The 57,671-nt window shown below is 57.0% G+C and carries 48 protein-coding genes and 2 other RNA genes (2 of these 50 cut by a window edge); 16 read left to right on the top strand and 34 right to left on the bottom strand.

Features of this window, described 5'->3' with window-relative positions:
• Positions 1-183: the 3' portion of a helix-turn-helix domain-containing protein gene (locus tag AD662_RS09620; protein WP_018608638.1), read on the top strand. The gene continues 132 nt to the left of window position 1, outside the view; 183 of the gene's 315 nt are visible here — the last part of the coding sequence; the start codon falls outside the window, past its left edge; the stop codon is at positions 181-183.
• A 183-nt stretch (positions 184-366) separates the two neighbouring features.
• Here AD662_RS09620 and ffs (AD662_RS28375) read toward each other — a convergent pair.
• An RNA gene (gene ffs, locus AD662_RS28375) (signal recognition particle sRNA small type) lies at positions 367-463 on the bottom strand.
• 121 nt (positions 464-584) lie between these two features.
• Here ffs (AD662_RS28375) and AD662_RS09615 point away from each other — a divergent pair.
• The 5 genes from AD662_RS09615 to AD662_RS28370 all read left to right on the top strand — a co-directional run bounded on the left by AD662_RS09615 (position 585) and on the right by AD662_RS28370 (position 5,092).
• Positions 585-1,889 (top strand): site-specific integrase, encoded by a 1,305-nt coding sequence (locus tag AD662_RS09615; RefSeq protein ID WP_053186849.1) that lies wholly within the window; start codon positions 585-587, stop codon positions 1,887-1,889.
• Positions 1,890-3,061: 1,172 nt separating this feature from the next.
• Complete coding sequence (locus tag AD662_RS09610; protein WP_053186847.1) at positions 3,062-3,259, top strand: hypothetical protein; 198 nt, start codon at positions 3,062-3,064, stop codon at positions 3,257-3,259.
• On the top strand, positions 3,252-3,524 hold the full coding sequence (locus AD662_RS29235) for a hypothetical protein (RefSeq protein WP_139213091.1): 273 nt from the start codon (positions 3,252-3,254) through the stop codon (positions 3,522-3,524). The genes AD662_RS09610 and AD662_RS29235 overlap by 8 nt, the downstream gene beginning before the upstream one ends.
• A 46-nt stretch (positions 3,525-3,570) precedes the next feature.
• Positions 3,571-4,059 carry a hypothetical protein gene (locus tag AD662_RS09605; protein ID WP_053186843.1) on the top strand — a complete coding sequence of 163 codons (489 nt, stop codon included), beginning with the start codon at positions 3,571-3,573 and terminating at the stop codon, positions 4,057-4,059.
• Positions 4,060-4,279: 220 nt separating this feature from the next.
• A complete protein-coding gene (locus AD662_RS28370) occupies positions 4,280-5,092 on the top strand; it encodes a helix-turn-helix domain-containing protein (RefSeq protein ID WP_235862390.1) in 813 nt (270 codons plus the stop codon).
• A 656-nt stretch (positions 5,093-5,748) separates the two neighbouring features.
• Here AD662_RS28370 and AD662_RS29230 read toward each other — a convergent pair.
• Complete coding sequence (locus tag AD662_RS29230) at positions 5,749-5,979, bottom strand: hypothetical protein (RefSeq protein WP_139213090.1); 231 nt, start codon at positions 5,977-5,979, stop codon at positions 5,749-5,751.
• A 318-nt stretch (positions 5,980-6,297) separates the two neighbouring features.
• On the opposite strand from AD662_RS29230, the gene AD662_RS28365 reads away from it, so the two are divergent.
• From AD662_RS28365 to AD662_RS09585, 3 genes are all read left to right on the top strand, one after another.
• Complete coding sequence (locus AD662_RS28365) at positions 6,298-6,546, top strand: helix-turn-helix domain-containing protein (RefSeq protein WP_074849615.1); 249 nt, start codon at positions 6,298-6,300, stop codon at positions 6,544-6,546.
• 716 nt (positions 6,547-7,262) lie between these two features.
• A complete protein-coding gene (locus AD662_RS09590) occupies positions 7,263-7,898 on the top strand; it encodes a recombinase family protein (RefSeq protein WP_053186835.1) in 636 nt (211 codons plus the stop codon).
• 282 nt (positions 7,899-8,180) lie between these two features.
• Positions 8,181-8,933 (top strand): hypothetical protein, encoded by a 753-nt coding sequence (locus AD662_RS09585; RefSeq protein WP_053186830.1) that lies wholly within the window; start codon positions 8,181-8,183, stop codon positions 8,931-8,933.
• Between the two features lie 81 nt (positions 8,934-9,014).
• Here AD662_RS09585 and AD662_RS09580 read toward each other — a convergent pair whose 3' ends face one another.
• The 9 genes from AD662_RS09580 to AD662_RS09545 all read right to left on the bottom strand — a co-directional run bounded on the left by AD662_RS09580 (position 9,015) and on the right by AD662_RS09545 (position 23,279).
• Entirely contained in the window at positions 9,015-10,178 is a 1,164-nt protein-coding gene (locus tag AD662_RS09580) for a hypothetical protein (RefSeq protein ID WP_053186827.1), read from the bottom strand.
• 408 nt (positions 10,179-10,586) lie between these two features.
• Positions 10,587-11,864 carry a hypothetical protein gene (locus AD662_RS09575; protein ID WP_139213089.1) on the bottom strand — a complete coding sequence of 426 codons (1,278 nt, stop codon included), beginning with the start codon at positions 11,862-11,864 and terminating at the stop codon, positions 10,587-10,589.
• Positions 11,865-11,890: 26 nt separating this feature from the next.
• Positions 11,891-13,294 carry a hypothetical protein gene (locus AD662_RS09570; protein ID WP_074849613.1) on the bottom strand — a complete coding sequence of 468 codons (1,404 nt, stop codon included), beginning with the start codon at positions 13,292-13,294 and terminating at the stop codon, positions 11,891-11,893.
• Between the two features lie 420 nt (positions 13,295-13,714).
• Positions 13,715-13,811, bottom strand: an RNA gene (gene ffs, locus AD662_RS28360) — signal recognition particle sRNA small type.
• A gap of 317 nt (positions 13,812-14,128) precedes the next feature.
• Positions 14,129-15,289, bottom strand: a complete 1,161-nt coding sequence (locus tag AD662_RS09565) for a zinc-binding metallopeptidase family protein (protein WP_018608640.1) — start codon at positions 15,287-15,289, stop codon at positions 14,129-14,131.
• A gap of 119 nt (positions 15,290-15,408) precedes the next feature.
• Positions 15,409-17,766 (bottom strand): NAD-dependent DNA ligase LigA, encoded by a 2,358-nt coding sequence (ligA, locus tag AD662_RS09560; RefSeq protein WP_018608642.1) that lies wholly within the window; start codon positions 17,764-17,766, stop codon positions 15,409-15,411.
• Between the two features lie 258 nt (positions 17,767-18,024).
• Positions 18,025-18,870: a cell division protein ZipA gene (zipA, locus tag AD662_RS09555; RefSeq protein WP_053186820.1), complete on the bottom strand. Its 846-nt coding sequence runs from the start codon at positions 18,868-18,870 to the stop codon at positions 18,025-18,027.
• Positions 18,871-19,128: 258 nt separating this feature from the next.
• On the bottom strand, positions 19,129-22,617 hold the full coding sequence (smc, locus tag AD662_RS09550; RefSeq protein ID WP_053186817.1) for a chromosome segregation protein SMC: 3,489 nt from the start codon (positions 22,615-22,617) through the stop codon (positions 19,129-19,131).
• Between the two features lie 2 nt (positions 22,618-22,619).
• Entirely contained in the window at positions 22,620-23,279 is a 660-nt protein-coding gene (locus AD662_RS09545) for a GntR family transcriptional regulator (RefSeq protein ID WP_053186814.1), read from the bottom strand.
• Positions 23,280-23,661: 382 nt separating this feature from the next.
• On the opposite strand from AD662_RS09545, the gene xdhA reads away from it, so the two are divergent.
• The 4 genes from xdhA (at position 23,662) to guaD (ending at position 29,797) form a co-directional block, all read left to right on the top strand.
• Positions 23,662-25,116, top strand: a complete 1,455-nt coding sequence (gene xdhA, locus AD662_RS09540; RefSeq protein ID WP_053186812.1) for a xanthine dehydrogenase small subunit — start codon at positions 23,662-23,664, stop codon at positions 25,114-25,116.
• Entirely contained in the window at positions 25,109-27,502 is a 2,394-nt protein-coding gene (gene xdhB, locus AD662_RS09535; protein WP_053186810.1) for a xanthine dehydrogenase molybdopterin binding subunit, read from the top strand. Before xdhA ends, xdhB begins: the two co-directional genes overlap by 8 nt.
• Positions 27,503-27,630: 128 nt before the next feature.
• Complete coding sequence (gene xdhC / locus AD662_RS09530; RefSeq protein WP_018608650.1) at positions 27,631-28,473, top strand: xanthine dehydrogenase accessory protein XdhC; 843 nt, start codon at positions 27,631-27,633, stop codon at positions 28,471-28,473.
• Positions 28,474-28,492: 19 nt separating this feature from the next.
• Positions 28,493-29,797, top strand: a complete 1,305-nt coding sequence (guaD, locus tag AD662_RS09525) for a guanine deaminase (protein ID WP_053186808.1) — start codon at positions 28,493-28,495, stop codon at positions 29,795-29,797.
• 138 nt (positions 29,798-29,935) lie between these two features.
• Here the strand turns inward: guaD and AD662_RS09520 are convergent, their stop codons facing one another.
• Positions 29,936-30,700, bottom strand: a complete 765-nt coding sequence (locus AD662_RS09520) for a GntR family transcriptional regulator (RefSeq protein ID WP_003183531.1) — start codon at positions 30,698-30,700, stop codon at positions 29,936-29,938.
• Between the two features lie 244 nt (positions 30,701-30,944).
• On the opposite strand from AD662_RS09520, the gene AD662_RS09515 reads away from it, so the two are divergent.
• The gene (locus AD662_RS09515) at positions 30,945-32,135 is read left to right on the top strand and encodes a benzoate/H(+) symporter BenE family transporter (RefSeq protein ID WP_053186806.1); all 1,191 of its coding nucleotides are present in this window, start codon (positions 30,945-30,947) and stop codon (positions 32,133-32,135) included.
• A gap of 158 nt (positions 32,136-32,293) precedes the next feature.
• On the opposite strand, the gene AD662_RS09510 is transcribed toward AD662_RS09515, so the two are convergent.
• Positions 32,294-32,638: a YggL family protein gene (locus AD662_RS09510; RefSeq protein WP_003199553.1), complete on the bottom strand. Its 345-nt coding sequence runs from the start codon at positions 32,636-32,638 to the stop codon at positions 32,294-32,296.
• Positions 32,639-32,869: 231 nt separating this feature from the next.
• Here AD662_RS09510 and dacB point away from each other — a divergent pair, with 231 nt between their 5' ends.
• The gene (dacB, locus tag AD662_RS09505) at positions 32,870-34,336 is read left to right on the top strand and encodes a D-alanyl-D-alanine carboxypeptidase/D-alanyl-D-alanine endopeptidase (RefSeq protein WP_018608653.1); all 1,467 of its coding nucleotides are present in this window, start codon (positions 32,870-32,872) and stop codon (positions 34,334-34,336) included.
• 261 nt (positions 34,337-34,597) lie between these two features.
• Here the strand turns inward: dacB and AD662_RS09500 are convergent, their stop codons facing one another.
• Entirely contained in the window at positions 34,598-36,982 is a 2,385-nt protein-coding gene (locus AD662_RS09500) for a sensor domain-containing diguanylate cyclase (RefSeq protein ID WP_053186804.1), read from the bottom strand.
• Between the two features lie 143 nt (positions 36,983-37,125).
• Positions 37,126-39,396, bottom strand: coding sequence for a bifunctional 23S rRNA (guanine(2069)-N(7))-methyltransferase RlmK/23S rRNA (guanine(2445)-N(2))-methyltransferase RlmL (rlmKL, locus tag AD662_RS09495; protein WP_018608655.1), 2,271 nt, complete (start codon positions 39,394-39,396; stop codon positions 37,126-37,128).
• A 531-nt stretch (positions 39,397-39,927) separates the two neighbouring features.
• Between rlmKL and rmf the strand changes: the two genes are divergently transcribed.
• A complete protein-coding gene (rmf, locus tag AD662_RS28355; RefSeq protein ID WP_003223300.1) occupies positions 39,928-40,143 on the top strand; it encodes a ribosome modulation factor in 216 nt (71 codons plus the stop codon).
• A 289-nt stretch (positions 40,144-40,432) separates the two neighbouring features.
• Here the strand turns inward: rmf and AD662_RS09485 are convergent, their stop codons facing one another.
• The 19 genes from AD662_RS09485 to sctT all read right to left on the bottom strand — a co-directional run.
• Positions 40,433-41,452, bottom strand: a complete 1,020-nt coding sequence (locus AD662_RS09485; protein WP_053186795.1) for a quinone-dependent dihydroorotate dehydrogenase — start codon at positions 41,450-41,452, stop codon at positions 40,433-40,435.
• A 97-nt stretch (positions 41,453-41,549) separates the two neighbouring features.
• Positions 41,550-42,905, bottom strand: a complete 1,356-nt coding sequence (locus tag AD662_RS09480; RefSeq protein ID WP_018608674.1) for a hypothetical protein — start codon at positions 42,903-42,905, stop codon at positions 41,550-41,552.
• A gap of 47 nt (positions 42,906-42,952) precedes the next feature.
• The gene (locus AD662_RS09475; RefSeq protein WP_235862389.1) at positions 42,953-43,390 is read right to left on the bottom strand and encodes a hypothetical protein; all 438 of its coding nucleotides are present in this window, start codon (positions 43,388-43,390) and stop codon (positions 42,953-42,955) included.
• Positions 43,380-44,087, bottom strand: a complete 708-nt coding sequence (locus AD662_RS09470; RefSeq protein ID WP_053186792.1) for an oxygen-regulated invasion protein OrgB — start codon at positions 44,085-44,087, stop codon at positions 43,380-43,382. The genes AD662_RS09475 and AD662_RS09470 overlap by 11 nt, the downstream gene beginning before the upstream one ends.
• Entirely contained in the window at positions 44,059-44,625 is a 567-nt protein-coding gene (locus AD662_RS09465) for a secretion system protein (protein ID WP_053186789.1), read from the bottom strand. The genes AD662_RS09470 and AD662_RS09465 overlap by 29 nt, the downstream gene beginning before the upstream one ends.
• Positions 44,612-45,334 (bottom strand): EscJ/YscJ/HrcJ family type III secretion inner membrane ring protein, encoded by a 723-nt coding sequence (locus AD662_RS09460; protein ID WP_018608680.1) that lies wholly within the window; start codon positions 45,332-45,334, stop codon positions 44,612-44,614. Before AD662_RS09460 ends, AD662_RS09465 begins: the two co-directional genes overlap by 14 nt.
• Entirely contained in the window at positions 45,331-45,639 is a 309-nt protein-coding gene (gene sctI / locus AD662_RS09455) for a type III secretion system inner rod subunit SctI (protein ID WP_053181429.1), read from the bottom strand. Before sctI ends, AD662_RS09460 begins: the two co-directional genes overlap by 4 nt.
• A 58-nt stretch (positions 45,640-45,697) precedes the next feature.
• On the bottom strand, positions 45,698-45,958 hold the full coding sequence (gene sctF / locus AD662_RS09450) for a type III secretion system needle filament subunit SctF (RefSeq protein WP_053181432.1): 261 nt from the start codon (positions 45,956-45,958) through the stop codon (positions 45,698-45,700).
• Between the two features lie 7 nt (positions 45,959-45,965).
• Positions 45,966-47,138, bottom strand: a complete 1,173-nt coding sequence (locus tag AD662_RS09445) for a PrgH/EprH family type III secretion apparatus protein (protein WP_053186786.1) — start codon at positions 47,136-47,138, stop codon at positions 45,966-45,968.
• 129 nt (positions 47,139-47,267) lie between these two features.
• Positions 47,268-47,732 (bottom strand): transglycosylase SLT domain-containing protein, encoded by a 465-nt coding sequence (locus tag AD662_RS09440; protein WP_033062700.1) that lies wholly within the window; start codon positions 47,730-47,732, stop codon positions 47,268-47,270.
• Entirely contained in the window at positions 47,729-48,910 is a 1,182-nt protein-coding gene (locus tag AD662_RS09435; protein WP_053186784.1) for a winged helix-turn-helix domain-containing protein, read from the bottom strand. Before AD662_RS09435 ends, AD662_RS09440 begins: the two co-directional genes overlap by 4 nt.
• Positions 48,911-49,335: 425 nt before the next feature.
• On the bottom strand, positions 49,336-50,649 hold the full coding sequence (locus tag AD662_RS29225) for a hypothetical protein (RefSeq protein ID WP_139213087.1): 1,314 nt from the start codon (positions 50,647-50,649) through the stop codon (positions 49,336-49,338).
• Positions 50,650-50,747: 98 nt separating this feature from the next.
• The gene (locus tag AD662_RS28350) at positions 50,748-51,038 is read right to left on the bottom strand and encodes an acyl carrier protein (protein WP_074849611.1); all 291 of its coding nucleotides are present in this window, start codon (positions 51,036-51,038) and stop codon (positions 50,748-50,750) included.
• Between the two features lie 19 nt (positions 51,039-51,057).
• Positions 51,058-52,164 (bottom strand): IpaD/SipD/SspD family type III secretion system needle tip protein, encoded by a 1,107-nt coding sequence (locus AD662_RS09425; protein ID WP_053186781.1) that lies wholly within the window; start codon positions 52,162-52,164, stop codon positions 51,058-51,060.
• 13 nt (positions 52,165-52,177) lie between these two features.
• Positions 52,178-53,284 carry an IpaC/SipC family type III secretion system effector gene (locus AD662_RS09420; protein ID WP_053186778.1) on the bottom strand — a complete coding sequence of 369 codons (1,107 nt, stop codon included), beginning with the start codon at positions 53,282-53,284 and terminating at the stop codon, positions 52,178-52,180.
• Positions 53,285-53,308: 24 nt separating this feature from the next.
• Positions 53,309-55,078: a type III secretion system translocon subunit SseC family protein gene (sctE, locus tag AD662_RS09415; RefSeq protein ID WP_018608700.1), complete on the bottom strand. Its 1,770-nt coding sequence runs from the start codon at positions 55,076-55,078 to the stop codon at positions 53,309-53,311.
• Between the two features lie 2 nt (positions 55,079-55,080).
• Entirely contained in the window at positions 55,081-55,563 is a 483-nt protein-coding gene (sicA, locus tag AD662_RS09410) for a type III secretion system translocator chaperone SicA (RefSeq protein WP_018608702.1), read from the bottom strand.
• A gap of 491 nt (positions 55,564-56,054) precedes the next feature.
• A complete protein-coding gene (locus AD662_RS09405; RefSeq protein WP_018608704.1) occupies positions 56,055-57,089 on the bottom strand; it encodes an EscU/YscU/HrcU family type III secretion system export apparatus switch protein in 1,035 nt (344 codons plus the stop codon).
• On the bottom strand, positions 57,064-57,671 hold the 3' portion of the coding sequence (gene sctT / locus AD662_RS09400; RefSeq protein WP_018608706.1) for a type III secretion system export apparatus subunit SctT. It continues 187 nt past the right edge of the window; the window shows 608 of its 795 coding nt (coding positions 188-795); its start codon lies off the right edge, out of view; it ends in the stop codon at positions 57,064-57,066. Before sctT ends, AD662_RS09405 begins: the two co-directional genes overlap by 26 nt.

The raw sequence follows: 57,671 nt of genomic DNA, 5'->3' as shown, positions 1-57,671 counted from the left end.
CCCAGCGTCGAAGCCTTGTTCCTGCTTGCCAATGTGCTGGACGTACAACTCAAAGCCTTTTTTGCCGACATGGGCGATGAGGAAGAACAGCGGGCGTATCTATTCGGTGTCATACACAAAGCCACCTCCAAGGACCTGGGAAAGCTGATCGCAGCGGTCGACCAGGCCTTGTCCAAGCCTTGATGCAGCAAAAGAAAAATCTGGTCTATCGATGCGAGACGGCCGGGATTCTCTTTGGCATTCGCCTGCCCTGTCCAACCAAAGCCTGAACAGCAGAAAACACCGATCGATATCGATCAGCAAAACGAAAAGTAATTTTGAATGAGACAAACCTTGCGAACGAAGGCCTGGGCGTTATGGAGGCAACCCCACCAGCCACACCCCGGCACACAATGTTCCCGCTGTGGCTGCTGCCTTCCGGCTCTGACCAGGTTCACGGGTAATCGTTGTGAAGCTTCTATACCAAGGGTTGTAGCATTATAGGGTTGCTCCTAACTCCTGTGTTCAAGGTGATCACAGTCAGCAAAAAAACTCGGGTGCAGTCAGCATTGTTCCACTTTGCTGTTCCACTCTGGTGTTCCACTATGACCTATATTGTTCGCCGCCAATCAGGCTATTACCTAAACCTTCGATTGCCCAAGCACCTGTTTCCTGACCGTCATACCTTGCGCGTGTGCTTGAACATCCGTGAGCGTCAGAGCGCATTGTTCCTCGCTGCGTCCCTTGCCCAGCGAGTGCATGGACACCTTGCAGAGCATCCTCTAGCAGACATCCTGACGTTGCGTAGACTCTGTACTGAATGGCGAGATAAATGCCCTGCTCCACCATCAACGCATCGCTCACACCAACCCATAGCTAATCCTGCAAAATCAGTCGCTAATGGTCCGACTCTGTCTACCCTGTCGAAGCTCTATATAGATGAGGGCAAACGTGGTGGCACGTGGCGAGAAGTCAGCACGCACGAAGTCGAACGCTCGTTACGAGATTTGTTCGAACTGATGGGCGACATGCCCGCCGAAGCTTTCGACGTGCACCAAGCTCGACTGTTGAAGGATCGTCTAAGCCGCTGTCCTCAATACTTTGCACTGTTGCCTCAGTTCAAGGGCAAGACGTTGATACAGGTGATCGACTCCGGCGGGACGTACAAAACCATCACCGCCGTGACTGTGAACAACCGTCTACGCAAGCTCTCGGCATTCATGAATTGGTGCAAGTCGAATGGTTACGTTGCCGAGAATCCATTGATGGGTCTCAAGGTCATGGTGGGATCAGCGAAGGAAGCACGACTGTCGTTTGAATCAGCAGACCTGACAACCCTGCTCAATCTGGATGCGCTGAAGGCAGAAGCCCGCAAACATCCATGGCGGTACTGGTTACCCTTGCTGGGAAGGCTCACCGGCGCCCGGTTGGAAGAGCTTTGCCAGTTGCACGTTGCTGACTTCATCACGCTGCAAGGAATCAATTGTATAAAAATCGACGATGGTCACGAATCTCAGAAACTCAAGAACAGCAGCAGTCGCCGGACGTTACCAATCCATCCTGCGTTGATTCAGTTGGGACTGCTCGATTATGTGAACAATCAGCGAGATCAAAACTCAGATCGACTTTTTCCAGAGCTGGAACCTGTACGTGGAAAGCTGGGGCATGCACCGTCGAAGTGGTTCAGTCGTTACCGGACCAAAATGGGTGTCATAGATCCAAAGAAAACCTTCCATAGTTTCCGTCACACAATGATCGATGACCTACGTGAGGCTGGTGTGCAAGATTCGTTGATAAAACGTATCGCTGGTCATGAAGACTCTGCCGTCACCTTCGGTGTTTACGGTAGTCGTATCCCGATCAAAGCTATGGTAGAGGCACTGGGAAATCTTTCGATGCCGAGGACATAATCAACATCTCAACGTTAACCTTGAAAAATAATTGACGGAAATGTCGAATATAGGCTAGACGGTATTGACAATCATTCTCATTTATGAGAGAATACGTGTATTGGAGTTGAACGGCCTCACACCGTCTTTTCGGTTGTACTACATATAACTGCGGTTCCTCACAACGAGCTTTTTTCCTCCTTTCAAGTTCGTTGGTGAAGTTGGTCCTCCACTAAACTCCCAAAGCCATTTCCTTAGCCGGTATGGCTTTTATTTTGTCCTTGCTGGACGTTTTGTAAACCCTTTAAATTAACGAGGTAGCATCTATATGCGTATCACCCATTGTCGTGCCTGTAATTCACCATTGGTTAACCGTAGGGCGCATGCAACAACATGCTCAAGCAAATGTCGGAACGTGGTATGGAGACAATCTAAGGTTACAATGATTCCAGAGAAAATTATATTCAGCATCGCTAACCATGCACTTGTTACCAAGGCTGCTGAAGCTGCTGGCAAGTCCATCAATCAGTATGTGCATGATCGTCTAACTCAAAGTATTGAGTGCTGACAATGAAAGTATTCCTCAATGAGCAAGCTGTGTTCCAACTGGAAGAACTCATGCATCGGGCTGGTCATAAAAGCCATCAACACTGCCTACAAGTATTAATTAGTACTGTCACGAACAGTATTCGTCGCTTAGATGAAAAGAAGAAAGCATACATCTGAACCCATCAATCCAAAATACTTTCACCAGAAGTCAGAGGATCAACACACCGAACAAGGAAAACAGAAATTGAATTACATCGTCGTACACAAACCATCCCAGTTGATTAAAACTGTAGTTACCAGTTCAAAAGTACCAACACCAGATATCGTACATTCCTTCCACGCAGCATCAAGTATTGTACTGGATCGCTACTACAAGCTAGCTAACAAAGCCCGACGTACTGGTGTGTTGGTAAATGTGGGTGACCTCGCTGCTATCAGTCCATCGTTCTTGGAATCATTAGCAGATTCAAACAGGCGTCAGCGCTAAGCCATTCTTTGGCTCAAAACAGAAAAATATGGGTACTCCTAACTACCCTATGCCCCCCTGATTCCTCACCGCTACAGGCCACGGAAACCGCGCACATAAAGTGCCTGAACTGGCACATGTCAGGTGTCTTTCAATAAAAGCAAATCAAAGGATTAACATGAATACTTTCACCACGCCAATGTTAGAGCGTCACCTAGCTATCAAGCAGATTCAGCATTACCTTTATATCAAACTATCGTCAGCAGCAATGGGTGACAAAGGCACCTACCGTTACGCTACCGATATCATTGACAGTTTAATAACCGAATATGGTGTTGGTGCTTTGCATGAAGCTCGGGAGAATTATCATGCATAGTGCCGACTCATTCTACCGCGGATTAGAACGAGCCCTTGCACGCCGTGCCAAGCAACCGCAATCAAATATACAACATATACAACATGCAAAGAAGATTAACAGCCACGCCACGGAATCAAATGTAGGCGCCGCTCCTGTTACACCAACATCCTCAACGTCCTCCGTAGAAGAATTTAATGAAGATAAATACAAAGCAACGATCATAACAAAGATGAAAGCTTTAATTACCAAGCATAAAGGCATCACTGCAAATCACGGTCAGTGATGATCATCGCAAATACCACCATCACACAACTAAAGGAAATAATACAATGACCACTAAAATCACCATCCATGGAACTGCACCGGAATTTGACCAAGCTGAATTGGAACGGCGTCAAGCGGGGTATCACGCCATGTACAAGCAAACATCGCAGTGCATGGAGCTTGTGCGAGCAGCTATTCCTTACGAATTTCTAGTCGCCATTACTGAGAAATCCAAACTCGGTTATATGATCAGTTCCAAGCAACCAATCACAACTCAACCGCTTGACTACTCGGCTTATCTGATCAAGCCACTTGAAATTCAACAAGTAGACCTTGAAGCGATTGATGCTCGCGTAAGGCTGGAATACATTACTGATCTGGAACGTGAACGTGAGGAGTATCGTCAATTGCTTACTACTCAGTTACTTCAAGCTGCTGCGCTGAAAGAACAGAAGAAACTTGAGGATAAGCAGGCGAAGCTACTCGCGGAAATTCAACGCGAAGTGAACGACGTCTTTGGTGAATTCGTTGTGCCCGACGGACTGACTCTGTAACACCCAACGTAAGGCTATGCAAGCCATTCTCAAAGCTTTTCTGACGCGGGTGGAGCATCATTTAGAAACTATTTTTCCTTAGAGAAATTAATGACATTGACGCTGAATTTTCTAAATGTTTCCATTCGATCCCCCCGGCGTCTTCGATTACCCGAAACCATCTGGCAGCTACCGAGAGGAATGCCTATGACATAACACACATAGAAGAGAGAGAATGAATATGAGTAACAACCGTATGCTTACACCAATTGAACTGGAAGCATTGAATGCACGTATTGCAGCAAATGCTGATGCATTGATTACAAGCAAGATGAAAGAGAACAACTACAATCGAGAACCAAAAGGGGCAAGTGGTCCTAAGCCAAAGGTTATAGTGAATCCATTCGTTGGTCATATATGGTCTGTAGAGGACAATAAGAAACAAGCATACCCTGAATTTGCTATGGACATTATCGAAGGTGTTTGTCGTCTTGATTGGCATGACCGTCCTATTGGTGCTGGTGGTATTTCCAAACCACTGAGTGTAAAGAAGCTCATCAACATTCTTGAGTGGCTGCCTGAGATTACTAATGAGAAGATTGAAGACTTTCTCAGTCTTGAAGAACGACATGCACGACGTTATGTGAAAGCTGCTGAGCTTGTAATTCCTCGTATGATGAAATGTCGTCCTGCTCACCTTAGTATGGTGATGGATGATGTACCTGCACCCCCTGAGCCATGTGTAGTGAATGTGATGGATGATGTGCGCATGCCAACTGCTGAGGAACTGACTAAGCTGCATCACGACATGCGTACATTCACTGAATACGCCACTGCTGAAGAATACGAGCGAGAGAGTTCCGGTGAGTTGACCGGCAAACGTACTGACAACGTGGTTATGTTTCCTGCTCGCAAGCAACATCCGAAGAAAGCCGAAGCATTGATTCTGATTGAACAAGGGTTGAGCCTCCGAGCAATCTCAAAGGAACTCGGAATTGCTGTGAACACTGTCCGTTCGTGGCAGAAGCCATCCACCGAGAGGCAAGCGGCATGAACAAGATGTATCAGTAATACGGCCGCATGTATAATAGAGTGAAGCGAAGCGAACCGATGCTTCTTTCTTCTTTGGAGATTGTCCAAAGGACAAGGTGTTAGAGATATTCTCTTTAAGGGGAATACCCCTTAAGTATTTTCTTAGAGAGAGAGTAAAGAGAAGAGAGGGACAAGTTCCCTCAAAACAAAGAGCATGAGTCTTAGGGAGTACTATTCTCTGTGTTACACAGAGAGAATAGCATTCTGTGTATACGACAGTTAGTACATAGTCTGTTTCACAGAAGACAAATCAAAAGCGAGAGGGGTTTATTACCCTTTCCTCTCTAAGAGCACTTCACTTCGTTCAGCTTGCGAACATATCTTTGTATTGAGAGTTGCTAAACCCCAGATAGAGACATTCCTGATTGTCAATCAGATGTCAGCAAGCTCCTGTGTGGACACACAGAACAATTAGATGTAGCTGTGCATCGCACAGAAGACGACACGACGGTTCCTAGCTTTAAAAAAGCCTGAATAGCTAGGCATCGAGCTCCAATTTACTACCACAATGTTTGCACTTAATAGCCTCCGCTCTTACAGGCTCAGCACAAAACTGGCACTTTTTCATATCACCATAACTTCCAATATCAGCAGCCATTTGCTTTTTGTTTTTTGCCATTATTGCCCAAAAAAACCAGCAACTGGACAGAGGAAAGCAACAACCCACATTGCAAGAGGCTTAGCAGCCATGTTATTTCCTAGAGCAAAGGAAGCTACCATCATCAGTGGTACCGCAGGGCCAACCATAGAGAAGAAGAGAAGTAAACCAGAGCGTCCTTTCTTGCTTGCGATTAGTGATATGAGAACGCAGAGAATGACAAATACAATAAGCCAGTGTATAGGTTCCATTTAAGTTTTCCTGAATAATAAAGAAGAACACAGCACGTGTGTCGGGCCACGCTTTTACTGAGCTAATAATCTCTAGTCATGCTGCATTCATATTGCAGTTTTCGTGCCCTATAGAGTATTGCCTGCATTTTGTCTGCCTGCGTAAGTCGTGGGAGTTTTCCCGCACGCCATGAATCACATCCAAGCGCTGGAAAGTGGCGCACAGCCACTATCTTGCTTCGATGATGCCATGCCTGTTCAGAAATTCATAGTATATTGTGAAGACCTGATCCCCCGCTACGCCGGACAGTCCGCCTCCATATCAGAGGGGGTTACGGTTTGGACACAGGGCTGGCATTCGGAAAAACTCTCCGCAAGAGAAGAAAGGAGGCGGGCTTTACGCAGGAGCAGCTAGCACTTGAAGCTGACATCCAACGAAATTACGTCAGTCTCATTGAGCGCGGCGTGAATCAACCCACCATCACAATCATTTTCAAGCTAGCAGGGGCTTTAGGGTGTAGCCCATCCTCGCTGGTCGAAGATGTGGAAAAGCTGGTGAGTTCTGGCTCCCACAGCGACTGCGATTGACCCTGCTCGCTATCAAGCGTGGATGCAGATCAACGCTGAACAATGTGATCGTCAGCAGCTTTATCAGGTGAACTATCAGGTGTGAAAACGGATACCTACGCGCAGGGATGATTATGTCAATGGCCTGTAGGGCTGATTTCTATTGGCTTCCTCCCTTCACCGGCTTAACACAGTTCTTGCTCTCCCCTATTCACTCACATACGGCAGAAATACGAGTGCAAGCAGGGAAGAAATCCCTGCCGCATTCGATGGTTAGCGTAGAGCAGCCAACCAAACAAATAATTATCGAGCCAGAGCCCACGCCAACCATCCGCTTGATGGGCTAGGATCCTTGCATCTCATTCAAGGACAGAAAGCAATGCAAGACAACACAGAAGCTCAAATAGCAACAGCGGACGTACTAACCCTTTTATGGGAGGGCCAGCTAGATTGTGCTGCTGCCGTCGAAGAGCTTGCCTCGTGGGTGAGAATAAATGGCTCACCTGATACACATGCGAATGTGATAGATACGCTTAGCGTGCTCGACAGAAATGCCGCAGCTATTACCAAAGGCATCCTCCAACTGAGGCACTAGCCTCTATCAAAGATCTCTAGCTCTCCGATAGTCCACATACCGTCCGTCACATCCGGCATTTTGCTATCAATAAACTATTCAAAATAGGATAATGATAATTTATCATTGACCTATCACATCAATAGATCAAAGGATAGTAGCCATGAATGCCCACCTGTACCTCAGAGCCTCGACCAAAGACCAAGATGCCAATCGTGCAAAAGTCGCCCTTGAGTTGTTCGCTGCCGAGAAAGGGTTGAGCATCGTTGGCATGTATGCGGAGAACATCAGCGGAACCAAGCTTAATCGTCCAGAACTGCTTGCTCTGCTCGATACTGCCGAGAGTGGAGACGTGCTATTGGTTGAGTCTGTAGACCGCCTGAGTCGCCTCTCACAAGCTGACTGGGACACGCTCAAGGGCACGATCAAGGCCAAGGGGTTGCGCCTTGTTGTAGCTGACTTACCTACCAGTCACATGCTGGTTGAAGCGAAGGGAATCACTGGGCAAATCATGGATGTGATCAACAACATGCTGATTGATCTTATGGCGACCATGGCACGACTGGATCAAGACAAGCGCGTGGAACGCATTAAGCAAGGGCTAGCAAACAAACGCGTTGCTGATCCCAATTGGAAACCATCAGGTAAAGGCAGGAACGTGGCGTTATGGAAAAAGGTAACGACGCTGATAACGAAGCACCCAACCATACATGCCGACGATATTGCCAAGCTGGCCGAGTGTGGTGTCGCCACTGTGTACAGAATTAAGCGCGAGCTCACCCCGCCCCCCTGCAAGTAACACTACGTAATAAGACCGCGCATTAAACAGCCCGTGCTCGCTATCAGGAGTGAGCAGTGTAACACTGCACTGTATCGGATTTGGCCAAACCTTGAGCAACCGCCCCTGTGGGAAAGGTCATACGGTTAAACTGACGTGACCGATATTTGTTGGAAGAGACTACACTCAACCTTCACGGATTCCCACCAACCGCATCACCCTGTTGAACACCGATTGTCAACTTTATTTCTGGGGAGTGTGGGTGCCTTGCTATCATGCAAGCTCAGACTGATGAGGTGCGACATGGGTGACACAGACACACCAGACTTCAACAAGGCTAGAGGCTTTCTAATCGGTTATTCCGTCGTGGTGATGCTGCTTTGGTTTTTCGGTGCAGACCTCAGCCAGTTTAAGTTGATGGGCAATGAAATAACCCTACGACAAAACATCCAGCACGTCTGGATCGTTATCGCCGTGATTAACATCTACCTCTGGTTTAGGTTTTTTCAGCGATTGCCCAAAAGTGGATTGAGGTTTGATGAACACATGCATGATACATTGGATAAAACTCTGATTAGAGTATGCCGAGCCACCCATAAAGGTCGGGCATTCAAGCGCGTTGCTGCTGAAGCCACTGAAGAAGGCGACGGTAAGCTGATCAGTCTGCGAATGAGCGGCACGCTTTCCTATCGAGATGACTTGAAAAACGAGGGTGGAAGAGAGTTTGGCCCTACCGGACCATGGGATTATTCATATCCTCACCGTGCCAAGGTGTGGTTCAGCTTGACCAAAGTTTATGAGAGAGGTCGTGAGCGTGTCACCTCTCACGGTGGCCGTGGTTATGAAGCGATCCCAAGCAAGACGCTGTATAAGGCGGTTGTTACATATGTATTTGTGAAAGGTGCTATTGGACTATCTTGGTTTACCGATAATATTTGGCCGCTAATACTTGGCTGTCTCAGCATCAGTGCAGCTATATACAAATGGTGGCAGATAAATCATGTTACTCACACAATATTTAAAAACTCGTTTAATCAGCTGCTGCTTTCTTTATAACCTACTAGCGACTCTATATACCACGCAAGACTAGCGAAAGAGAGAGCAGCGACCATATTGCATCTTCAGGACACTCAGCCCTCACCTCGTGACACAGAGAAGTTCCATCGCTGCCCAGAGGTGCCTGTCCGCTCTTACCAGGAGCTCGGTCAATCCCGGATCATCTTTATATTTCACTAATTTACCTTGAATCTCATGAAGAATTATATCCGTAAGGTTATCGGCGTATTCGTAATTCTTGAGTTTCTCGACTTCTTTGTAATCCGCAAAAATTGTTTCTAGTCGCCGATAGGTTTCCTCAAGCATTCTTTCAGACACTATAAAATGCTGGCTATCGTCATAAAGGTCATGAAGACAGGGAAGAGCTTCTATTTCGTATCTAATCTCAAAAGCTCCCTGCGCTCTATGATAGCTAGTCAATGTTCTGTAAAGGGCATCCCGCATTAGCCCACCTTGGGCTTTGTGATGTATCGGCGTAACATTTTGATTGCCCGAATAAAAAAGAATCGAGTTAAGCACACTTTCAACTCTTATCAATGTATCTTCAATATTGTAAATATTTAGACCTGCATTTCGCCCCAAGAAGAACACATCGCCTTCGCGATGAGGGCCGATGTATTCAATGCCAAGACAACCTTGTAAGTGAACCAATTTCTGCACCAGCCGCAGATGTTCTTCTTTGTCTTTGTAGTTTTCTAGCAATTCACCGACAGACCTATAAATAGCCAAGCAGTCGGTTAGGTCGTAGGCTTTAGCATTTTCAGGCTCTACTATTTCCACATTATAGTCACACCGACTTGGGCTATTGTTAGGAAACATAGCAGTGTAAACTCGGTCAGGGTCTGCGAAGCGAATAACACTCTTAAAAAAAATAGCTTGCCCATTCAATCTTTCAATAAATACCTTTCGGTGATTAAGGTATTGCTCAAAAGTAAGAGCCGCTAATTGTTTCTCTACAACATCATCGTGCCTTTGTTGCTTAACTAAATTTTCGGCATCCAATGCGACTTGTCTTTCTTCATTTTTTACTTGTTGAAGATAGAGAAAAAGTAACGTGCCGATTGTTGCAAACGAACTCAACAATGTAAAAGCACCGCTCATGACTGAGCCGAAGCTACCCCAGTCTGTCGCAAGTCGAGACACCGGCCCGAGATAGTATCCATAAGCCCATAGAACCCCGACGGCAACCACGACCCCAACACCAACAGCTATACCTACCCCGGCCAAAATCCAGTTTACTTTCATTGCTGCTCCTAGTCTTTGCCCACTTCGTTGGGCATTACGTGTCGCGCAAAGTCATTGTTGAGGTGTTCATGCACTACCTTGACCAAAGAAATTGAACGTATCAAGCAAAGTATCGTAAACAAAATGGTGAAAAAGCCTGAGTGAACTCCGCCCGGTAAGACTAAAAACGCTGCATTGTGGACGACGAAGGACTACTCACAAGGCACCCAACGCTAATAAATATGCAGAACTTTTCAAATGCGGTGCGGCTACCATCTACCACATCAAGAAGGCCATAAAAGCCAAATAAGCACCTGACTCGACCTGAGAATATTGATAGTACTTACCTAATAGGTCGCCCGCTTAGGCTTAGCATAACGTCGCATAGTCATAATAAAGTAATCCCCACAACAGATAACAACCAGACTTTCAATCACATCTCATTTGCTCTATATGGTCACCAAACCTATCAGAAAGCTTTTTATTTAGTTCATATGAAATCGCAAATCTATTACTTATCTCATTCAAGCCAGAAAACCATTGATTCATCAAGTCCGTAAAATCTTCTTGGCAAGCAAATCCAAAGCCATACGAGTCTTTCTTAAGACGACACAAACAAAATAGTAAAACTTGCGTCCAACCTGGTTTAGCCCCCTGAAACACGAGCCAATATGGCCTCTGACTATTCAACACCGCTAGAAATTTTCTGACCTCATCAATCTCCCATAACTCTCTGGAATCACTCTCATACCCATACACGCTAAATTCTACTTTTTCCAAGGATGACATTAGAGCCTCTCTAGTAGCAAGCTGTTGATCAATAAAGCTTAACACGCCACTAAAATCCTCTCTCTCAATATCCTCCCTCATAATAGGGTAATGCAATACATCCATCTTACCTTTACTGGAGAGGACAACCCAAGGATCTTCTATCACCCCATAAGTAGCTGGGAAATTAGCCCAATGATTCATGACAATGTTCGCAGCATGATATTTAGGAGGCTTAGTATCTATAACTTCATTCAAAACCCGAACACCAAACTCTGAACCCTTGGTCATAATTTTTATCACATGCTTCTTTTCCTCGTGGAGCTCCACGTCACGTTGTGGAATTGCAAGATAAAAAGCGTATGAATCTATATACACATAGCGAAAACTCCATCGATAAAAATCTAACTCGGGTAACCTGAACACCCCGACTCGGAATGCACTGGGTTTAATTGAGCCCCTAGCGTCTTGCCTATACGCTGCCTTCCACCCCGCCCCATCTCCAATCGACGGGGCTACAGTCGAACAAAATAAAATTATGTCGTCGCACGAACCATCATTGATGATGTCTTTGGCATAGTCCTTAAGAACGTGCAAATCCGCTTTATTCGCTCTAGCCGAGTTGAACGCTACTTTCAACAACCAGCGGGTGAGCCTTCTCCTATCCACCTGTATCTTTTGCCGCTCTTTACAGTAAACCGGATGACTAAAATATTTCTCGTATAAATTTTTACCGTAATCATCCAACTTACCCAATACAACATTATTACATGCAGCACACACATCTTTAATTTTCGGATCAGAATTAACTATTTTATCAGGTGCTCGCTCTACAAAAATTTGCCCATCGCTAGCGGAGTTTGCAGTATCGTACCAATCAGGGATAATATGCTCTCGCGTCAACTTCCCTTCGAAACCACAATAGGCGCAGTTACCCATAAAATCCTCACCTCACAAATATAGAGCTACAATTTGCTGGCGCTCGGTTTGAGCTGACCATCAATATATATTATTGATATATTTGACCCCACAATTGCCTGATGCACTGCATTCATATTATCAACCTGAGCTTGATTCATCCCCAAATCCAGTATTAGATAAATAGCTTTACTAGACCTTTCTGACTTCATGTACTCAGGAAGCTGTCGTACAATACCATTTTTAAGATGTGAGTTATCTGATTTCTTTATTTCCACAAGCACACTATTTTCGCCATTAGAACCAAACTTAAAATCAACCGGACCGCGTCCAGAGTTTGACTCCCTAGCAATCATTATTTTATTCGCTTCACAGTAAGCCTCAGCCACTCCATAAAATGCCAACTGGATTGCCGTCTCATTTTTTATTTTTGACTTCCCATCGTAGAACAATGTATTTAAACCATTATTCTCGACGAGCTGCTTGAATTTATTGCAGATAGTAACAACAAGATCATGTACCTCATCCAAGCTGGGATGAGCACTTAGAGTCAATTCTATTGGGTTCTCAGACACTGCCTCCACAGTTCTTTGATACCAAGCGTACTCACCTTTTTTGTCCTCGTTAAAATCGTATGGCTTTACATCCTTAGATGCATACTGATCAATCAGATCATCAACAAGGTCGGGATATTTTAGAACTAGCTTTTTTAGCTCCACTTTTTTCATATTAGCTAATGCTCGCCAGCTAGAGCCAACCAATGCATTAAGCGTTTCCCTTACTTCGGCACTATTAATTCCGATTTCGTTCGACCCACTCCACTCAAACGCCGAGGGGAGATCCCTTAATAGTTCTTTGGGAACTAGCAGAATAGGCTCTTTTGTAAATGGATTTTGGGGGAGATTAGTCTTACGATCTAAAATACCCCCCCAGCCCTGCGGCAAGATTTTCTTATAAATATTCGAGGAGTAAGTTAGAATATCCCCCTGAATGATATTGGCAGTCATATCACTAATTCTATCAGCTCCAAAATTATCCTCAAACAATCCAACCAATTCAAACAACTCAGGATCACTTTTTCCAGCATCAATAATTAGCTTAGCAGTTGTGAGAATTCTATCCCTAAGCCCTTTACCAATTCCGCTACCCGAAGTCCCCCCGGTAGAGTAACCAATACAAAGCCCACGCACTTCGTGCCAACTCATTTTAGTCGCAGCAGATTTCCAAAAGGGATCGTCTTTACGCTGACTGTGTTGCAATAGCTTCCCGATAGCTAAAAATCTGCTTTGTAAGTCTGTATAGCTGGAGGAAAACTCAGGTGTTTTACAATGCTTTAGTAAGAGCGGATCAATAAACAGGCGAGTATCATGATCAAGAATGGGATCGAATACACCTAAAACTTCCAAGCTCGCACTGGAAATTCCGAGGTATTTGGATAAAGACGTTGGCATGACAATCCTTGTGCATTGGTGTTCCCTGGCAAAATGCCATGATTCCAATGCGCTTTCAATCATCCTATCGTCTTGTCTTGCAAGCGCGCCTCGTACCCATAGGCATCCGCGTAGGTTCCCCTCCCATCTAGCACTTTACGACCTTCCCTCCTCGACCTTACCCGCCCGACAACAATCCCCCTGAGAATGCCTTTTCGGCACAGACACAATGGAGGTTGGAAATGAATATTTTCTGAGTCGAAGACCAAGTGCAATCAGAATATGAAAACTGATGCAAGGAATTGGGAGCTTGGATGTAGAGCTTTCGATTGGTAAGCTGAGAAGTGCGATGCACCAATTGGTGTACCTAAACGCTGTTCCACTTCGAGATTTTTTACTGAAAAATCCTTGTTAATCCAAGGACTTAGAGATAGGAGGCAACCCCACCAGCCACACCCCGGCACACAATGTTCCCGCTGTGGCTGCTGCCTTCCGGCTCTGACCAGGTTCACGGGTAATCGTTGCGGGGGGACCGATGGGGTCACCATAACGACGCCCGCCTGACGGCGAGCCGCGCCATTGTACCTATCTGGCAAGAAGTTACAACCGTTCGTGCCGGATTAAAAAACTGAAGGTGTTCAAGCACTTGCTGTGGGAGCAAAGCGTGCTCGCGATGACGTTGGCGCATCGAACATGGATGCAAACTGCCCCACCGCTTTCGCGAGCAAGCCCGCTCCCACAGGAGAACGGCGGTGAACACCGGACTGTGAACACTCCGAGAACCCGTGTGGGAGCGGGCTTGCTCGCGAAGGCGTCGGCACATCCAACATGGATGCCGACTGCTTTTACAGGAACCTACAACAGCACTTCATCCGCACGACCACCCTCTTCCTGAATCACCAGATGGATGAAATGCAGCTTGGTAATAACGGCGGCCGGTACGACGAACGGGTAGAAATCCGGCTGGCCCATGCTGCGGGACAGTTCGTTGAGCATGCCGGCCAGTTCGATCCAGGCGTTGACGAACGAAAGGAAGGCCGCACCGCCAGCGTGCTCGGAATCGTATAGGGTTTCGGGCGGAAACGGCTGGTAGTCGAAATCCATTTCCCGAGCGCTCATACCGAAGCCCAGGGCGGTGTCCACCGCATCCATCATGTGCAGGTAATGGGCCCAGGTTTCCGCCCAGTCTTCCCACGGGTGCATGGTGGCATAGGCGCTGACGTAGCGGGTTTGCCAGTCCAGCGGCGCGCCTTGCTGGTAGTGCCGCTCCAGGGCTTCGGTGTAGCTGGCGCGCTCATCACCGAACAGCTCGCGAAAGGCTTCGAGCCACTGGCTGTTGGCGATCAGCCGGTCCCAGTAATAGTGCCCCACCTCATGACGAAAATGCCCGAGCAAGGTGCGATACGGCTCGCGCATCTGCTGGCGCACGTATTCGCGATGGGCATCGTCCGCCTCCTTGATGTCGAGGGTCACCAATCCACTGGCGTGACCGGTGGTTGGCGGCGTGCCGTCGGGATCGACGCCGATGAAATCAAACGCCAAGCCGATGTTTTCATCGACAGTTTTCGGGATGACCGGCAAGCCGAAAGTAATCAGCTGCGCGACCAATCGACGCTTGGCGGTCTCGACCTTGCGCCAGCGTTCGGGATTTTCCGGAATCGACAGGTCAGGAATAGTACGGTTCAGGCTACAGGCGACGCACAGGGTGTCGTGCCCATTGGCCGGCAGCAGCCAATTGCAGGCCGCCGCGGTGTCGAGGTTGGCGCAACGGCGGAACAGCCCGGCCTGGGGATCGGCGTCCAGCGTCCAGGTCCCGGCTTGCTCGCCGGGCTGCAAGGACGTCAGGCGACTCTGCTCAGGTTGATAACCCAGCGCCGCCAGGCAGGCCAGGCACTGGCTATTGCGAAAAAACAACGACTGGCCACAGCGGCACGGCCAGACCTTGCTGTTACGTGACCGATCGCCCAGGAACGGCGCGGCGATGCGTGAGCTCAGTTGTTCGAAGAAGCGGTACATGGCGATCTCTCCCTGGAGCCTGCAAGACTAGATCACCTTACGTTCATGATCGTTCCAACGCGTTGCGTCATAGACCGTGGGGAGGGAGCTTGCTCCCTCCCCACAAAAGCCGAGCGCCCTCAGAGCGCGATGCCATGCCCAGTCAAGAAATCGACAAAGGCTTGTTCATCGAGCACCTTGAGCCCCAGCTCATTGGCCTTGGTCAGTTTCGAACCGGCGCCCGGCCCCGCCACCACGCAGTGGGTTTTCGCCGACACGGAACCGGCGACCTTCGCCCCCAGGCTCTCCAGCTTATCCTTGGCGACGTCGCGACTCATCAACTCCAGCGAACCGGTCAGCACCCAGGTGTGCCCTGCTTCGGGCAAGCCTTCGACGACTTTCTTCTCGCTTTGCCAATGCATACCGAAGTCGCGCAGCTGTTGCTCCGCTGCTTCGGCCTGCTGACGGTTGGCAGCAACGGCGAAGAACTCGCGCACGGCGTTGGCCTGTTTTTCCGGCAACGCCTGGCGCATGTCCAGCCAGTCGGCGTTCATCACCGCTTCGAGTGAGCCGAACTTGTCTGCCAGTTTCTGCGCCCCGCCCGGCCCGACCGAGGGGATGTTCAGCTTGTCGAGAAAGCCACCCAGGGTCGTGCTGGCGGAGAACTCGGCGCCCAACTCGCCTTGGTCCTGGATCTCGAGACCGTGGCGCAGCAGGTCCTTGATCACCTGGCGGTTGTGTGGGTCCTCAGAGAAGCTGTGGATCTCGTGGGCCACTTCCAGGCCGACGTCAGGCAAGTAGGTGAGCACCTGGGGCAAAGCCGCCTGCACACGCTCCAGCGAACCAAGAGAGCGAGCCAGGACCTTGGCGGTTTCCTCACCCACGTCCGGGATACCGAGGGCGTAGATGAAACGCGCCAGGCTCGGCTTCTTGCTGTCGACAATGGCCGCCAGCAGGTTCTTGCTCGACAGTTCGGCGAAGCCTTCCAGGTCGACCACCTGCTCGAAGGTCAGGGCATACAGATCGGCGGGCGAACCCACCAGGCCCTCGTCCACCAGTTGCTCGACACTCTTCTCGCCCAGGCCCTCGATGTCCATGGCCCGACGCGAGACGAAGTGAATGATCGCCTGCTTGAGCTGCGCGCCACAGGCCAGGCGACCGACGCAGCGGTACACCGCGCCTTCGCTGATGGTTTCACGGCCCTTGCTGCGTTTGATCAGTTGCGTGCGCTCGACATGGGAACCACACACCGGGCACTGCTGGGGGATCTCCACGGGGCGGGCATCGTCCGGGCGGCGCTCGGTGATCACTTGCACCACTTGCGGGATCACGTCGCCGGCACGGCGGATGATCACGGTGTCGCCGATCATCAGACCCAGGCGCGCCACTTCGTCCATGTTGTGCAAGGTGGCGTTGGCCACGGTCACGCCCGCGACCTTGACCGGCTTGAGCCGCGCCACGGGCGTGACAGCGCCAGTGCGGCCGACCTGGAACTCGACGTCGAGCAACTCGGTGAGTTCTTCAGAGGCCGGGAATTTATGAGCGATGGCCCAACGCGGTTCCCGAGCACGGAAACCGAGCTCGCGTTGGGAGGCGATACTGTTGACCTTGAACACCACCCCGTCGATTTCATAAGGCAACGCGTTGCGCCGCTCGCCGATGTCGCGGTAGTAATCCAGGCATTCGTCAATGCCGTGGGCCAGCTTCAGTTCACGACTGATAGGCAAGCCCCAGGCCTTGAGCTGTTTGAGGTTGCCGATGTGGGTATCGGCAATGTCCGCGGTCACCTGACCGATACCGTAGCAGCAGAATTCCAGCGGGCGGTTGGCGGTGATCTTGGAATCCAGCTGGCGCAGGCTCCCCGCCGCCGCGTTGCGCGGGTTGGCGAAGGTCTTGCCACCCGCTTCCAGTTGCGTAGCGTTGAGGCGCTCGAAGCCAGCCTTGGACATGTACACCTCACCGCGCACTTCCAACACTGGCGGCCAGCCGCTGCCCTGCAACTTGAGGGGGATATTGCGCACGGTACGCACGTTGACGCTGATGTCCTCGCCCGTGGTGCCGTCACCGCGCGTGGCTCCGCGCACCAGCATGCCGTCCTGATACAACAGGCTGACCGCCAAGCCATCGAGCTTCGGCTCGCAGCTGTATTCCACCGCCGCGCCACCGCCCAGCAAATCGCCCATGGGCAGGTCGAGCCCTTCCGTCACCCGGCGGTCGAATTCACGCATAGTGGTTTCGTCGAAGGCGTTGCCCAGGCTGAGCATCGGGATCTCGTGACGCACCTGGCTGAACGCCGACAGCGCCACGCTGCCGACCCGCTGGGTCGGGGAATCACTGGTTACCAGTTCCGGGTGTTGCTCTTCCAGGGCCTTGAGCTCGTGGAACAAGCGGTCGTACTCGGCGTCCGGGATGCTCGGCTCGTCGAGGACGTGGTAGCGGTAGTTGTGCTGATCCAGCTCGGTACGCAGCTTTTGGATGCGGGTTTCAACGGCGTTCATGGGTGTTCTCTCATAAAGCAAAAGAGCAGCCTGGGCTGCTCAATTTTCTCAAAACCATCGGCAAGTCGTGCCTGAACCGGCCGAATGCAAAACCTGTGGCGAGGGGATTTATCCCCGCTGGGCTGCGGAGCAGCCCCAAGAGCTCTCGACTCAATTAGCCGGATAAGAGACCACGGAGTCAGGTTTCAGGGCTGCTTCGCAGCCCAGCGGGGATAAATCCCCTCGCCACAGAAGCCCCTCCACATCAACTTGGCGACTTCAGCGCTTCTGGGTCAGTGCCCGGCGCTCGAATTCGACAATGCGCTGGCGGTAGTGCTCGATGGTCTGGGCGGTCAGCACGCTGCGCTGGTCATCCTTGAGTTCGCCATTGAGTTCCTGGGACAGCTTGCGCGCCGCGGCCACCATCACGTCGAAGGCCTGCTTGGGATGACGCGGGCCAGGCAGACCGAGGAAGAAACTCACCGCCGGCGTGCTGAAATGATCGATGTCGTCGAGGTCGAACACGCCAGGCTTGACGGCGTTGGCCATGGAGAACAGCACCTCGCCGTTGCCGGCCATGCTCTCGTGACGATGGAAAATGTCCATCTCGCCGAAACGCAGGCCGCTTTCGAGGATGTTCTGCAGCAACGCCGGGCCCTTGAAGCCAGCCGGGTCGCGGCAGATCACGCTGATCACCAGCACTTCTTCCGCCTGGGCCTGGTCTTTGTCGGCGCCCGACGTTTTGTTCTCGTCCGGGAAATCGTTGTCGCGGCTGCTGAAGCTCAGCCCACCATCCAGGTCGAGGTTCAGGTTCAAATCACCCTGGGACGGCTCGCTGTTGCGCTTGCCGCGCTTGGAACCCGATTCCCGTGGTTCACGGGCAGATGCGCTCATCGACGGCAAGTCGTGTTCGTCCAGCTGCGGCTCCTTGTGGGTGTCCAGCACCCGCGGCGGGCCCAGCAGTTCGGCGCTGTCATCCTCATCGGGCAGGTTCGACAGGCTGCGATCCAGGCGAAACTTCAGTTTCCCCTTGCCGCCGCGCATACGACGCCAGCCGTCGAAAAGAATACCGGCAATGACTATGATGCCGATGACGATCAGCCACTCGCGCAGACCGATTTCCATGTAATCCCGTGCCTCTATAAAAATGCTGAAAAATAAGGGGCTTAGCTATTTGCAAACCGCTTTAAAACGTGGTGCCAACTCTATGTTCTGAATGGCATTTTGCCCACGCATACGAAAAATTGACATTAAACTAGCACGACCAAAGATAACTTTACACCGTCTGTCGCACAGGCTTGTGCCCAATCTGTGATTTGAACAACAGGCCTAAGGGTAAAAAATACCTACAGCGTTCCAAGTAGAAGCCCTACAAGCCGTTGTTCAGGCATCCACCATGGCCATGGCCTCCTCCACATCCACCGCCACCAGCCGCGAACAGCCCGGCTCATGCATGGTCACGCCCATCAACTGATCGGCCATTTCCATGGCGATCTTGTTGTGGGTGATGTAGATGAACTGCACCGTTTCAGACATCTCCTTCACCAGCCGTGCGTAACGGCCTACGTTGGCGTCGTCCAGTGGTGCATCGACTTCGTCGAGCATGCAGAACGGCGCCGGGTTCAATTTGAAGATGGCAAAGACCAGGGCCAGCGCGGTCAGCGCCTTTTCGCCACCGGAGAGCAAATGGATGGTGCTGTTCTTCTTGCCAGGAGGACGCGCCATGATTGTCACCCCTGTATCGAGTAAATCTTCGCCCGTCAGTTCCAAGTAAGCGCTGCCGCCACCGAAAACTTTTGGGAAAAGTGCCTGCAAACCGCCGTTGATCTGATCAAAGGTATCCTTGAAGCGGTTGCGGGTTTCCTTGTCGATCTTGCGGATGACGTTTTCCAGGGTCTCCAGCGCTTCCACCAGATCGTCGTTCTGGGCGTCCAGGTAACGCTTGCGCTCGGACTGCTGCTGGTACTCGTCGATGGCCGCCAGGTTGATTGCCCCCAGGCGCTGGATACGCTGGGCAATGCGTTCCAACTCCTCCTCGGCGTCCTTCTCGTTCGCCCCGGCCACCAGGGTGGCGAGCACGCCATCGAGGTCGTAGCCGTCTTCCAGCAATTGGTCCTGCAAGGCTTTGCGCCGCACCGTCAGGGCCTGCCACTCCATGCGCTGCTGTTCCATCTGGCCGCGGATCAGTTGCGATTGCTGCTCGGCCTGGCTGCGGCGCTTCTCGGCATCGCGCAGTTCGCGGTCGGCGTCCTCCAGGGCGATCTGCGCCGTCTTGAGCTCCTCGTCGACGCTCATACGCTTGTCGAGCAACTCTTCGAGCTTGAGGCGCAGCTCTTCCAGCGGCGCTTCGCCCTCCTCCAGATTGAGGCTCAACTGCTCGCGTTTTTCGGTCAGGCGCTCGGACTGCATTTCCAACCGTTCCAAGGCCTGGCGCGTGGAATCGTGCTGAGCCTTGAGCGAGCCCAGGCGCACCGCCAACTGATGGGCATGGTCCTTGTGCTGGCGTGCTTCCTGGCGCACCCGGTCCAGGCGCTCGCGCAGGCTGTCACGCTGGGCCAGCAGCAGTTCACGCTGCTCGGTGTCCAGCGCCATGGCGTCGAGGGCTTCTTGCAACTGCAAGCGCGCCTCGCCGATCTGTTCGTGCTCCAACGCCCGCTGCTCGCCCAGTTCGGCGATTTCTTCTTCCAGGCGGGTGCGGCGCAGCGCCAGCTGCTCGACCTTGGCCTTGCCGGCGGACAACTGCGCCTTGAGCTCGCCTTGCTGGCGCGCTTCATCCTGCAACAGCCGCCGCAGGTGTTCGCGGCCGTTTTCCTGTTGACGCTGTTGCGCCCGCAGGTTTTGCAATTCGGTTTCCAGGGCTTCGACGCTGGCCTCGCGCTCTTCGCGCTCGGCGCCCAGGCGCTGGATTTCCTGGCCTCGGGCAAGCATGCCGCTCTCGGCTTCGCTGGCCCGGCGCACCCGCAGGAAATGCCGGCCGACCCAATACCCGTCTCGACTGATCAGGCTTTCGCCGACCGCCAATTGCCCACGCAGGGCCAAGGCCTGCTCAAGGCTGTCCACCGGTTTGACCTGCCCCAGCCAGGGCGACAGGTCGACCTGGGCCTCGACCTTGTCCAGCAAGCTGCCGGGGATTCGTACGCCGTCGCCAGCCGGGCTGAGCAGGCGCAGATCGCCCTGGGTGAAACCCGACAGGTCGAAGCCACCGAAGTCATCCACCAGCACCGCTTGCAGATCGGCACCCAGCACGGTTTCCACCGCCAGCTCCCAACCGGCATCGACCTTCAGGCCCTCGGCCAGTCGCGGACGCTCGGCCAGATGCTGGTCGCGCAGCCATTCGGCGGCGCCAGTGCCGGGATCCAACGCGGCTTGCTGCAAGGCTTCCAGCGAGGCCAGGCGCCCATTGAGCCGCTGCAATTCGCCCTGGCCCTGCTGCTGGTTCTGCAAGGCCAGTTGCAAAGCCTGGCGCAGTTGCTCAAGCCGTTCGACCTGGGCGTCTTCGCTGGCCTGCAAGTCTTCGAGGGTGGCTTCGCTGGCCGCCAATTGCTCGCTCAGGTCCAGAATCGCCGCGTCTTCCGGATCCGCCGCGAGCAAGGTGCGCTCTTCGGACAGACGGCGCTGACGTTCGGCCAGTCGCTCCATGCTGGTTTCCAACTGCTGGATGCGCGACTGCTGGACTTCTGCCTGGCGCCGCGGCTCGGCCGAGGTCAGGTTGAAACTGTCCCACTGCTCTTGCCAGCCGTGCATGGTCAGCTCGGCTTCTTCCAGGGCCGCGGCGGCCTCTTCGGCGGCGGTGCTGGTGATTTCCTGCTCCGGCGTGAGCCGGTCCAGTTCTTCGCCAAGGGTCAGCAGCAACGTGCGGTCGTGGCCCAGGTGCGACTCGGTTTCCAGGCGCGCCCGCTCAGCTTCCTTCAAGTCATCCTGCAACTGCCGCAGCCGTTGCTGACCATGCTGGATGCTCTGCTCGACCCGGGCGATGTCGCCCCCCACGGAATAGAAGCGCCCCTGCACCAGATTGAAGCGCTCGGACAGGTCATGGTGCCCATCACGCAGACGCTCGATGGCGGCGTCGGCGTTGCGTTGCTCGGCCACCAGGGCTTCGAAGCTGACTTCCTGGTTGCCGATGATCGCCTCACGCTGGCCGACCTGCTCGTTCAGCGCCTGCCAACGCAGGGCCGAAAGCTGGGCCTTGAGCTGGCGCTCCTCGCCCTTGTATTCCTGGTACTTCTTCGCGGCCTCGGCCTGACGGTGCAAACGCTCGAGTTGGCGTTCGAGTTCTTCGCGCAGGTCGGTCAGGCGCGCGAGGTTCTCGTGGGTGCGACGAATGCGGTTTTCGGTCTCGCGCCGCCGTTCCTTGTATTTGGAAATACCGGCGGCTTCTTCGATGAAGTTGCGCAGGTCTTCGGGCTTGGCCTCGATCAGCTTGGAGATCATGCCCTGCTCGATGATCGAGTAGCTGCGCGGGCCCAGGCCGGTGCCGAGGAAGATATCGGTGATGTCGCGACGCCGGCACTTGGTGCCGTTGAGGAAATAGCTGTTCTGGCTGTCGCGGGTCACTTTGCGACGAATGGAGATTTCCGCATAGGCCGCGTATTCACCCACCAGGGTGCCGTCGGAGTTATCGAACACCAGCTCGATGCTGGCCTGGCTCACCGGCTTGCGACTGGTGGAGCCGTTGAAGATGACGTCGGTCATCGACTCGCCGCGCAGGTTCTTGGCCGAACTTTCGCCCATCACCCAGCGCACGGCGTCGATGATGTTCGACTTGCCGCAACCATTGGGCCCGACCACCGCCGCCATGTTACTGGGGAAGTTCACCGTGGTCGGGTCGACGAAGGATTTGAACCCCGCCAGCTTGATGCACTTGAGCCGCACGTTCAGGCCTTCGTCAGTGCAGAGACCACCAGATCGCAACTGCGCTGGGCGTAGGCCGTGAGCACGATGCGGATCTGCGGCAAATCACGGGCCAGCACAGCGGCGAGCAGGCGCTGGAACAGGTCGAGGAACTCGCTCATTTCCGCCTTGCGCTGGTCCAGGGCCAGGAAATAGGCACGGCTCATGGCCGGTTGCAGGTTCTCGACGGTTTCCTGCAAGTACGGGTTGTTGGCAAAGGGATAGGCGGCGCGCATCACACTGAAGCTTTCATCGACGAAGGTGCGGATGTCCTGGCGCGCGTAGGCGTCGTTGAGACGCTGCTGGATCGCCACGAACGGCGCCATGTCGGCTTGCTCTTTCCAGCCATGGGCCACGGCGTTGCCCAGCAGGATGTACAGCTCGCTCATCAACGTGCAGAGGCTGCGCACCTTGTGTTCGGTGAGTTCGGTGACGTGGGCGCCACGGCGCGGCAGGATCGCGATCAAATGGCGTCGTTCCAGGATCAGCAAGGCCTCGCGGACCGAGCCGCGGCTGACGTTGAGCGCCAGCGTGACCTTCTGCTCCTGGATGCGCTCTCCCGGTTTCATTTCGCCGCGAATGATGCGTTCGGCGAGGTGATGGGCGATTTGCTCGGCGAGGCTGTCCGGGGCCTTGAACGTCATGGTTGTCCTTCAAACTCTTCGATTTGCACAAGCGGCGCAGTGTAGCGCACTCGATACGTCATGGCGCAGGGCCTGTACCGGGTTTTTGGCACGATTCAAGCAAAAAAGTTTGAGCGTTCCTGCTGAAACAGAACCTGTGGAAGAACCTGTGGGAGCGAGCTTGCTCGCGATAGCGGTCTGTCATCTTGCATCCATACTGAATATACCGCCGTCATCGCGAGCAAGCTCGGCTCCCACAGGGTTCTACAGTGTCCATCGATCGTTGTTCATCGACCAAAGAGATTTTCTTGACCTTTAAGTCAGAAAATCGTTGACCGAAAAGTCAGACCTGATAAATTCAGGCCCACGTCGATACAACAATAATGAGTCTGCGAGGCCTTCCGTGATCCAGTTTTTACTCAACCAGGAACTCCGTAGCGAGCACGCCCTGGACCCGAACCTGACCGTGCTCAACTATTTGCGCGAACACGTTGGTAAACCAGGCACCAAAGAAGGCTGCGCCAGTGGCGACTGTGGCGCGTGCACGGTGGTGGTAGGCGAATTGGAAACGGACGCCGATGGCCACGAACGCATTCGCTATCGCAGCCTCAATGCCTGCCTGACCTTCGTCTCGTCCCTGCACGGCAAGCAACTGATCAGCGTCGAAGACCTCAAGCACCAGGGCCAATTGCACAGCGTCCAGCAGGCGATGGTCGATTGCCACGGCTCGCAATGCGGCTTCTGCACACCGGGCTTCGTCATGTCGCTGTTCGCCCTGCAAAAGAACAGCGAACAACCCGACGCCCATAAAGCCCACGAAGCCCTGGCCGGCAACCTCTGCCGTTGCACCGGTTACCGGCCGATCCTGGCCGCCGCCGAGCAGGCCTGCTGTGGCAAGCAGCCAGACCAGTTCGATGCCCGCGAGGCCGAGACTATTGCCCGCCTCAAAGCCATCGCCCCGACCGAGACCGGTGAGCTCAACAGTGGCGACAAACGCTGCCTGGTGCCACTGACCGTCGCCGACCTGGCCGATCTTTACGATGCTTATCCCCAGGCGCGTCTGCTGGCCGGCGGCACGGACCTGGCCCTGGAAGTCACGCAGTTTCATCGCACCCTGCCGGTGATGATCTACGTGGGCAACGTCGCCGAACTCAAGCGCATCGAACGTTTCGACGATCGCCTGGAGATCGGCGCCGCCGCCGCCCTCTCCGATTGCTACGAAGCCCTGAAAGCCGAATACCCGGACTTTGGCGAATTGCTGCAACGCTTCGCCTCGCTGCAGATCCGCAACCAGGGCACCCTCGGCGGCAACATCGGCAACGCCTCACCGATTGGCGACTCGCCGCCCCTGCTGATCGCCCTCGGCGCGCAGATCGTGCTGTGCAAGGGCCAGACCCGCCGTACCCTGACCCTGGAAGACTATTTCATCGACTACCGGGTCACCGCCCGCCAGGAAAGCGAATTCATCGAAAAGATCATCGTGCCGCGAGCCAGCGCCGAACAGGCGTTCCGCGCCTACAAGGTCTCCAAGCGCCTGGACGATGACATTTCCGCCGTATGCGCGGCGTTCAACCTGCGCATCGACAACGGCGTGGTCCGCGACGCCCGCGTGGCTTTCGGCGGGATGGCCGCGACCCCAAAACGCGCCAAGCATTGCGAAGCCGCATTGATCGGTGCGCCGTGGACCGACAGCACCATTGAACGCGCCTGCGCGGCCCTGGCCGAAGACTTCACGCCGCTGTCGGACTTCCGCGCCAGCAAGGAATACCGCCTGCTCAGCGCCCGCAACTTGCTGCGCAAATACTTCATCGAACTGCAAACGCCGCACATCGAGACTCGGGTGACCGCTTATGTCTAACCATCACACCGTAGAGAAGACCCAAGCCGAACTCGCCGAGCTGTTCGCCCGCGACCTGACCACCGGCGTGGGCCGCAGCGTCAAGCACGACAGCGCCGCCAAGCATGTGTCCGGTGAGGCGCAGTACATCGATGACCGCCTGGAATTCCCCAACCAGTTGCACGTCTATGCCCGGCTGTCGGACCGCGCCCACGCCCGGATCATCCGCATCGATACCACGCCCTGCTACGCCTTCGAAGGCGTGCGCATCACCATTACCCATGCAGACATTCCTGGCCTGAAGGACATCGGCCCGTTGCTGCCGGGTGATCCGCTGCTGGCCATCGATGATGTGCAGTTCGTCGGCCAACCGGTGCTGGCCGTCGCCGCCAAGGACCTGGACACCGCGCGCAAGGCGGCGATGGCGGCCATCGTCGAATACGAAGACCTGGAACCGGTGCTGGACGTGGTCGAGGCCCTGCGCAAGCGGCACTTCGTGCTCGACAGCCACACCCACCAGCGCGGTGATTCGGCCGCGGCACTGGCGAGCGCCGAGCATCGCATCCAGGGCTCGCTGCACATCGGCGGCCAGGAACACTTTTACCTGGAAACCCAGATCTCCTCGGTGATGCCTACCGAAGACGGCGGCATGCTCGTCTACTGCTCGACCCAGAACCCCACCGAAGTGCAGAAACTGGTGGCCGAAGTGCTGGGCGTGTCGATGAACAAAGTCGTGGTGGACATGCGCCGCATGGGCGGCGGCTTTGGCGGCAAGGAAACCCAGGCCGCCAGCCCGGCGTGCCTGTGCGCCGTCATCGCGCACCTCACCGGCCAGCCGACCAAGATGCGCCTGCCCCGTGTCGAAGACATGCTGATGACCGGCAAGCGCCACCCCTTCTACATCGAATACGACGTCGGCTTCGACAGCACCGGGCGCCTGCACGGCATCGCCCTGGAACTGGCCGGCAACTGCGGTTGCTCGCCGGACCTGTCGGCCTCGATCGTCGACCGGGCGATGTTCCATGCCGACAACGCCTACTACCTGGGCGATGCGACCATCAACGGCCACCGCTGCAAGACCAACACCGCGTCGAACACCGCCTACCGTGGTTTCGGCGGGCCCCAAGGCATGGTCGCCATCGAAGAGGTGATGGATGCCATCGCCCGGCACCTGGGGCTCGATCCGCTGGCGGTGCGCAAGGCCAACTATTACGGCAAGACCGAACGCAACGTCACCCACTACTACCAGACCGTCGAGCACAACATGCTCGAGGAAATGACCGCCGAACTTGAAGACAGCAGCCAGTACGCCGAGCGCCGAGAAGCGATCCGTCGCTACAACGCCAATAGCCCGATCCTGAAAAAAGGCCTGGCACTGACCCCGGTGAAATTCGGCATTTCCTTTACCGCCAGTTTCCTCAACCAGGCCGGCGCCTTGATCCACGTCTACACCGACGGCAGCATCCACCTGAACCATGGCGGCACCGAAATGGGCCAAGGCTTGAACACCAAGGTCGCCCAAGTGGTGGCCGAGGTGTTCCAGGTGGAAATGGACCGCGTGCAAATCACCGCGACCAACACCGACAAGGTGCCGAACACTTCGCCCACCGCCGCCTCCAGCGGTGCCGACCTGAACGGCAAGGCCGCGCAGAACGCCGCCGAAACCATCAAGCGGCGCCTGGTGGAATTCGCCGCGCGGCAGTACAAGGTCAGCGAAGAAGACGTCGAGTTCCACAACGGCCATGTGCGGGTGCGCGATCACATCCTGAGCTTCGAGGCGCTGGTGCAGCAGGCCTATTTCGCCCAGGTCTCGCTGTCGAGCACCGGCTTCTACAAGACCCCGAAAATCTACTACGACCGCAGCCAGGCCCGTGGCCGGCCGTTCTACTACTACGCCTATGGCGCGGCCTGTGCCGAGGTGATCGTCGACACCCTCACCGGCGAGTACAAGATGCTGCGCACTGACATCCTTCACGACGTCGGCGCCTCGCTGAACCCGGCCATCGACATCGGCCAGGTCGAGGGTGGTTTCATCCAGGGCATGGGCTGGCTGACCATGGAAGAACTGGTGTGGAACGACAAGGGCAAGCTGATGACCAATGGCCCGGCCAGCTACAAGATCCCCGCCGTGGCCGACATGCCGCTGGACCTGCGGGTCAAGCTGGTGGAAAACCGCAAAAACCCCGAAGACACGGTGTTTCACTCCAAGGCCGTGGGCGAGCCGCCGTTCATGCTCGGCATCGCCGCGTGGTGCGCCATCAAGGACGCCGTGGCGAGCCTGGGGGATTACCAGCACCAGCCGAACATCGACGCGCCGGCAACGCCGGAGCGGGTGTTGTGGGGGTGTGAGCAGATGCGGGGGTTGAAGGCGGTTAGTGCTGAGAAAATTGAAGCCGAAATCGTCTGATGATCGTTCCCACGCTCTGCGTGGGAATGCAGCCCCCGACGCTCTGCGTCGAAGTTTGAAGAGCGGACGCAGAGCGTCCAAAGATGCATTCCCACGCAGAGCGTGGGAACGAGCAGTTGAGGTGAAATATGTACAACTGGATCAGCGCCCTCGCCGACCTGCAAACCCGCGGTGAGCCCTGCGTGCTGGTGACGATCATCGAAGAGCTCGGCTCCACCCCGCGCAACGCCGGTTCGAAGATGGTCATCAGCGCCAGCCAGACGTTCGACACCATCGGTGGCGGGCACCTGGAATACAAGGCCATGGAAATCGCCCGCAACATGCTCGCCAGCGGCCAGCAGAACACCCATCTGGAGCGTTTCAGTCTCGGTGCGAGCCTGGGCCAGTGCTGCGGCGGCGTCACCGTGCTGCTGTTCGAACCCATGGGCCAGGTCCAGGCGCAGATCGCCGTGTTCGGCGCCGGCCACGTCGGCCGCGCCCTGGTGCCGCTGCTGGCAAGCCTGCCCTGCAAGGTGCGCTGGATCGACTCGCGGGAGGCGGAGTTCCCCGAACAGCTGCCCCATGGCGTGCGCAAGATCGTCACCGAAGAGCCACTGGATGAAGTCGACGAATTGCCCGTCGGCAGCTACTGCATCGTCATGACCCACAACCATCAGCTCGACCTGGAACTGAGCGCCGCGATCCTCAAGCGCAACGACTTTGCCTACTTCGGCCTGATCGGTTCGAAGACCAAACGGGTCAAGTTCGAGCATCGCCTGCGTGATCGTGGTGTTGACAGCAGCACCTTGCAGCGCATGCGTTGCCCGATGGGCATCGGCGAAGTCAAAGGCAAGTTGCCTGTGGAAATCGCCATCTCCATCGCCGGCGAAATCATCGCCACCTATAACGCCGATTTCGGCCAGCACACCGCCCGCGCCGAACCGATTGCCAAGCTGCTGCCGGCCTCGCGCCGTAGCCAGGCAAACCGTTGAACACTCGTTGAGAATGCCCATGCCCCTGACACGCAAAGCCTACCGCGCCGCCCTGCTCCACAGCCTCGCCGACCCGGCCGAAGTCGGTATCGAGGCGTCCTATGAATATTTCGAAGACGGCTTGCTGGTGGTGGAAAACGGCCAGATCAGCGCCATCGGCCACGCCCGCGACCTGCTGCCGACCCTGGCAGTGGACATCGAAGTCACTCATTACCCCGACGCGCTGATCACCCCCGGGTTGATCGACACTCACATCCACCTGCCACAAACCGGCATGGTCGGCGCCTATGGCGAGCAATTGCTGGACTGGCTCAACACCTACACCTTCCCCTGCGAAAGCCAGTTCGCCGACAAGGCCCACGCCGATGCCGTGGCCGATATTTTCGTCAAGGAACTGCTGCGCAACGGCACCACCACCGCGCTGGTGTTCGGCAGCGTGCACCCGCAATCGGTGAATTCGTTTTTTGAAGTGGCCCAGAAGCTCGATCTGCGGATGATCGCCGGCAAAGTGATGATGGACCGCAACGCCCCGGACTACCTGATCGACACTGCCGAATCCAGCTACACCGAGAGCAAGGCGCTGATCGAGCGCTGGCACGGCAAGGGCCGCCTGCACTACGCGGTGACCCCGCGCTTCGCCCCTACCAGCACCCCGGAACAACTGGCCCTGGCCGGTCAGTTGCTGGGGGAATACCCAGACTTGTACATGCAGACCCACATCAGCGAGAACCTGCAGGAGGTGCAGTGGGTCAAGGAGCTGTTCCCGGAGCGCAAGGGTTATCTGGACGTCTACGATCACTACCAGTTGCTCGGCGAGCGCTCAGTGTTCGCCCATGGCGTGCATTTGTGCGACGACGAATGTGCACGCCTGGCCGAGACCGGTTCGGCCATCGCCTTCTGCCCGACCTCGAACTTCTTCCTCGGCAGCGGCCTGTTCAACCTGCCGATGGCTGAGAGGCATAAAGTGCACGTGGGATTAGGCACCGACGTGGGTGGCGGCACCAGTTTTTCGCTGCTGCAAACCCTGAACGAAGCCTACAAAGTGATGCAGTTACAGGGCGCGCGGCTGAGCCCGTTCAAGTCGCTGTACCTGGCCACCCTGGGCGGCGCCCGAGCCCTGCGCCTGGAGGACAAAATCGGGACGTTGCAACCGGGTTCCGATGCGGACTTCCTGGTGCTGGACTACAACGCCACGCCGCTGCTGGGCTATCGCCTCAAGCAGGCCAAGGACATTGCCGAGCGGTTGTTCGTGTTGATGACGCTGGGGGATGACCGGACGGTGGCGCAGACGTATGCGGCCGGTAAGTTGGTGCATCAGCGGTAGATTTCATTCGCCTGTCACACCGCTTTCGCGAGCAAGCCCGCTCCCACATTTGATCCGCGTATGTCATGACAACACGGTCGAATGTGGGAGCGGGCTTGCTCGCGAAGGGGGCGACTCGGTGCCGCTGACTCAACTCAATCAGAGCTTAGCCGTCGACCGCCCAGGCTTCTTGCTCTGCAGCAGGTGCGAGAACACCGCATGCAAGTCATCCGACGCACTTTCCTCGTCGAGGTTGAGCTTGCTGTCGATGTGGTCCATGTGATGCATCATCAAGTCCACTGCCAGCGTGGCATCGCGGGCCTCGATGGCGTCGATCAACTGGGTGTGTTCGTCATAGGAACAGTGGGAACGGTTGCCGCTTTCGTACTGGGCGATGATCAGCGACGTCTGGGACACCAGGCTGCGCTGGAAGCTGATCAGCGGGGCGTTCTTCGCCGCTTCGGCCAGCTTGAGGTGAAACTCGCCCGACAAGCGGATGCCAGCGCCGCGGTCGCCACGGGAGAAACTGTCGCGCTCGTCGCTGACCATCTGCCGCAGTTCAGCCAATTGTTCGGCTGTGGCATGCTGCACCGCCAATTCGGTGATCGCCCTTTCCACCAGGCGCCGGGCCATGAACACCTGGCGAGCCTCTTCGACACTCGGGCTCGCCACCACGGCACCGCGGTTGGGCCGCAGCAACACCACGCCTTCGTGGGCCAGACGTGACAGCGCCCGACGAATGATCGTGCGGCTGACCCCGAAAATCTCCCCCAGTGCCTCTTCGCTCAACTTGGTACCGGGCGCCAGGCGTTGTTCGAGGATGGCCTCGAAGATATGCGCATAGACAATATCGTCCTGGGTTCCGCTGCGGCCGGCTTTACCGGCTCGCGGTTGTTTCTTGAGGGGTTGCAACTGTTCGTTCATGGGCACTCGAGTCGGGAGAACTGCGGCGAATTGACCGTGACTGTAATACGGCACAGCGGGTCGCTGGCAAGTATCGCGTAAAAAACAGCTCGATTGTACACAACCTCTGATGGCAACACGACTGTACGGCTGTTTGCGGGCATGGCTGTATTGCAATCGGCTACTGCGTTGAGTTTAGGCTGCAAACCCAAAATCTGTGGCGCGATCAGGCCCAGCCAATCTACAACAAGGACCACCGCCCACCATGACCGAAGTCACGACCACGCCACTTCGTCCATTGGCCGATACCTCGCCTTCAGCCATCGTCGCCGGGTTCATCGCGATGATGACCGGCTACACCAGTTCCCTGGTGCTGATGTTCCAGGCCGGCCAGGCGGCCGGGCTGACCAGCGGGCAGATTTCCTCGTGGATCTGGGCGATCTCCATCGGCATGGCGGTGTGTTCCATCGGGCTATCGCTGCGCTATCGCACACCGATCACCATCGCCTGGTCGACACCCGGCGCAGCGCTGCTGATCACCAGCCTCGGTGGCGTGAGTTATGGCGAGGCCATCGGCGCCTATATCACCTGTGCAGTATTGGTGACGATCTGTGGCCTGACCGGCAGTTTCGAGCGCCTGGTCAAGCGTATTCCAGCCTCACTGGCGGCGGCGCTGCTGGCGGGGATCCTGTTCAAGATCGGCAGCGAGATTTTTATCGCCACCCAGCATCGCACCGGCCTGGTGCTGGGGATGTTTTTCACCTATCTGATCGTCAAGCGCCTGTCGCCCCGCTACGCGGTACTGGCGGCACTGTTGATCGGTACGGCGCTGTCGGGCCTGCTGGGGCTGTTGGACTTCAGCGGCTTTGCCCTGGAAGTCGCGACACCGGTGTGGACCACGCCGCACTTTTCCCTGGCGGCCACCATCAGCATCGGCATTCCGTTGTTCGTGGTGGCGATGACCTCGCAGAACATGCCCGGCATCGCCGTGCTGCGGGCCGATGGTTACCACGTGCCTGCCTCACCATTGATCACCAGCACCGGCATCGCCTCGCTGCTGCTGGCGCCGTTCGGTTCCCACGGCATCAACCTGGCGGCCATCAGCGCGGCGATCTGCACCGGCCCCCACGCCCACGAAGATCGCAACAAGCGTTACACGGCGGCGGTCTGGTGCGGAATTTTCTACGGGATTGCCGGGGTGTTCGGCGCGACGCTGGCGGCGTTGTTCGCGGCGCTGCCCAAGGAGCTGGTGCTGTCCATCGCGGCCTTGGCGCTGTTCGGGTCGATCATCAACGGCTTGAGCATCGCCATGAGCGAAGTGAAGGAGCGGGAAGCGGCACTGATCACCTTCATGGTCACGGCGTCGGGACTGACGCTGTTCTCCATCGGTTCGGCGTTCTGGGGGATTGTGGCGGGGGTGTTGACCTTGCTGATCCTGAACTGGCGCAACGATTGAAAGCATCGCGAGCAAGCTCGCTCCCACAGGGGATGTGTGTCGTTCACATCACCACTGTGGGAGCGAGCTTGCTCGCGATAGCGGCCTGAAGGGCAACAGCTACCCAACAGACAGGCACAAAAAAACCGGCGCCCGAAAGGGCTGCCGGTTTCTGACCATCAAGCGACCGGATTGATCGGCTTTTCCGGGTACCAGACGTCCATCAGCGGGCTGACTTCAACGCTGGTCAGCTCAGGACGTGCCTTGAGCCAGGCTTCAACGGCAGCGCGCTGCTCTTCGGAAACCGAGCCACGCTTCTGCAGGCAAACCAGACCGTAGTCGTCGCCGCCGACGTAGCCCAGGCCATTGGCTTCCATGGCTTCTTTCAGGAAAGCGTCGAGGAAAGCGTCAATAGCCTCATCGGCCAGATCTTCTTTGAAATCCAGGTTCAGTTCGAAACCCAGCTCTTGAAATTCATCCACGCACAGTTTTTTGCGCAGACGCTGGGAACGGTTAGTCGCCATTGGAACAATCCTCATAAGTAATAACGGCCGGCACTTTACCAGTTTGGTGCGGCGATTGCCCGACTGATCGGGCGTATCGACCTACCGTCGGTAAAAAATAGCAGCCGAAGGGCTCAGGCACGGCCCCAGCCGTTGCGGCTTGGGGCATAATGCCGACACTTTCATGACCGTTGAGGGCGTTCATTTTCATGTCCTCGTTATTTCCCCCTCGCCCGTAGGGTTTTATTTCAAATGATCAAATCTTTGCGTCCACTGCTTCTGGCCAGCCTTCTTCTTCCCCTGGCCCTCCCTGTCACCACCTACGCCGCCACCATCAATACCGCCCTGTCGCCCAACGTGCAAAAGGCCCTCAAGAACAGCAAGCTGCAGAACGACGCGCTGTCCCTGGTGATGGTGCCACTCAACGGCCCCGGCACTCCGACCCTGTACAACGCCGACGTCTCGGTGAACCCGGCGTCCACCATGAAGCTGGTGACCACCTACGCGGCCCTGGAAATGCTCGGCCCCAATCACCAGTGGAAAACCGAGTTCTACACCGACGGCACTCTCAACGGCGGGATCCTCAACGGCAACCTGTATCTCAAGGGCGGCGGCGATCCCAAGCTGAACATGGAAAAACTCTGGCTGCTGATGCGCGATCTGCGGGCCAACGGCGTGCAGCAGGTCACCGGCGACCTGGTGCTGGACCGTGGATTCTTCATCCAACCGCAACTGCCCGAGTTCAACGACGACGGCAACGACGAAAACAAACCATTCCTGGTCAAGCCCGACTCGCTGCTGGTCAACCTCAAGGCCCTGCGCTTCGTCGCCCGTAACGACGGCGGCCGGGTGCTGGTGTCGGTGGAGCCGCCGATTGCGAGCATTCGCATCGACAACCAGGTCAAGGCCGTCAATTCCAAGCAATGCGCCGGCGGCGTGCGCTACAACCCGGTACCGCAAGCAGACGGCAGCGTGACAGTGACCGTCGGCGGCCAGCTCGGGGACGGTTGCAGCTCCCAGACCTACCTGTCGTTGCTGGATCACGCCACCTACACTGCCGGTGCGGTGCGAGCGATCTGGAAAGAGTTGGGTGGCAGCATCCAGGGCCAGGACCGCCTGGCAGCGACCCCGAGCAGCGCCAAGGTCCTGGCCCGGGCGTTCTCCCCGGACTTGGCGGAGATCATCCGCGACATCAACAAATACAGTAACAACACCATGGCCCAGCAACTGTTCCTGAGCCTCGGCGCGCAGTTCCGTAACGAAGCCGACGGTGATGACGCCAAGGCGGCGCAGCGGGTGGTACGCCAGTGGCTGGCCAAGAAAGGCATCACCGCACCGCACCTGGTGATGGAGAATGGTTCCGGTCTGTCCCGCGCCGAACGGGTCAGCGCCCGGGAAATGGCGGCGATGCTGCAAGCCGCCTGGCGCAGCCCGTACTCGGCCGAGTTCATCAGTTCGATGCCGATTGCCGGCACCGACGGCACCATGCGCAAACGCCTGAAGACCACCGCGATGGCGGGCGAAGCCCACGTCAAGACCGGGACCCTGAACACCGTCCGCGCCATCGCCGGCTACAGCCGCGACATCAATGGCAATACCTGGGCGGTGGTGGCGATTCTCAACGACCCGAAGCCTTGGGGCGCTTCGTCGGTGCTGGACCAGGTGCTGCTGGACCTGTACCGCCAGCCGAAACTGCCGCAGACGGCTTCGGTGCTCTGACACAGCACAAACCCAATGTGGGAGCCTGCTCGCGATTCAGTCGGTCAGTTGGTATGGATGTGACTGACCTGGCGCTATCGCGAGCAAGCTCGCTCCCACAGGGGATTTGTGTCACACACGAAGGTTGTGCCCACTGAAGATCAAGTGTGGGAGCGGGCTTGCTCGCGAATGCGGTATAACATTCAAGCATTGCGTTGGCTGACACGCCGCCTTCGCGAGCAAGCCCGCTCCCACACTTTGCCCCCCTAGACCTAAAAGTGGCTAACCCAACTGCGTCTCGACCCGATCCCGCCCGGCCTGCTTGGCCGCATACACGCCCGAGTCAGCCCTTAGCAGCAACGCATCGGCGCCCTCCCCGGCGCGCCAGGTGGCGATACCGAAGCTGGCGGTGACAAACCCCACATCCTCGATGGGCGCCGCCCGCAAGCCTTCCCACAGCTCCAATGCCAAGATGTAGGCATTTTCGCTGTCAGTGTCCGGGCACAGCACGACGAACTCTTCCCCACCCAGCCGGCAAAACACATCGGTGCGCCGCAACCGCTGGGCGACGCGTTGGCAGACCGCCTGCAACACCCGGTCGCCCACTGCGTGGCCATGCTGGTCGTTGATGCGCTTGAAGTGGTCAATGTCGAGCATGATGACCGCCAGCCCCCCGGAACCACGCTCGACCCGAGCCATCTCCGAAGTCAGGCGATCCTGGAAATAGCGGCGGTTGCGAATGCCGGTCAGGGCATCGGTGACGGACAAGGCCCGCAACTCTTCTTCCACCCGTTTGAGGTCGGAAATATCCGAGACATAGCCATGCCACAACACTCCACCGCCGGGCAGTTCCTCCGGCGTGGCCTCACCGCGTACCCAGCGCAGCCCGCGCAAGGGCAATTGCACCCGATACTCTTCCCGCCACGGGCTCAAGGTATGGGCCGAAGCACGAATCGAAGCGCGGACGCGCGTGCTGTCCAACGGGTGGATCCGCGAGAAAACCGCCTCGGCGTTCTGCACCAGCACATCGGGTTCCATTTCATAGATGTCGCGAATGCCGTCGCTGGCATAGATCACGCTGAAGCGACCGTTGAAATCCATTTTGAACTGGTAGATGCCACCGGGCACGTGGGCACTGAGCTTTTTCAGCAACAAGTCACGGGCAGCCAACGCTTCGTGGACACGCTTGCGTTCAGTGATATCGATGCAGATCGCCAGGTGCCCGACCCACAGCCCCTGGTCATCGAGCATCGGTGTGGCAAGCATGTTCACGGTCAAGTGGCTGCCATCGCGGCGCACCAGGGTCCACTCCCGCGCCTGTTGCCCGCCCTGCTCGCCGCCCTCGAGCAGCATCGCGTGGCACGTCGGAATCGGCTTGCCGAAGCGCGCGCCGAGTTGGGCGGCGCGGGCCTGGAGTTCGCGCGGTACATGCAGGCTTTCCAGGGTCATGCTCTGCAGGACCTCGCAGCTCTGGTAACCGAGCATCTGTTCGGCACCGACGTTGAAGGTGGTGATGACGCCACGCAGGTCAGTGGCGATGATCGCGACCTGGGTCGCAGCATCCAGCACACCGCGCAACTGGCCATGGGTACCGCGCAGCTCCTGCTCCCGGGCGCGCAGTTCACGGGTGCGCTGCTCCACCAGTTTCAAGGCCCGCTGCCGCTGGCTGACCAACACATAGAGCAAGGCGCTGAGCAGCAGGCTGAGCAAGCCGCCGAGTATCACCATAGTCGTGACCGAAGAATGATTGGTCGACAGAAACACCCGGCTGGGTCGCAACTCCACCCGGTAATCGCGATCAGCCAGGCGCAACAGGCGGGTCGCCGCCAAATCGCTCTGGCCCGGCGGGTTGCGGGACTCGAACAATGCCTCCTCGCCGTTTTTGGTAGACGGGTCCATGACCCGCATCGACAGATTGTCGTGACCGGACGCCGGCAGCCCGTCGCCCGCCAGTTGCCGCATGCTGATGACCGCCACCACATACCCGAGCGGTTCGCTGGCCGACGCCCTGATCACCGGCGCGACCAGCAGTAGCCCGCGGGAAAATACCGGGTCGGCGCCCATCAAGTCCACGGGTTGCGAGGCCACCAACCCGCCTTGCTGGCGGGCCCGCTCGAGGGTGGCGCGGCGCACGGGTTCGGAAAGCAGGTCCAGGCCCAGCGGTGTCCCGTAGGACGCCTGGCTCTGGATGTAGAGCAGCGGTGCGTATTCGTCCCGTTCGGCGGCCAGTCGCAGGCCTCCGCGGCCGTCCGCCTCGCGGATCGTAAATTGAGTGGCCCCTTCTGCCTGCGCCCGCTGTTCGAACGCGCGCCGTTCGTCGCGCAACACCCTGGGCACCCAAGCGAAGGCCCGGGTACGGCGCAACAGCGCGACGGCGTAGCCACGGAATTCGCTGTTGGAGACCCCTTCGGAGTTGGCAAAAAAGCGTCCGAGGCTGCCGAGGATTTGCTCCTCGTCCTGGAACTGTTCCTCAATGCGGCTGAAACGCTCCTCGACATGCATCTCGAAACGCTGGCGCAGTTGTTGATTGACCAGGTTCATCATCGCCCAGGTCAGCACGCCAGTCAGGAAGGCACCGGCCAACAGCACCAGCGAAGCCACCAGCCAGGCCGACACGTCTTCGCTGATAAAACCCAGGATTCTGGGGCGCACCTGATGCAATGCCATAAATACAACTCGCGAAGGTACCAGGCATAAGTACAACCCTGGACACAGCCTAAGTTATAGCTATTCGCCATCACTTTGACCAGCCCCAGAACGAGGCCGGAAGCCTTGGATTACAAGGCTTCGTGGATCCAATCAGGCCCGGATCAACGGGCCATGATCTTCCAGGCACGGTGGATCTTGCCGTTGCGGGCAAAATCCGGATCAATGGTCTTGGCCGTGATCTCTTCCACAGCGTAGCGCTCGCCGAGGTTGTCCTCGAGTTGGAACTTGCGGAAATTGTTGGAGAAGTACAGCACGCCGCCCGGGGCCAGGCGTGCCATGGCCAGGTCCAGCAACTGCACATGGTCGCGCTGCACGTCGAACACGCCTTCCATGCGCTTGGAGTTGGAGAAGGTCGGCGGGTCGATGAAGATCAGGTCGTACTCGTCACGGCTGGCTTCCAGCCAGGCCATCACGTCGCCCTGCTCCAGGCGGTTCTTGTCGGAAAAACCATTGAGCGACAGGTTACGCCGTGCCCAGTCCAGGTAGGTTTTCGACAGGTCGACGCTGGTGGTGCTCCGGGCACCACCCTTGGCAGCGTGGACGCTGGCGGTCGCGGTGTAGCAGAACAGGTTGAGGAAACGCTTGCCGGCCGCCTCTTTCTGGATCCGCAGGCGCATCGGCCGATGGTCGAGAAACAGCCCGGTGTCCAGGTAGTCGGTGAGGTTGACCAGCAGCTTCACGCCACCTTCGTTGACCTCGGTGAACTTACCCTGGGCGCTCTGGCGCTCGTACTGCTTGGTGCCGCTCTGGCGCTCGCGACGCTTGATCACCACGCGGCTCTTGTCCACGTTCAGCGCCTGGGGAATCGCCGCCAGGGCGTCGAACAGCCGGGCCGAGGCTTTTTCCGGATCGATGGACTTCGGCGCGACGTATTCCTGGACGTGCACCCAGTCGTGGTACAGGTCGATGGCCATGGAATATTCCGGCATGTCGGCATCGTAGACCCGGTAGCAGTCCACGCCTTCACGCTTGGCCCACTTACTCAGCAACTTGAGGTTCTTTTGCAGGCGATTGGCGAACATCTGCCCGCCTTCGCTCAACCGTGCCTGCTCGACCACAGGGGCCGGCGCCGGTGCTGGCTTGATCGGGTTGCCGTTCTTGTTGTACTGGCGCTCTTGCGGTACTTCCGGGGCCTGATCGTAGGCGGCCTGCTCACGCTCGGCCTGACGCTGTTCCGGGGTGCGACGTTCGCCAGTGACGAACTGGTCCGGCAACACCTTGATCAGCAGCAACTTGCACGGCAAGGCGCCGTTCCAGAACGAATACTGCTTGTGGCTGCGAATGCCCATGCGCTTGCCAAGGTCCGGCGCGCCGGTAAATACCGCCGCCTCCCAGTTCAAGCAGGCCTGGCGCAGGCGTTCGCCGAGGTTCTGGTAGAGGTAAAGCAGGCTGGCTTCATCGCCCAGCCGCTCGCCGTACGGCGGGTTGCAGATCACCAGGCCCTTCTGGTTCTGGTCTGGACGCGGTTCGAAGGTGGCGACTTCGCCCTGATAGATCTTGATCCACTCGCTCAGGCCGGCACGTTCGACGTTGTTACGGCCCGGTTGGATCAGCCGTGGGTCGGCTTCGTAGCCGCGAATCCACAACGGTGGCTTGGCCAGGCCGGCAGCGGCGCGCTCAGTGGCTTCTTCGTGGAGTTTCTTCCACAACGCCGGCACGTGGCCGAGCCAGGCGGTGAAACCCCACTGCTGGCGGCGCAGGTTCGGCGCCATGTCGGCGGCGATCATGCCGGCTTCCACCAGGAACGTGCCGACACCGCACATTGGGTCGGCTAGCGCGCCGCCTTCAGCGGCAATGCGCGGCCAACCGGCGCGGATCAGGATCGCGGCGGCGAGGTTTTCCTTCAGCGGCGCGGCGCCTTGCTGCAGGCGATAACCGCGCTGGTGCAGGCTGTGGCCGGAGAGGTCGAGGGAGAGGATCGCTTCGCCGCGGTCCAGGCGCAGGTGGATGCGCAGGTCCGGGTTGAGCTTGTCGATGGACGGTCGCTCGCCCGACGGCGTGCGCAGCTTGTCGACGATGGCGTCCTTGACCTTCAAGGCGCCGAAATGGGTGTTGTCGATGCCCGAGCCGTGGCCACTGAACTCCACCGCCAGGGTGCCATCGGCCAGCATGTGGTCTTGCCAGTCGACATCCAGCACGCCGTGGTAGAGGTCTTCGGCGTCCTTCATCGGAAAGCGCTTGAGCACCAGCAACACGCGGTTGGCCAGGCGCGACCACAGGCACAGGCGATACGCCGTTTCCATGTCGGCCATGCCGCGCACGGCCGAGGTGTGCTCGCGCGCCTCTTCAAGGCCAAGCCCGACGGCTTCCTCGATGAGCAGGCCTTCGAGGCCCTTGGGGCAAGTGAGGAAGAGTTCGAAACGATCGGACATGGGATTTCCAGAGCCTTTGGCTAAGTGGACCGGGCAACGCATTGCCGGGCCGGGTTCAATCAGGTGCTTTTCTCAAGAGCACCCGCGTGGCACGAAAGTGTGCCGTGCCACCCTCGCCGCTCAGGTTAAAAGAGCTTAGATGCGAAGGCAGAAAAAAAATTCTATGCAACAAATTGTGAAAACTCGACCCTTTCGTCGAATAGTACCCGAGTGCAACAGGGGGACATTCTCATTCGAGGACAGGCCACTCTCTTTGGCGCAGGGCCGATCATACAGGGGTCTTGCTCAAAAGCGGTCAACGAACATCAAGTTACTTATCGCCCTAACATCTTTATTGTTACGTGCTTATGACAAAACGATCATTCCATCCATGTGACGCTTTGGTTAGAACTCAACACAGGTTGACGTCGCAACGGCGTCAACACCTCGGCTCGTCACGCCGGCAACGAGCCACCAACGGCAGAATGATTCTGCCCCGGCCTCGATAGAGGTCGACGCTAAGTAACAGTCAACAAGTGAGGGCAACACCCTATGAGAAGACTTAAGCGTGATCCGTTGGAAAGAGCATTTTTACGTGGTTACCAATATGGCGTTGGTGGTAAATCCCGTGAGCTTTGCCCCTTTACTCTACCGTCGGTACGTCAAGCCTGGATCAATGGCTGGCGAGAAGGACGCGGCGACAACTGGGACGGTATGACCGGCACTGCGGGTATCCACAGACTCAACGAACTTCACGCCGTCGGCTGACACAGGGCTTAATACTCAAGAACTCGACAATTTGACACCCATATCGATTTAACCACGCACGTCCCATCCGGACGGCGGGCTACGGCCCAGGGGGCTCCTTCGAGGAGCCCTTTTTAATGCCTGGGTTTCAAGAGGTTGAGCTGCAAACACTGTTGTGGCGACACCCTGTGGGAGCAAGGCTTGCCCGCGATGAAGACGACGCGGTCTACCTGGAACCGAGGCGCCTGCATCGCGAGCAAGCTTTGCTCCCACAACTTGCTCGCATCAATAGATGCCGACCGTTCCTGAATCAACCCAACGCCGCAATGGCATCCACCGATTCACGAATCAACGCCGGCCCCTTATAGATGAAGCCCGAGTAAACCTGCACCAGGCTCGCCCCTGCGGTGATCTTCTCGGCGGCGTGGCGGCCTTCGGTAATCCCCCCCGCTGCGATGATCGGCAAGCGCCCCGCCAATTCGACGGCCAGCACCTTCACGGTGTGGGTGCTCTTGTCACGCACGGGCGCGCCAGACAAGCCGCCCGCCTCGTCACCGTGTTCCAGCCCTTCGACACCTTCGCGACCCAGGGTCGTGTTGGTGGCGATTACCGCGTCCATGCCCGTCTCGATCAGGGCCTGGGCCACCTGGGTGGTCTCTTCGTCGGTCATGTCCGGGGCGATCTTGATCGCCAGCGGCACGTGCCGGCCGTGAATCAACGCCAGTTCTGCGCGACGACGGGCCAGGTCGGCCAGCAGTTGCTTGAGCGAATCACCGAATTGCAGGCTGCGCAGCCCCGGGGTGTTGGGGGAGCTGACGTTGACGGTCACGTAGCTGGCGTGGGCGTAGACCTTGTCCAGGCAGATCAGGTAGTCGTCGACGGCGCGCTCCACCGGCGTATCGAAATTCTTGCCGATGTTGATACCCAGCACGCCCTTGTATTTGGCCGCGGCCACGCGAGTCAGCAGATGATCGACGCCCAGGTTGTTGAACCCCATGCGGTTGATGATCGCCTCGGCTTGCGGCAGGCGGAAAAGCCGTGGCTTGGGGTTGCCCGGCTGCGGTCGGGGGGTGACGGTGCCGATTTCCACGAAACCGAAACCCAACTGGGCAAAACCGTCGATGGCCGCGCCATTCTTGTCCAGGCCCGCCGCCAACCCGACCGGGTTGGGAAACTCCAGGCCCATGACCGTCACCGGCAATTTCGCCGGGGCCTTGCACAGCAACCCATTGAGGCCCAAACGTCCGCCCGCACCGATCAGGTCCAGGGACAAGTCGTGGGAGGTTTCCGGGGAAAGTTTGAACAGCAGCTCACGGGCCAGGGTGTACATGGGTGGGTTTGACTCGTTCGAAGAAATGAGGCGCGGATTATAGCGGGGTGGAGGGATGGGAGCGAGCAACCGATGGTTGTCGGCTCCTCGGTTTCGGTCAAGGAAGGGGCGTATCCAGGGCATAAGTGTTGCTAGTGTCTTTTGAGGTGCCATAGCTGAGAAAGACGTAAAGAAGCATCATCGTCGCAGCAAGACAACCGTTGACAATATGGCCTTGGTTATCGTCGCTGATCTCGGTTCCACTTAGCCATAACGCTACTGCGCCTCCGACCAGGTTGACAGCGTGACCAAACGAGAGACGTAGCCCCCCAAGGGTCGCCGCATCCGCCAAATGGGTTCCAGTGGGCAGCCGGAGGCCAGCGCGCACCTTCAATTTCATTTGTTGCAAAGACTCCGGATCAGAAAATACCGAGTCCAGTCCTCGCGAGGGGGATAGCAAACATCTGGAGAAAATCGAGAAGGCCTTATCGCCTATCATTGCGAAACCGTTCAGCCCAGCCTGAATAGCATCCGCACCGAAATCGTAACTCAACTGCGCGGCCGCCCTGGCAGGACCGCTCAACGGCATAAGGCTAACCACTTCCCTCAACGCACCGAAGACCACTCCATGAAACGCAGCTGTAGCCACGTTTGACTTCAAATTCGGAAGTCCTGCGTTGTCAACTTTCAAAAGACTGACGAGTTCAGCCGCAGCCCTGGCCCCGTTATAGGCAAGGCCGCCGACTGAGGGGAGTAGCTTCGAGGCCGTGCCCGTCACACCTGCCGCGATCGTACTTCCCATCACCGCGCTTGCCATGCAGAGACACGACACTATCGAAAGCGCGGTCGGTCGCGCCCCAGTTGCGTACCACTCGCCGATTTTTCCCGCCAACATTAGCGCAGGGCCCGTCATCGCCAGCGCAACAGCCGCCCACGCCTGAGAGGCCTCAGGTGTATCACCTTCGCCAATAGCATCCACAACCAGAGAGGCAATGTACTCGCGCAAAAGGGTAGCCAGCACAATGATTGTCCCTGTGTGCATGGCGATATTCAGCGCATTGAGCCCTGGCCCCTTGGCGGCTTCGAGTAATCCCAACCCTGCCTCAAGCACAGCCTTCAGTCGACCCTCTTGGGTTTCGGTGCCTGTGGCTCCTACATTTAAGGTGGCAAAAATCCCGTTTTTTTCATCTCCTTCGGGTATGTCACCGTTGTAGACGTATCGCTCAATTTGCACCACCGCATCCATGTCCGACTCCCCCAAGCCAGTCTTTAATTCCTCAACGTATGGATTTGTCGCGCGGTCCATAAGCTCGAAACCGGCTGTAATTTCTCGATCTGTTCCTAGCGACTTCACGCTAAAATCCCCAATCTCCAACTTCGAAGCATCAAGTGGACTGATCGTAGATTCTAAGGATGAAACGCTGCCGGACGCCGTGGAAGCTATTGAAGGGGTAAATGAAGTATCAACTCGCATATTTGTTTCTCCTTGTTATTTTTATAGGCGTTATCCTTGAGCGTCTCTCACCACTCACTCTTCTCCCAAGCCTCATCCCCCATGGGCTGGAACACGTCCCGCATAAAGCTTTTGGTAAACAGGTCCATCGCGAACGCCAACCCATTGGCGCCGCTGACCTCCTTATAGATCTGCGACTTTTCCAACCCATCGTCCTTCAATCGCACCAAAACCTGCAGCGTGATCGCCATCAACGCCTGGGCGGTGGGGTACGCCGCCGCCATGCCATCCGGCCCGCGCAACGTACGGAGGAATTCATGAATCGCCTTTTCCCCCTGCCCCTCCATCGCCAGTAGCAATTGATACAAGTGCTCGAACTCGGGATTGGGGCGTTTGCTGTCAGGTGCTTGCTCGCGGGCCGCCAGCAGCCGCGATTCCAGGGTCTGGACCGACTCATTCGCGTCGTGATCGAGCAGGCTGGAAACCGTCATGGATTCAATCTTCATGGCGAACCTCGGCAGTGTCGGTTGGCGCGAAACCGGTGAAGCTTGCGCACACGTCCGCCAGCGCCTGCCTTGAGGCCTGATCCAACAAGCGCACCGCCTCCGGCAGGTTGGCGAGGCTCGCCAGTAACCGGGGCACCAGCCGTTCCCGGGTCGCCTCGACATCGAACTCCAGCAGTTGATCCGCCAGGCGCAGCACATAGCGGTCTTGCGGGTGATATTCCAGGATCAGCTCGCCGTTCCATCGCCTGCCCACGCTCTCACGCAGCGCTTGGCCGCGCGGACGACAATGCACTGGCAACAACAGGTGCAGGACCGCGCCCGAGTCGCCCGCCTGCCCGGCCAGCCAACGCTCCAGTATTTCATCCAGCCACTCGGGGCGACTCAAGGCTTGCCCGAGCAGATCACCGGCGGCCCGGGCCAGATCGTTGCGCAATTGCAATCCCAGGGTTTGCGAATTCAGCAGGCCTTCAGCCAGATGTTCGCTCGCACGCAGGACGCCTTCGGCATAGCCCTGCTGGAAGGCCTGTGCATGCACCGCCTCGACATCACGGTGCGCTTGCTCGAGACACTCCCGCGCGCGGCGTTGGGCCTCCAGCTGTAAGCGCTGACGACGGCGCGCGGCAGTGATGTCTTCGCGAGCCAGGCGCACGTCTTCGCATGCGGGCAGGTCAGTCAGGGGTCGGATGGAGTCGAGCATGCTGCACCGCCAAAAAGAACAGGGTTGGATCAGGTTTCGTCACGGGCCATTGCCGATGCAAGCGAACGACCGGCTCGCAGAACTGCAAGCTCAGGCGCTCGAGCAATAGATGAGGAACGTGCTCGTTCCAGCTCCACAACGCATTGAGGCCGGCCGCTTCGACCCGCGCCATTGAAACCGGCACGCACTCCACCGGCAGGCCGCCACGAGCCCCCAGATTGAAGCTGGCAAACCGACGAACCGACACGGGCAAGCACTGCAGCGCCGCGCCGCGCGCCAGGTCAGGCATCAAGCGATAGGCACCCATCAGCAAGGCGATATAGGGCAATTGTCGCCAATGGCGAACCCATTGCTTCGCCACGCCGGACAACGGCATCGAAGGCCACGGGCCGCGCAGCCCCAACCCTTCGAGCACGATCCGGTTGAGCAACGTGCGTGCCTCGACGCCTTCGAATCCCGACGGTACAACCAGACGCTGGGGGTGCAGATACGCCAAAGGCTCGGCGAGGATCTGTTCCAGGCACTCAAGCTCCGACATCACGCCGCCCTGCGCTTGACTGGCGATAGACCCAAGCGCCGCCACCGGCCACTAACACCGCGCTGATCGCCGCCAACCACCACGGCCACGGCGAATGCCCCCGCGTCACAGCCACCGACGGCGCGACATGCTGGGTCGGTGAGCGCTTGGACAGCACCACCGAGACGTTCTCGTACTCCACCGCCGCAAAACTGTTCTTGAGAAAACGCTTGATGTCGGTGATCAACAATTGCGGTTCGACATCACGCTCATGCAGCACCACCGCCGCGAGATGAATAGGCGGCGACTTGCGCCCGCCCTCGCCGGCATCCAGGTCGTAACTGACATGGACTCGCGCCGACACCACGCCCTCGAGCACACTCAGCGACTGTTCGATGCGCTGCTCCAGCGCCGAATACAAGCGGGCCTTTTCCGCGCGGGGCGAGGCCACCAGGGAATCGGACGGAAACATCTCGGCCACTTGCAGGCGTGGCCGGGAAGGCAGCGAATAGAGGTTGAGCAGATCAACGGCGGCGGAAAAATCACGGGCGTCGATTTTCACCGCATACCCGGTTTTGCCGGTGTCGACTTTCACCGCCGCGATGTTGTTGCGTTGCAGCACCGACAGCACTTCGTTGGCCTGCTGCTGATCCAGCCCTTCCAGCAGGTTCGGCTGGCGACACCCCACCAGCGCCAGGCACAACAGCACCACCAGCACGCCGGTCTTCATGAGGCACGCAACAGGGTTTCTGCCGTGCCCACGGCTTTGCGCACCAGCACGTTGAGCAAGTTGATCTCCACGTTGTATTGCCCTGTCAGCTCCAGCAACTGGGTCAATACTTCAGGGTCGGTGATATCCGGACGTTGCAGCAGCTGATTGATCGCCGAGACCTCTTGCGCGCTGTCGACGGCGGAACCGGCAAACGCTTCGATCAAGCGCGACTCCAGGGAAACGATCGGGCCTTCCTGTGGGCCACGCAATTCAACGAAGGCGGACCGGGCGATAAGCGACGGGGCAAGATTCTGGATGGACATACGATGCACTCATGAAATGGCCATCGTCACGAGCAATGGCCAGTCGAAAGGGAAAGCGTCAGCGGGCCGCCTGGATGATCGCCATGTCGATATCCTTGAAGCCCTTGATCGTGTTGGTCTGGGCGTTGCGGAACACCGTGTAGGAGGAAAATGCGGTCTGGTAGGCCGCCAACAATCCGGGATCAGAGGCATCGCCTTGCAGCTTTGTAAGCGCTTCGTCCAAAGCTACTTTGAGTAGCTTTGCCCCTTCCTCGAACGCGGCGGCTTGGTCGCCGAGGAAGTCGTCGGGAAATTTTATGGGTAAACCGATATCAGCCATTGCTCACCTACGGTATCTGTTTGGAAAAATACCAAGACGAAGGACTCGTCTTGACGTAGCCCTGCGGGCCGGTTTGAAACGACTTGCCCTTGAGCGCGTCGTCCTTGAGCTCGACCATGAAGTGCACGTAGCGATCACCCCACTGCCGGTAGAAATCGTCGACGTACTGGCGCGCAGCGGCCAGCTCGCCGTCTTGCAGATTGCCCTCGATGGCGAACGAGACCCCATCTGCGTGTTCGACCCGGTTGAAGGTCAATGCCAGGCGTTGCAAGCCGCCCTGCGCAAGGTCAGCGAGCAGCACGTCATCCTGCATCTGCAGCACGACATCGCGGGCATACGGCGCCGCCGCGAGCACGGTATCGAGCAGCTTGGCCTGCTTGTCGGGCGTGAGCAGGTTGCGTTGTGCGCTGAGCAACAGGCGCGGCACCGACGGATCCTTGAGATCCAGGAAATGCCAAGCCAGTTGCGGATCATGGTCGACCAGCAGTTGCTCCAACCGGCGACGCTCCTGCTCCAGCAGCAGTACCTCGCTGTTCAGGCGGGCGTGGCGCGTCAGCACCTGCCGGCTCCAACCGGCATCGCGCTCGGAAGACACGAAGACATAAACCGCCTCATCACGACCGCGCAGCACCTGGACCGGCGCACTGGCGCCGGCGATCAACCCACGAATATCGGTTTCAGGCGACGGCCCCGGCATCGACCAGAGGCTGACCACAGAGACCAACGCAGCCAACGCCAGAGCACCGGCAATCCCGCGGGTCCAATGGGCACGCCATCCGCTGAACACGGCGGCATTGCACGGGCTATCTGCCGGACCAAGACACTCGGGCGCCCAGGATTGATCTGCTGGACGCAAGGCCACTTGCAACCCGCCGAGTTGCATACGGGCCTGGAAGACGCAGTGACGTACTTCGATCGAATCACCGAGCAAGCGCACCGGCACACCGTCCGGCGTGGCCTGGTCGGCCAGTACCTCGAAATTGCAGCCACCCTCCTCCAGGGGAACGAAGATCGCATCCGCCGGTACGCTGGCAACCCGTGCGCCGTCCCCCAACACCTCCACGGCCCCGACGACGAACAGGGTCGTGCCCTCGCCGAGCGGGAATTCGCAGCCCTGCAACGGACCGTTGAGGATCCGCAGGATGCAGGGCTGTAGCGTGGGGGCCGTAGGGACTGTCACCGTCCAAACTCCAGAAAGGTCGAATGAGCAGGTAGGTTAGGAAAGGCGTTCGCAGGATTCCTGATCCGATTCTGCCGAATGCGTGCTGCAAAGGATCAGAATCCTGCGCGGGGCCCGTTCGTGACGCCGTCAGTCCCCGGCCTGGGTGATCACTTGGTAACGTTGCCAGACTTTGCGCGCATAACGCAGCCGCGCCGCTTGGCGATCCGGGGCATTGCCGGCGTTGTAGGCGCCGACCGCCGTCCAGTTGTAACCGTAACGGGCGATAAACCCGGCCAGCACCGAGGCACCGACCTCTACCGACAGGCAAGGCTCATCCAACAGGCGTTGCTCGGTGATGCCCTGGGCACTCAAGCGCGATAGATGAATGCTGTTGATCTGCATCAGCCCGATATCGCGAGTGCCGTTGCGGTTGTGGTTGATGGCGTCCGAGCGCAGACCTGATTCGACTTCGGCAATCGCTTGGAGCAGCTCGGGCTCGATGGCGTGCAACTGCCCCGCCCTGCTCCAACACCAGGCCTGTGCCTGGGGCGTGCCAAGACCCAGGCCAAGACACACCGGCACGCATAACCAGGTTTTCCGGCGCCGCTTCATGCCAGGCGCCTCTCGCCGATCCACGTCAGCTGTTCGTGAATGCGCACCCGCAGGATCTGCGCCCGGACACAGTCCGGATCATGCGCCAGGCACTGGTCGACCATCTGCGCCGCTTGCTCGTTGCGCCGCCAGAACCAGTGATGCCAGGCGTGAAAATACAGCACGTCCGCCTGATCGGCCGACAACAGGCAGCGCCGGAACAACACCTGGGCCGCCTGCTCGCAACCGCGCAAACTGGTGAGCAACGCCAGGCGCGTCAACGCCGGGAGGCTGGCGGGGTCCAGTGCCAACGCACGGGAGACCACCGAATGCGCCTCCTCGATGGCGCGAGCCGGATCACCCAGGCCCATCATCGCCCGCCCCAGCCACACATCCGCCAAGCCACACCAGGGTGGTGCGTACCCGGCGTCGAGCTTCACGCACTGCCTGAACAGCACGAGGGCATCGCCGAGGCTTTGCACCGTGTGCTGCTGCACGCTGCACAACCCGTTGAGATACGCCACCGCCGCCGAATAGGACCCGCAGCGATCACCGACCGGACGCAACCCGGGTACACACTGGGCCACCAGGCTGGTCAACACGCCAAGCGCCTCCCCAAGATCACAGGCATCCAGCGTCTGCCCATGCAGCAGAGACTGATCGCAGCCACGAATCAACTCGACCGACCAGTGTTGCAGCCCGCCCGCGCCGATAAAACGCCCGCTCAAGCAGTAATCCGCCGGCAACCGCCCGGCCAACGCCCGCACATCGTCCGATACACCGCTGGCCGCGATCAGCCCCGAGGGGATGACATGCAACGCCTCACCGAATGCTGTGGTCAATTGGCGGATCATCAGATCCTGCAGATCCAGCGCGGCGATCTCGTCCAGATTGCGCAAAGGCAACACCGCCAACGACGGCGCCACCGCCCTCGCCTGGCTCGTCACATCGAGCTCGACCACGGAACCGGTGAACCGATAACCCTGGCCGTAAACCGTCGCAATGTAACCCTTGTGCTCCTTGAACAACTTGCGCAAGGCATAGATACAACGGGTCAACGACTCTTCCGCCGCATCCATCCGCGGCCAGACATGATCGAGCAGATAATCCTTACTCACGACCGTACCCGCCGACTTCAGCAGCAGGCGCAGTACGTGCAGTTCTTTGGGTGGAACATGAACTCCTTGTCCATCTCGCATCAGCGTTCCATCGCTTTGCAGTAGCCAGTGGTCAAAAACGAATGACTTGACCGGCGCTTGATCAGTTGTACTGTCCATACTCTGAGGTTTCTCTATAGAAAGTTACTGAAGCGCGATTGAGCCTGTGACGGGCACAGGCTCGGGATGGCGAGCTGCGTGACTATAGGAAGATGTGTGGGGGGATTCCGTAGGACTAAAAGCCTCATTTGCGTAGGAAACCACAACATATTGAGTAGGCCGTCACCCAGCGAACCTTACAAGTCCACGCCTATAGACATGTACCTAGGGCCAACTCCACGAGCGATGCATTAAAACTGACCGCCTACAAGAATTAGATTTTTAAATTCTTGATTACCACCGCAATGACTCGCAGCGACTGAAATTCATCCGCCTGCAGGCTCAATCTGTTAATCACTATCGCACTTTCAAAACAACACCCCTTTTAATACCCTCTCCCCTACGCCCCCCTCTAAACTTGTATCACGGGAATGAATAAACATAGCCTCTTCCAATGTCCGCCCCTCATACACCTTTAAAGCCTTCACAAAGCGTTGAGCCTCTACGTTATCAAGGTCCTTCACAACAGTCTTCATAAAAAGCTCATCAATCACCATACGGCGGACTTCTTCGATTTCAGCATCGACACCTTCAAAAGACTTACACTTATCGAACAAAGCGTCATCAACAGCAACTACCCTGCCTTCTTCCGGACAAAAACGAGCAGCTTCAATGTACTTACCTGCTTCCCAGACCAAAAGTGAATAGTCCTTAACGAGCGCCTGCTTTTGCTCCAAGAGCTCAATAAATGCCTGCCTATTCTGCAATGAACTTTTAGCATAATCACTTACTGCGGCAAACGTCAGACGTGGTTGAAAAACACTTCTCTTTAAAACTCGACAACACAAAGTAATCAAGTCCACCTGAATATCCCGCACAGACACCTTCTGATCCTTACCACTCTCAATCATTGCATCAAGCTTATTCTTAACAGCATCCATCGTAAGATACAAAGCATCCAAAGTAAGTACCAATGAGAACCTTTCCATCAGGGCATGTTCAAAACGTTGAATTATTATCTTTCCTTGCAAATGAACCTGAGCACTTGTTAGTCCCTGTATCCGATGTTGGATCATAGCCTTGGCATCATCGACAGCCAAAGCGTATTGATTTGCCAAATAGTGGCTTTTTCCGACACCAGGAGCTCCTCGTGCGATAACTAAATCACTTACTTCTACCTTTCCATCTCCTAGCATAAGATCTACGAACGATTCCGCGTACTTATCAGCAGCCCTGACAAGCAGATTATTTATTATATTGTGATTCACATTCTCAACTTCCGGTAACCAAACACCACCCCCCCTTAAAAACTCTCTAAACCCGACGTCACCACTCGCTTTCTGCGCAACCAGCTCTTCATTTGACGGATAAGTAAATGCCTGCCATGTTTCTAGTGAAGGATCAGCCAACAAACACGCCAAACGTTCTTGAAAAGTGTTTTCTGACTTTGGCAACCGCTTCAAATCCGCCAGAACACTTTTAGCATTAGCTTCATTCACCCCGCCACCCTGAGAGTTACCGCCTACTCCTAAAGCGCCTTCCTTTAGATCGAAAGACACCTTGCTAACAGGAGACAACACTGCCGAGCCATTGCTAACCTTAACCACCTCTTGACCAAGTGCTGGCACATTACATGACCCAACCATCAGTCTCGGAGCGACTTCAAAACATTCAACCCTCATAAACCACCTATCAAATAATTAAACCCAAGAAAAAAAACACAACCCACTAGCTCTCACAACCTTCTTTTTGCAATTGCACAACAGACACTAGCTGAATTTCAGCTTTGCTCGCCTACACTTCCCAGCTCCACTTCAATACCAGCTGCCTCTGCAACCGAATAAACAACATCTGCTACAGTCCGCCATTCAATTATCTGTTCCGACGAAAGCTCCACACCGAACACCTCATCAATAATCATAATAATTTCTATTACATCCACAGAATCGGCACTTAAGTCTTCTATTAACCGTGAGCTTCTGCCTAACTTCCGCGAAGCCAAAGAAAAATAGTCAGATAGTAATTTCATCACTTCAGAATCAATACACACTCCAGCACTTGGTTGATTCATCCATCACCCCATCGCAAGATTAAAAATTCAACATCGCCCGCAACATATCCGCAAACTGATTCAAATGCGCCGACAACGTCTTATTGAAATTGTCATGATAAGAATTAGCATTCGAATACTTCTGCGTAAACGACTGCAGCACGTTTTTCATGCGTTCCTCCTGGGCGTTGAAGCCGGTTTGCCAGGCGTTGAATTTGGCGGTATCCCAGGTCACCGTGCCGCCGCCCGACGGCAGACTACTTTTCATCGTTGTCAGTGGCCCGGTGTCGATGACGACACACCAAGGACCGTTCGGGGCGGGATTTTGCTTGAGGCAACTCGCAGGTAGGCCCAGTGCCTTGAGCCAGTTTTCCGCCTCTTCCTTAGTTGCGCCTGTTTCAGGTGGTTTTGGAAAGAGGATGGCAGCGGAGTTGGGTAGGGAATATTTTGCGATCAGTCTATCCAATGCATTGCGCAACGCGCCCACATTCAACTTGACCTCCTTGCCGTCGTTCGCCCCTTCGATCCAATCCTTCATCATCGCGGTGATTTCGCTGTTGAAGTCGGAAAAGAAGTCCGAATAAGCCGCAATGATGTGCTCATAGCCGGCGAGGTAGCCGTTCTTGATCAGGTCGATCAGTTCAAGCAGTTTTTCAAAGAAGTCATTCGATGAGTTGATCGTCGCATCCAAAGCCTCCGCGATCTCACGGGGCTTCTGCTCTTCCAGATGTTCCTGGAGGGCGCGAAGGATCCTGCTTTGCTCGTCATTGAGCGGCTGGCGCTGACTTTCATCCAAGAGCCCAGTTTTCTGGCTGTGGGTCATCACCGCACAGCACTGGCGCACCTGCACGGCCCACATTTGCGCTCGGTCACGCTTGAAGTGGATCTGTTCGACAAACTCCGCGACGAGGTGTTGTGCTGTGGTCTCGGCCGCCGTGCCTTCCAGAGGCTTGGCGATGATTGACGGGCACTTGAGCAAATGGCCCAGGCTGCGATTCATTGCGTTCATGGACCGATCGAGTAGATTCGTCAGGGAACTGACCGTTTGAATCTCAGCGGGTACGTCCACAGGCGACGCGGTATCCGTGATGGCCTCTACGTTCGGCAGCAATACGATAGGCGAACGAATCGATTGGGTAATTTCCATAGACCTCTCTCCTTCACGCCGTCACGGCACGGATAACATCACTGCGCGATTGAAACAGCTGCATCACCATCTCCATCAGCTTCTGCACCAACGCCGCCTCGGCCGCGTCTTTCTGGCCAATCCCGTCACTCAGGCTCTTCTGGGTGTTTTGCACGCTTTGCATCAGCTCTCCTTTTGCACGCGCCTTGAACTCATCCAGACCTACAATCTTCGCCACCACCTGGCTCATGCTCATCGACATGGCATTGAGCGCGCGGCCGATTTCCAGTTTCTTTTCGATGCCCTTGCTGCCCATCTGGCTCAGCCAGTCGGACGTTTGACCAACCTTCTGGGCCTTGAGGATTTCCCCGTCGAACCAGGCCTGTTCCTGGTTCGTCAGTGTCGAGCCCTTGGGTTTGAAGTCGACGGTGGTCGGGCGGGCAAAATCATCGAGGGTCTTGATCTTGTAAGTGGTGTCCGGGCTCCACTCATTGCGATTGCGCTCCAGCTTGAGGTCGCGTTCGAGGTTGCCCGCGTCCATGGCGTTGCGGCGATGCAGGTCGATGTCCGCATGCTTCATCGCCTGGCCCTGGAAGGTCTTGACCATGGCGAACCCGGCGATGGCGCCGGACACCACCGCGGCGGTAATGGCGCTGTTCAGCGCCGCCTTGCCGGACTCGATGATGGCCGCGCCCTGGGACTTCGCCGCCTCGGAAGCCATGACACTGAAATGGCCGCGCAGTTGCGCATTGGCGACTCGTGCGATGTTCAGGGCGATGATCGCAGCCACCAGTACGTTGGCGTGTTTCTCCCAGGCGCCTGGATCGAAGGCCAGCTCGTTGCGCACTTCGTCGCTGACCATCAGCAACGCCACGCCGAAATCCTCCCAATCCGATTCCGCGGGTTGATACGCATCGATTGCACGTTCGAGTTCCGCAGGCGAAGGCACGGTGAAGTTGTCGTTGCGGAGCACTTGCTCTGCGGTGATTTTGTCGAGTGCGGAAGAGCCGAAAAGAGCCTCGCTTTTGAGCTTCTTCAAAACCTGGTCTTGGCCGACTGACTCAATCAGCGCAGTGTCGTTGCTCGGATCATGTTCAACGACAGTGGGTACGCCTCTGTTCGTAGCGCCGATAGCAATCATCAGAAATACCTTTCGAGAATGATGTTAGACATGTCGAACCATTTGCAGGCTGACGGAATGGCTGCGTTGCATATCGGCAAACACATGCTCTATTTGCCGGGTTCGCTCCTGCATCGCCTGCCCATAGTTCTCGACCACCTGGGTCAGGTAGGCGCTGACTTCCTCGCTGATGGCCATGCCTACCCGCACATCGGCCAGGTGCACGGAGGCCCAGGCCTGGAGCCGACTGCTCTCCATTTGCAGCCCGCCCTGCACCGCGACATTGCCGAATTCGGTAACGGCCTGGGCGATCTCCAGGTTGGCGGCGTAACGCGCCAGCAATACCGGATCAGCACCATTGGTGATGAACCCGCGCAACTGGGTGAGCATCTGGGTCAAGGTGTTACCGACCGAAGTTGCCACTTGCTTCATCGCTTGCATCGCGGCAGGCGTGGCCTGGGCGACCACCGAGGCCAGTTTCGAAGCGATGGCACTGACCATCGGCCCGATCACCTGCACCCCGACCACGGCCACCAACGCGACAGCCGCCAAGGTAGAAGCGATGCCCTGGATCATGCCGGCGATCTGCGCGATTTTCTTGGCCGTGTCTTCATCAACGCCCAGGCCGCTCAGCAACTTGGTGTAGATCTCGGTGAACAGCTTGATGGCTTCCTGCATGACAATGGTCAGCGGCTTCATGGCTTCAGCCATGAACGACACGCCGGTTTTGTCCTGGATCACCGAGTCGGCAATCATCACGGCCGCGCCGACCACGCCCACGGCGATGAGCACCGGGTTAGCGGTCAGGACCCCGGCGGCGATGGTCGCGACCGTCAGGATCGCCCCGACGATCTTGCCGATGCAGCCCATGGTTTTTTGCAAGGCCTCGGCCTTGCGCACTTCCTCCAGGTATTTTTCCGATTCACGCTCCATGTGCGCCTGGAGCCTGGCCTGCAGTTCCTGGAACAGCTCTTGGCTAAGCTCCTCCTTGTTCTGCGCCGACTCGCCGAGCAGTTCGATGATTTTCAAGCGGTTCAACAACGCCAGCGCACTGCTGCTGAGGGCCTTTTCATCGGTCGGCTTGGGGGTCGAGCTGTTCACGCTGGATGAGACCACTTTCGCGAATACCGTGCCCACAGCCTTGGCGCAGGCGGTGGCGATCTCAATCAGCGTCAGATGCGCATCGGTCGCCACGTTGAAGGCTTGGGTATGGTTCGCCACTTCGCCTTTGAGCTGGTCGCGACGGGCCAGCTCCTGTGCATATTCAGGCGACTGAGGGTCCAGTTGCGCCAGCCGCGCCTCGCTTTCATCCAGCAGTCCCTGGAAGTGCAAGACCCGATCGCGCAGTTGTTCGAGGTGTTCCTGGCTGCTGCCGACATTGCCCTCGGCCGCCGTCATGGCCTCGACGGCAGCGGTGTATTCAGCCGAGAGGTTTTCATGGGCCTGTTGCTTGGCGCCAGCCATGCTCTGCAGCATCGCCAGGCGATTTTTCAGTTTCTTGACGTCGACCTCGCCGATCAGCTCGCTGATCATCGCCATCAATAACGTGAACAGATCGCCGCTGGTTTCCTGTTTATTGCCATCGGCGCGCGGCGCAGGCGGGTGTAATGCGGGCCGACCGGTACTGGCGGCGGACGGGCCGTCGTGGCCTTCGTATTTCACTGACATCAGGTCCGCCAGCGCTTTCTGGCCGGCCTCCTGAAAATCCGCGGTCCTGGCGGCCTTGCTGGCCGCCGCGCCGTATTTTTCAAAGGCCTCGCTGCGGCTCATTGCGCCCTGGAATGCGGGGTTTGGGGTGTTTCTGATTTCACTCATGTTCAGTCCTCCGAACAGTGCTGTTCCATGTGGGCCAGGGTGTCGAGATACACCTTGGCCTGCTCGCGCAGATCGTCTTCCGTGGCTTGCTCGAGCACGTATTCGAAACACAACCGGGCCTTGCCGACCTTACCCAGGGCTAAGTGACATTGGCCGGTGTACAACATTGGCCGATAGTCGTTCTTGCCCTGGGCAAAGGCGATCGCGTACAGGTCGATTGCTTTTTGGTGGTTTTGCTTGAGTTGGTGCACCGCAGCCAGTCCCATCCAGTAATGGCTGTTGTAGAAGTCGTAGATGCACAGGAAGTGAAAGAACTTCTCGGCATCGTCCAATCGCCCCTGTTCATAGAACTGGAAGGCGAAGGCATAGAGACTGCCCATGTGCTCGTCGCTGATGCCTTGCACGTCTTTCAACGCCGCACCACCGAGCACTGCATCGACGACGTCCAGGGCCACCTGCTCGTCTTGTTTGTTATCGCGACTCATCAGCCACACTCCTGAAAAAACGCCAGCGTCGCTGACCGATGCATTGAGCCAAAACGCCGGCAAGCACGCTGCCAAATTGCGCTCATGCCGCCGTTGAAACGCACACGAACCTCCTGCCTGATGAGAGTGCTTTTGTGGCGAGGGGATTTATCCCCGCTGGGCTGCGCAGCGGCCCCAAAACTGAAAACTCGGTGTGCCAGACAGATTGAGTTCACTGCCTTGGGTCTGCTACGCAGCCCAGCGGGGATAAATCCCCTCGCCACACGGTTATGTGCAGAGCACGAGTGACAGGGGCTCTCCAATCGAGCTGCATCGCACAATCCTCCAGCCCAGCAAGGTTGCTTTTGTGGCGGATGGATTCATCTGTGGGAGCAAGGCTTGCCCGCGATAAAGTCGATGCGGTCTGCGCAAGTACGAGGCGGCTGCATCGCGGGCAAGCCTTGCTCCCACAGGTTCCCACCACAAAGGACTGTGCCTGGCTGTGCCTGGCCTCACGCCTGCTCAACCTGCTCAAGCCAGATCAACAGCCGCAGCACCTCCTCGATTTCCTGCACCTGGAGGAAGCTGTAGCGCTGGTGGGTCTTGAAGATGCGGCGGGCCAAGGCGATGTCGTTGATTACCGGCACCCCCACTTCCTTGGCGTACGCTCGAACCGCCAGGGCGCGCTGGTTGGTTTCCATCAGGGAGATAAACGGCAGCAACGTGATCTCCGGGCGGAAATACACGCCGATGGCAATGTGGGTGGGGTTGGCGATGATCATGCGCGAGCTGCGCACATCGGATTTGACCTGCTCCGACAACAGCTCCATGTGCAAGTCGCGGCGACGGCCCTTGATCTGCGGGTTGCCGTCCTGCTCCTTGTGTTCACGCTTGACCGAATCCTTGTCCATCATCTGGTCTTTCATGAACAACCAGTATTCGCTGAGGGCATCGAGTACGACGATCAACAGGACGCAGGCCAGGAATGCCAGCACCAACACCAGCAGCAAACGCCCCCAGATCGCGAACAACGCCGGCGCCTGGGCGAACAGTTGGGCGAACAGCAATTGCCGCTGGGTCAGCCAGACAATCCACAGCGCCATGGCGAAACTGCCCAGGTACAACAGCGCCTTGAAGGTGTCCTTGACGGTGCGCAGGCTGAACAGCTTCTTGAAGCCATTGACCGGGTTCAAGGCGCCCAGATTCAGTTTCAAGGCTTCGCTGGCCAAGGCAAAACCGCTTTGCAGCAAGGCCGGCAAGGCACTGGTCAGCACGCACACCAGCAACAATGGCAGCAATGCCTTGAGGCCGACCAGCACCAGCATCGCCGAGTAGGCTTGCAGGTCGGCGTCGAAATCGCTGGCGATGATGCGCCGGTAGACCTCCATGATCTCGATCAACGAGCTGTTGAAGACCATGTAGGTGATGCCACACAGGGTCAGGCAGGTGATGACCAGGTCCTTGGCCTTGAACGTCTGTCCTTTGCGCGCGGCATCCCTGAGGCGCTTGGCGGTGGGCTTTTCAGTCTTCGAGGCGCTGGATGACATCTCCGCCCTCCAGATACTGCGCCAAGCCGTCGGACAGCATGCCCATGCGCAGCACTTCGTCCGGCAGATGCACGCCGAAATACAGCATCAAGACCACCAGCGCCACCAGGCTCTTGACCGTCAGCGACACCGAAAAAGCATTCATTTGCGGCGCATACCGCGAGAGCAACCCAAGCAGCGCCTCGCTGACCAGCAAGGTCGCCACCACCGGCGCACTGATGACCAGGGTCTTGCTCACCAGTGCATCGAGCAATGAATAGAGTGCAGGCAGGTGCAGCTCACAACTGCTCGCTGGCGCGCAAAGGCGATAACTGTGGCCGACGGTTTCGAGCATCAACAACAGGCCGCCACCTTCGAGATAAACCGCCGCGGCAAACAACTGGAGAAAATTCGCCAACTCCGAGGTGTCGACACCATTGGCCGGGTCCACCGTGCTACTGAGCATGGCCCCGCGCTGGTTGTCGATCAGGTTGCCCATGGCATGCAGCACCCAGAACGGCCAGCCCAGCAGCACGCCCAGCAGCACACCAATACCCGCCTCACGCAGCACCAGACCGAGGAACGCCACGCTGTCGAGGGCTG

Source organism: Pseudomonas kilonensis (assembly GCF_001269885.1).
GTDB lineage: Bacteria > Pseudomonadota > Gammaproteobacteria > Pseudomonadales > Pseudomonadaceae > Aquipseudomonas > Aquipseudomonas kilonensis.
This window is presented reverse-complemented; position numbering and strand designations above follow the sequence as displayed.

Excerpts from the sequence above, each read along its gene's own strand:
- AD662_RS09615 (WP_053186849.1), top strand. The coding sequence starts at position 585 with ATGACCTATATTGTTCGCCGCCAATCAGGCTATTACCTAAACCTTCGA.
- AD662_RS09610 (WP_053186847.1), top strand. The coding sequence starts at position 3,062 with ATGAATACTTTCACCACGCCAATGTTAGAGCGTCACCTAGCTATCAAG.
- AD662_RS29235 (WP_139213091.1), top strand. The coding sequence starts at position 3,252 with ATGCATAGTGCCGACTCATTCTACCGCGGATTAGAACGAGCCCTTGCA.
- AD662_RS09605 (WP_053186843.1), top strand. The coding sequence starts at position 3,571 with ATGACCACTAAAATCACCATCCATGGAACTGCACCGGAATTTGACCAA.
- AD662_RS28370 (WP_235862390.1), top strand. The coding sequence starts at position 4,280 with ATGAGTAACAACCGTATGCTTACACCAATTGAACTGGAAGCATTGAAT.
- AD662_RS29230 (WP_139213090.1), bottom strand. The coding sequence starts at position 5,979 with ATGGAACCTATACACTGGCTTATTGTATTTGTCATTCTCTGCGTTCTC.
- AD662_RS09590 (WP_053186835.1), top strand. The coding sequence starts at position 7,263 with ATGAATGCCCACCTGTACCTCAGAGCCTCGACCAAAGACCAAGATGCC.
- AD662_RS09585 (WP_053186830.1), top strand. The coding sequence starts at position 8,181 with ATGGGTGACACAGACACACCAGACTTCAACAAGGCTAGAGGCTTTCTA.
- AD662_RS09580 (WP_053186827.1), bottom strand. The coding sequence starts at position 10,178 with ATGAAAGTAAACTGGATTTTGGCCGGGGTAGGTATAGCTGTTGGTGTT.
- AD662_RS09575 (WP_139213089.1), bottom strand. The coding sequence starts at position 11,864 with ATGGGTAACTGCGCCTATTGTGGTTTCGAAGGGAAGTTGACGCGAGAG.
- AD662_RS09570 (WP_074849613.1), bottom strand. The coding sequence starts at position 13,294 with ATGCCAACGTCTTTATCCAAATACCTCGGAATTTCCAGTGCGAGCTTG.
- AD662_RS09565 (WP_018608640.1), bottom strand. The coding sequence starts at position 15,289 with ATGTACCGCTTCTTCGAACAACTGAGCTCACGCATCGCCGCGCCGTTC.
- ligA (WP_018608642.1), bottom strand. The coding sequence starts at position 17,766 with ATGAACGCCGTTGAAACCCGCATCCAAAAGCTGCGTACCGAGCTGGAT.
- zipA (WP_053186820.1), bottom strand. The coding sequence starts at position 18,870 with ATGGAAATCGGTCTGCGCGAGTGGCTGATCGTCATCGGCATCATAGTC.
- AD662_RS09545 (WP_053186814.1), bottom strand. The coding sequence starts at position 23,279 with ATGACGTTCAAGGCCCCGGACAGCCTCGCCGAGCAAATCGCCCATCAC.
- xdhB (WP_053186810.1), top strand. The coding sequence starts at position 25,109 with ATGTCTAACCATCACACCGTAGAGAAGACCCAAGCCGAACTCGCCGAG.
- xdhC (WP_018608650.1), top strand. The coding sequence starts at position 27,631 with ATGTACAACTGGATCAGCGCCCTCGCCGACCTGCAAACCCGCGGTGAG.
- guaD (WP_053186808.1), top strand. The coding sequence starts at position 28,493 with ATGCCCCTGACACGCAAAGCCTACCGCGCCGCCCTGCTCCACAGCCTC.
- AD662_RS09520 (WP_003183531.1), bottom strand. The coding sequence starts at position 30,700 with ATGAACGAACAGTTGCAACCCCTCAAGAAACAACCGCGAGCCGGTAAA.
- AD662_RS09515 (WP_053186806.1), top strand. The coding sequence starts at position 30,945 with ATGACCGAAGTCACGACCACGCCACTTCGTCCATTGGCCGATACCTCG.
- AD662_RS09510 (WP_003199553.1), bottom strand. The coding sequence starts at position 32,638 with ATGGCGACTAACCGTTCCCAGCGTCTGCGCAAAAAACTGTGCGTGGAT.
- dacB (WP_018608653.1), top strand. The coding sequence starts at position 32,870 with ATGATCAAATCTTTGCGTCCACTGCTTCTGGCCAGCCTTCTTCTTCCC.
- AD662_RS09500 (WP_053186804.1), bottom strand. The coding sequence starts at position 36,982 with ATGGCATTGCATCAGGTGCGCCCCAGAATCCTGGGTTTTATCAGCGAA.
- rlmKL (WP_018608655.1), bottom strand. The coding sequence starts at position 39,396 with ATGTCCGATCGTTTCGAACTCTTCCTCACTTGCCCCAAGGGCCTCGAA.
- rmf (WP_003223300.1), top strand. The coding sequence starts at position 39,928 with ATGAGAAGACTTAAGCGTGATCCGTTGGAAAGAGCATTTTTACGTGGT.
- AD662_RS09485 (WP_053186795.1), bottom strand. The coding sequence starts at position 41,452 with ATGTACACCCTGGCCCGTGAGCTGCTGTTCAAACTTTCCCCGGAAACC.
- AD662_RS09480 (WP_018608674.1), bottom strand. The coding sequence starts at position 42,905 with ATGCGAGTTGATACTTCATTTACCCCTTCAATAGCTTCCACGGCGTCC.
- AD662_RS09475 (WP_235862389.1), bottom strand. The coding sequence starts at position 43,390 with ATGAAGATTGAATCCATGACGGTTTCCAGCCTGCTCGATCACGACGCG.
- AD662_RS09470 (WP_053186792.1), bottom strand. The coding sequence starts at position 44,087 with ATGCTCGACTCCATCCGACCCCTGACTGACCTGCCCGCATGCGAAGAC.
- AD662_RS09465 (WP_053186789.1), bottom strand. The coding sequence starts at position 44,625 with ATGTCGGAGCTTGAGTGCCTGGAACAGATCCTCGCCGAGCCTTTGGCG.
- AD662_RS09460 (WP_018608680.1), bottom strand. The coding sequence starts at position 45,334 with ATGAAGACCGGCGTGCTGGTGGTGCTGTTGTGCCTGGCGCTGGTGGGG.
- sctI (WP_053181429.1), bottom strand. The coding sequence starts at position 45,639 with ATGTCCATCCAGAATCTTGCCCCGTCGCTTATCGCCCGGTCCGCCTTC.
- sctF (WP_053181432.1), bottom strand. The coding sequence starts at position 45,958 with ATGGCTGATATCGGTTTACCCATAAAATTTCCCGACGACTTCCTCGGC.
- AD662_RS09440 (WP_033062700.1), bottom strand. The coding sequence starts at position 47,732 with ATGAAGCGGCGCCGGAAAACCTGGTTATGCGTGCCGGTGTGTCTTGGC.
- AD662_RS09435 (WP_053186784.1), bottom strand. The coding sequence starts at position 48,910 with ATGCGAGATGGACAAGGAGTTCATGTTCCACCCAAAGAACTGCACGTA.
- AD662_RS29225 (WP_139213087.1), bottom strand. The coding sequence starts at position 50,649 with ATGAGGGTTGAATGTTTTGAAGTCGCTCCGAGACTGATGGTTGGGTCA.
- AD662_RS28350 (WP_074849611.1), bottom strand. The coding sequence starts at position 51,038 with ATGAATCAACCAAGTGCTGGAGTGTGTATTGATTCTGAAGTGATGAAA.
- AD662_RS09425 (WP_053186781.1), bottom strand. The coding sequence starts at position 52,164 with ATGGAAATTACCCAATCGATTCGTTCGCCTATCGTATTGCTGCCGAAC.
- AD662_RS09420 (WP_053186778.1), bottom strand. The coding sequence starts at position 53,284 with ATGATTGCTATCGGCGCTACGAACAGAGGCGTACCCACTGTCGTTGAA.
- sctE (WP_018608700.1), bottom strand. The coding sequence starts at position 55,078 with ATGAGTGAAATCAGAAACACCCCAAACCCCGCATTCCAGGGCGCAATG.
- sicA (WP_018608702.1), bottom strand. The coding sequence starts at position 55,563 with ATGAGTCGCGATAACAAACAAGACGAGCAGGTGGCCCTGGACGTCGTC.
- AD662_RS09405 (WP_018608704.1), bottom strand. The coding sequence starts at position 57,089 with ATGTCATCCAGCGCCTCGAAGACTGAAAAGCCCACCGCCAAGCGCCTC.